We start from the raw sequence: 57,671 nt of genomic DNA, 5'->3' as shown, positions 1-57,671 counted from the left end.
CCAGCACCCTTAACCAGCGGGTTTTACAAAATCACGGTTGATTTTGTCAAAGGGAAATATACCGTTACGCCCGTGGCCAATTCCGAATTGCCTCCTGCTAGCTTGTACATCGTGGGTGATGCAACTGGTGGTGGGTGGAACAATCCGGTGCCAGTACCTACTCAGGAATTCACCCAGGTTTCCAATGGCACTTTTGAACTCAGTGTGCCACTCAATGCTGGCAAAAAGTATCTGTTTTTGCCCCAAAATGGCAGCTGGGACCACAAATTTGCCATTGCCAATGCGGACGCTCCAAGTGTGAAATTGGGTGGAAAATTGGTGGCGGATAGCGGAGTAGATATTCCTGCTCCTGATGAAGGCGGGACTTACCGCATCAGCGTGGAGTTCATCAACAAGACGTATAAATTGACTAAATTGTAACTAGTGTTTTAAGGTCTTTTTAGAGCTTGTTTAAATGTTCTATTATTGTGCTTACGTCAATCCCTGGGTGTGTGGAAAATTCCATCACCCAGGGCTGACTTTATTTTTAAATCGCCAGCATGAAACGCATCATCCTATTTCTATCCATCCTGCTAAGCCTCACTTGTTCAAAAAAAAATGCGCCGATCACCGTTGATCCGCCCACGGACAACAAGCCCAAAGCCGAATTCGCCAAAGGTGCCGACATCAGTTGGATCACCGAAATGGAAGCGGCAGGCCTCAAGTTTTACAATGCTGCGGGCACCCAACAAGAAGCGATGGCCCTGATGAAATCCCTGGGCATGAACAGCATCCGCCTGCGGGTATGGGTCAACCCCTCCCCTGCCTGGAACAATACCGCCGATGTAGTCGCCAAAGCGCTCCGCGCCAAAGCTCAAGGGCTGCGCATCATGATCGATTTTCATTACAGCGATTCCTGGGCCGACCCGGGCAAACAAACCAAACCTGCCGCCTGGGTAGGTATGGATTTGGCGGGATTAAAAACCGCCCTGGCCGCCCATACTGTCGAAGTACTGACTGCTTTAAAAAACAGCGGCGTCGAACCGGAGTGGGTACAGGTTGGCAATGAAACCAACAACGGTATGCTTTGGCCCGATGGCAAAGCTTCGGACAACATGAGCAATTTCGCCCAATTGTTCAATGCCGGGGCCGATGCCGTAAAATCGGTTTTTCCCAAAACAAAAGTCATCGCCCATATTTCCAATGGGTACAACAACTCGCTCTTCCGTTGGATGTTCGATGGCCTCAAAGCCAATGGTGCCAAATACGATGTGATCGGCATGTCGCTGTACCCTTCGCCTACCGATTGGGCTACTTTGAACCAACAATGCCTCAGCAACATGAACGACATGGTGGCTCGTTATGGCAAAGAAGTGATGGTGGTGGAAGTGGGCATGAGTTGGGACAGTGCTACGGAATCTGGTCAGTTTTTAAGCGATTTGATCAGCAAGGTCAAGTCGGTTTCTGGAGGCAAAGGTTTGGGCGTTTTATACTGGGAGCCACAGGCTTACAACAATTGGAAGGGCTATTCTTTGGGCGCTTTTGACAATTCAGGGCGGCCTACTGTGGCGATGAATGCCTTTAAAAACTAAATTAAAGTCTTACTTCCCATTCCCTTCGGTGTGCCTTAAGTGCCTTAGGTTTCTTAGGTGGTGAAAAAAGAAAAAACCTGCGAAGCAGGATATTATTTCACCACCTAAGAAACCTAAGGCACTTAAGGCACACCGAAGGGAAGTCACAATCTGATACAAACGAAAAACCACTCATGCAAGCATTCAAATACCTCTGGCTCTGCCTGCTTTGTGCCGCTGCACTCCACACCAGCGCCCAAAGCTCCCCCCGCGAGCGCATCAACTTTGATGCCAACTGGAAATTCCATTTCGGCCACGCCGCCAACCCCGAAAAAGACTTCAACTACGGCATCACCACCATTTTTTCCAAATCCGGCGGCGCAGCCCAAACCGCCATCGACCCTCGTTTTAAAGACAGCACCTGGCGCAGCCTGAACCTGCCCCACGACTGGGCCGTAGAGTTACCTTTTGTCTACAAAGACAATTTTGACATCATGGCCCACGGCTACAAACCCGTAGGTGGCCATTTCCCCGAGACCAGCATCGGTTGGTACCGCAAACACTTTCTGGTATCTCCCGCCGATTCCAGTCAACGTTTTCAAATCCAGTTTGATGGGGTCTTCCGCAATGCGCAGGTCTGGATCAACGGCTTTTACCTCGGCAACAATGCCAGCGGCTACATCGGTATGGCCTACGACATCACCGATTTCATCAATTACAACCGCGATAACGTCATCGTAGTCCGCGTGGACGCTACCCAGTACGAAGGTTGGTTTTATGAAGGAGCCGGCATCTATCGGCACGTTTGGCTCAACAAGTACCAAAACACGCACATTGCCACTGACGGAATATTTGCCTACACCAATTTCCAGGGCAATGCCACCACTGTTCAAATAGAAAGTACCCTGGCCAATGAAAACACCCAAAACAGCATTTGTACCCTCAAAACTTACCTCCAGGATCGGGCGGGCAAGCTGGTCGGTGTGCCCAAAGAACAAACGATTACGCTGAGTGCGAATAGCGAGCAAACCCTCAAACACAGCATCCCGGTCAGCAATCCCCACTTGTGGTCGTTGGAAGACCCTTACCTGTACCGTTTGGTCGTCGAAGTACGCTCGAATGGTAAACTGCTCGATAAACAAAACATCCGTTACGGCATCCGCAAGATTGAAATCAAACCCGATGGCGTTTTTCTCAACGGTGAAGCCATCAAACTCTACGGTGTCAATTGCCATCAAGATCACGCGGGGGTAGGCAGTGCGCTGCCCGACCACCTGCAATACTACCGCATTGCTTTGCTCAAAAACATGGGCACCAATGCCTACCGCAGCAGCCACAATGCACCCACCCCCGAACTGCTCGACGCTTGTGACAGCCTAGGGATGTTGGTGATGGACGAGCAACGCCTGCTCAACAGTGGGCCAGAATACATGGGCCAGTTCGAACGCATGGTGAAGCGGGACCGCAATCACGCCTCTGTCTTCATGTGGTCGATCGGCAATGAAGAGGGCTGGATCCACACCACCAGCCACGGCAAACGCATCGCCCAAACCTACATCGCCAAACTCAAACAACTGGACCCCACCCGTACCTGCACCTACGCCGCCGACTTGGCCAATGTCTACAAAGGCGTCAACGAGGTGATCCCCGTGCGCAGTTTCAACTACCGTCAGTTTGCCGTAGCCGATTACCACGCCGAACACCCCAACCAACCCATCATCGGCACCGAGATGGGCAGTACAGTGAGCACCCGTGGAGAGTACGCCAAAGACAGCATCCGTGCCTACCTCCCCGATCAGGACATCCATGCGCCCTGGTGGGCCAGTCGCGCCGAAGAGTGGTGGCATCTGGCGGCAACTGAAGACTATTGGCTCGGCGGTTTCATCTGGACGGGCTTCGATTACCGGGGTGAACCGACGCCCTACCAATGGCCCAATATCAGTTCACACTTCGGGGTGATGGACATGTGTGGTTTTCCCAAAAACCTGTACTATTATTACCAAAGTTGGTGGACCGATCAGGACGTATTGCACATCTCCCCACACTGGAACTGGCGCGACAAACGGGGCCAACCCATTGATGTGTGGGTCAATTCCAATGCGGACGATGTGGAGCTGTTTTTGAATGGCAAAAGTCTGGGCAAACAAGAAATGAAACGCAATAGCCACCTTCAATGGACGGTCAATTACGAGCCCGGCAAACTTGAAGCGATCGCTTACAAAAAAGGCAAAAAACTGACGGCCAAAGTCGAAACCACGGGTACACCAACCGAAGTGGTGCTTACCCCCTACAAAACCACCATGTTGGCCGATGGACAGGATGTGAGCGTCATCAACGTCAGCGTAGTCGACCGCGAAGGCCGCGAAGTACCCGATGCCGACAACCTGATCCGTTTCGCCATCGAAGGTGAGGGCAAAATCATCGGCGTGGGCAATGGCGACCCCAGCAGCCATGAACCCGACCAATGTGTTGATGGGGCCTGGCAACGCCGCCTCTTCAATGGCAAAGCGCAGTTCATCGTGCAGGGCAGCCTCAAACCGGATATCATCAAAATTGAAGCCACCGCGGCTGGTTTGTGGAAAGGTTCTACCGACATCATCACCGTGACACCTCGTGAGGTAGCTAGTGTGACCATCGACAAAACCTATGAGCTGAAAGGCGAAGCGGCCAAACCCCGCCCGGTGGGGCAAATGTTGGGGGCCGACATTTCCTTTTTACCCGAACTGGAAGCCCGCGGCATCAAATTTTCGGAAAAAGGAATGCCCGTGGATGCCATTGAAAGTTTAAAACAACACGGCTTCAACTACGTACGGCTACGGATTTTCAACAATCCCGCCCGCGACTCCGGCTACTCGCCCCAAAAAGGTTTTTGTGACCTCGCACATACCAAGGCCATGGCCAAACGGGTCAAAGCCGCCGGCATGAAAATCCTGCTCGACTTCCATTACAGCGACTATTGGGCCGATCCGGGCAAACAATACAAACCAGCGGCCTGGCGTGGACTGGGCTTTACCGAGCTCAAAAAAGCGATGTACGATTACACCCGGCAGGTGATTCAGGAACTGAAAGAACAGGGCACGACGCCCGACATGGTACAAATCGGCAACGAAATCAATCACGGCATCATCTGGCCAGAGGGTAAGGTCAGCAACCTGGATCAATTGGCGCAATTGCTCAATGCGGGCACCGCCGCCGTCAAGGCGGTGGACCCCAACATCGTCATGATGCTCCATGTGGCCCTCGGTGGCCAAAACCACGAGTCGGTCTTTTTTATCGACAACATGCTAGCGCGCGGGGTGCATTTTGATGTGATTGGAGAGTCGTATTACCCCAAGTGGCACGGCACCCTGGAGGATTTGGAGCACAACCTCAACGACCTGGTGCGGCGCTACCAACGCGACGTGATCGTGGTGGAATACTCCCAATTGAAACGGGAGGTGAACAAAATTGCTTTTGAACTGCCGAATGGCAAAGGGAAAGGTACTTGTATCTGGGAGCCGCTGAATACCTGGGAGCAGGTGTTTGACCGGGAGGGTAAGTCGAATGAGTTGTTGCCGGTTTATGATGAAATTGCGAAGGCTTATTTGAAGTTGGGTAAATAGACTAGACAAACAAAATATACTAACTTAGCCCAGCTAAAATCAACTTTATGCACAAACTTGTCAAGTACGGTTTAATCGTCATTGGGGTAATGGGCTGTTCTGCTGTTTTTGGACAGAGCCCTCAATTCCCAATCGTAAAAGCTTATGGTGGGATTTACGAAATCCCTGATGCAAGGGAGCGGCCCGATTCTTCATTGACCTACAAAATCCTCGTAGATTTATCCACTGCCGCCGAAGACAACAAACAAATTTCCAGATGGGTGGACAATGTAGCCCGGCTAATGAACCTACATGGTTTGGCTGGAGTCCCCAAAGCGGCGCTCAAAGTGAAGGTGGTCATCCACGGGGGGGCTATTTTCACCTTGCTCAACAACGAGCAATACCAAGAGCGCTTTCAGACCGATAACCCCAATCTCAAGGTTTATGAAGCCCTGCTGGAAGCAGGTGTAGACATTATGGTTTGTGGCCAATCCCTGATCGCGCGCAAAATGGTGACGAAAGACCTTTGGCCAGGGGTAAAAGTCGCTCATTCGGCGTTGACGACCATCACCACCTACGTACCACAGGGGTACGTGCTTTTGAAGTTTTAGGCAAAAGGAGATGGATTGAACATTTTTCTAGTCTTAGGTGGTGAAATAATTACCCTGCCGCGCGGGCTTTCCTTTTTCACCACCTAAGTAACCTAAGACACCATAGGGCCACCTCAGTAGTTATGCGCCTACGGCGCTCAACAGTAAAGCTCTAGTCCAATGCATTTTGGAAACCTACGCCACCGTGGCAATCTTTTTGTGCCACAAAAAGTACGAAGCCAACAACATGCCAATAAAGATCAGCATAAAAAATACGCTAGGCTGAGGGCCATCTACTTGGAGCAGGGAAAAAAAGGCACCCACCAGGTCAAAAAACAAGCCCGCATACGCCCATTCCTTGATGCGCCGAAACGAAGGAACCAGGATCGCAATGGCACCCAAAATTTTGGCAGCACCTAAAAAAGGAATGATGTACTTGGGATAACCCAGGTGGTCACTCAACATGGCGACAGCTTCCGGCGCTAAAGTCACGTTGGAAATGGAGGAAAAAATCATGAAGGCGGCAAAAAGTCCGGTGACGATCCAATAGATGAGGGTAATTCTTTTCATGGTTTTAGCGTTTGAAATGAAAGTAAAAGCCAAACAAAATACAACAAAATTATTTATCTTAAAAAATTAATAAAATTATTTTTTTATTTTTTTTCAAAAACCTACCCTCCTCCCCGCCCCTGCAACTCCTTCAAAAACTGCGACGGCGTCTTCCCATACTCCGCCTTAAACGCCTTGGTAAAATACGACTGTGTTTGAATCCCCACGCTGTACATCACCTCGGCGATCGACACATCCTGGGTTACCATCAATTTTACGGCATTTTTCAAACGTACGCTGCGCACAAAATCATTGATTGATTGGTTGGTCATACCTTTGATTTTGTTGTACAGCTTGGTGCGACTCATGCCCATTTGAGTGCAGAGGTAGTCGATGTTCAAGTCGGGGTTGAGCAGGTTGTTTTCGATCAGGGTGATGAGGGATTCTAGGAATTCTTTGTCTTTGCTCGAATGTACTTGATCCTTTACTTCGGCGTGGTGATCCTGCACGTAGCGCTCGACCAGTTTTTGTTTTTGGGCAAAAATGTTTTTGATATTCAGCTCCAACAACTCGATGCTGATTGGTTTGGCAAAGTAATAATCCGCCCCGGAACTGGTGCCTTCAATTTTGGATTCCAGCGCCTCTTTTGCGGTCAATAACATGAAGGGAATGTGGGCCAATTGCGGGTCCGCTTTAACCTTTTTACAAAATTCGATGCCGTCCATCACGGGCATCATGATGTCGCTGATGATGAGATCGGGTTGTTCGGCCAGGGCTTTTTCGTAGGCTTCCTGGCCATCTTTTGCTTCAGAGATTTGGTACTGACCTGCCAAAACCTCCCGCAAGAAGGTGCGCAATTCTTCGTTGTCGTCCACTACCAAGATGTGGGGACTGGGTGAAAAAATGAGGGGGTTTTCAACGCCCAGTTCGGGTTTTTCCTCGCCCAAGGGCATAAAATAATCGTACTGCGCCTGGAAACTTTCCAGGGTAACCGGTCTATTCAGGCCATCTAGCCAAAGCTCATTTGAACCATAATCCTCCCGGGTGCAGGGAATGCCAATCACAATTTCGGTACCCTGATGCCGCTCGCTGGACACCAAGATCCCCCCTTTGTGCAGGGCGGTCAAACTTTTGACAAAAGCCAAGCCAATCCCCGAGCCCAAATGCGCATCCGAAATGCGGTAGTAACGTTCGAACAAATGCCCAATGGATTCTTTGGAAATGCCAATGCCATTGTCGAGCACCCGAAAATAGAGGTAACGCTGGGCTTTGTACTCACTTTTCAGGGTCAGTTCATTGGCAAAACTGGGCTTAAAGTTGTCCAGGTTTTCGACAATTTCCAGGGTAATCTGGCCGCCAACCGGGGTATATTTAAAGGCATTGCTGATCAGGTTGATGAGGATTTTTTCCAAAATTTGCCGGTCGAACCAACTGGCAATGCTGGCATGCCCCGGGTTTACCACAAAATCAATGCTTTTTTCCTGGGCCAGCACGCTGAACTCCTCGGCAATCTCCTGCAAAAACCAGGCGACGTTGCCCTCCATCACGTGCAGGCGTAAAATCCCCGCTTCGGATTTGCGGAAATCCATCAGCTCGTTGACCAAATGCAGGAGCCGATTGGTATTCCGCTGGATGACCTGGTAATCCTTGCGTTGGGTCAGACGGGTTTCTTCTTTCAACAACTTTTCAATCGGCCCCAAAATCAGGGACAAGGGTGTGCGGAATTCATGGGTGATGTTGGTAAAAAACTGCAGTTGTAATTGGTGCAGTTCCTCACGTTTTTGTTCCTCCAAACGCTGCAGTTCCAAATCCCGGCGGAAGCGGTAAAACCAATACAAACCCGCGCCAATGCTCAATACCAGCAAGGTTCGAAACCACCAGGTAGCCCAAAAGGGAGGCAAAATGATCACTTTTAAACTGCGCCCGGTTTCGTTCCACACCCCATCGTTGTTGCTGGCTTTGACGCGGAAAGTGTATTCCCCGGGGCTCACGTTGGTGTAGGAAGCACGCTTTTCGGTACCCACTTCATTCCAGCCCTGATCCCAATTTTCCAACATATAGGCGTATTGGTTGTTTTCAGCGGCGGTGTAATTCAGGGCGGCGAAGTCGAAAGAAAAAGTGGCCTGTTTGTGATTGAGCACTATTTTATCGGTCAAACTGATGTCTTGCTGTAAGGGGGAGTTTTTATCCCCTGGCCAGACCTTTTCATTGTAAATGTGAAAATCGGTGAGGTACACCGGGGGCACGTATTCATTGGTGGCAATGTTTTTGGGGTAAAAGGCATTGAAGCCATTCACACCCCCAAAGAAGAGTTGCCCGTCTTTGGTTTTTAAAAACGCATTGGCCTCAAATTCCAGACCTTGGAGCCCATCAGCGGTATTGAATTTGCGGAAGCGCAGGGTTTTGGGATGAATTTTGGTAAGGCCATGGGAGGTGGAAACCCACAAATTGCCATCCTCATCTTCGGCGATTCCTTTGATGAACTCGGTGGCCAGGCCTGCTTTCTGGGTGAATAGCTCGAATTTTTTTTGACTGGCATTGAAGCGATAAAGCCCAGCCTGTCCTAGCCAAAGCTGACCTTTTTTATCCACAAAAATGACGCGCAAGTCGGGCTTTTTTTCGTCCTGGTGAAAATAGTGACTGAACTCGCCCGTGCTGGCGTTGAGGCAATTGAGGCCAGCGTCATCGGTTCCAATCCAGAGGTTGCCGCTATGGTCTTCGTTGATCGAAACGATGTTGTTGCCCAGGAGTTGGGTTTTGCCGCTTTCACTTTTGGTGATGCGGCGGAAAGTCCCGCTTTGTCGATCAAACAGGTTCAAGCCACCAAAATAAGTCGCCACCCAAAAGTTGCCCTTCCGGTCTTCAAAGATCTTTTGGATGTAATTGGAACTGATGCTACTGGAATCTCCAGGGCGGTGTTGAAAGCGGGTGAATTGCTCACTGTTGCGCTCGTACAGGCAAAGTCCTCCGCCCCAAGCCCCTATCCACAATTGCCCCAGGCGATCTTCGAAAACATCCAGCACTTCGTTGGAGCCAATGGTACGGGGGTCAAAAGCCTGATGCCGGTAGTGTTTAAAGCTGCGGGTTTTGCGCTCAAAACGGTTCAATCCTCCCCCATCAGTACCGATCCAGATGTAGCCGTAGTGGTCTTCTGTAAAGGTTTTGACGTCGTTGTAACTCAAACTATTTGGGCGAGGCTCCTGGCGGTACAGTTCAAATTTTTCGGTTTTGGGCATGTAAAGGTTCACGCCGCCGCGGTGGGTGCCGATCCAGGTGTTGCCCTGGTTGTCTTCGTACAGGGCAGATACGGTGCGCTGGGAGAGGCTCTGAGGGTCGTCGGGTTCGTTTTGGTAGTTGTAGAAGCGGCCTGTAGCGGGATCAAATCGATCCAGACCACCATTGATGCTGCCGATCCAGATTTGGCCGTTTTTGCTGACCAAAACACTACGTATAAGATTGCTGCTGATCGAAAAGGGATCAGCATCGCTGTGAATGTACTGTCGACAGGCTCCACTTTGAGGATCGTATTCCATCAGGCCATTGTCACTGCTGCCCAGCAACAAATGGCCCTTGGGCGTGGCAATAATGCTGCGAATGGCGGGTTGGGCACCTCCGCGCAAGTTTTGGGGCAAGGGAATGCTTCGAAATCGTTGTGCAGAGTGGTCATAACTGTGCAATCCACTGGCAGTGCCCACCCATAATTGAGCTTTTGTATCTTCAAATACGCAATAAACCTCCTCGCTGTTCAGGCCGTCGTTTTGGTGGAAGCTGCGGAAGGTGCCGGTTTTACGGTCCAGCTTATTGATGCCTCCACCGAGGGTAGTGACCCAAAAAGTGCCTTTGTGGTCTTCCAACATAGCTGTCACATAATTGTGGCTAAGGCTGTTTTTTTGCTGGTTGGCATGTTGAAAACGGGTAAAACGGTTGAGTTGGGGGTCATAGCGGTTCAGCCCATTGAGGGTACCCACCCAAAGCTGGCGCTGGTGGTCTTCGTAAATGCAGGTGACGTAGCTATCGCTGAGGCTATACGGGTATTTTGGGGTGTATTTGTACACGGTCATTTGATACCCGTCGTAACGGTTTAGACCATCGCGGGTGCCAAACCACATGAAACCTCTATGATCCTGGTGGATGGCTTCAATGGTGCTATTGGCGAGGCCGTCTTCGTTTTGGATGTGTTTGAAGTGGAGTTTGGGCTTTTGGAGCTGGGTGTATCCCCTGGGTAATAGGTTTAAGAGGATAAGCCCCAAGCAGCACAAGTGCCTTAGGAAAAAGTAGTTACACCGGCTATTTGCTGCTCCCCTCACTTCACGTAATTTAAACGCCTAATGGCTAATCCCAAACGTATTTCCAAGTCCCATCCGCCTGCCGCTGCCAAACGGTATGGAATATACCCTTAATTTCGTTGACTTTGCCCGTGCTGTCCTGGCTGGTCCAGGTGAATTTTCCATAAGTATAAGCCAGATCACCATGGAAGGACACTCTAACATAGTCGGGTTTCCAATCCACTTTTGCACTTTGGTAAAAAGGGGCACTGTAGTATTGGCGAATGGCATCCCGCCCCATGATCAGGCTATCGTTTTGGCGTTTGATGACGGCGTCTTCGGCAGCAAAGGTATAAAATGCCTCGGCAATGCCTTTGTCGGCGGCTATTTTGGCGAAGGCAGCTTCAGCGTCGACGATTTCTTGTTTGAGTTTTGCGGGGTCGAGGAGCTCTTTTTGGGGCTCGCAGGCCAGGAAGAGAAGGAGGAAAATGGGAAGAAAAGTAAGTTTTGGCATGGCTTTCAGGTTTTATCCTTTCGAAGTTAAAACAAAGCTGAGTATTTGTACTATTTTTTACCAATGGGTTTCATATGTGGATATTCGGTTCAGCATCTTGCACTCGCCTCAGAACCTACCTATTTGCAAGGTCTTTCCACGCAGCGGGAGCCCCGCTAGGGGCGCAATATGGGTAGAATACAACCGCCGGAGTTTTCCCGAGTCCCGTAGGGACGAATTGTGGGTATTTTGTCTCTAAAGATACCCACATCACGTCCCTACGGGACTCAGGAAACATCTGGGCTATTATTTACTACCCATGGCGCGCCCCTAGCGGGGCTCCGGTTGCGCAAAAGATTGAACTTCGAGGAATTAAAAAGCTCGGTGATGTATTGACATTGCAAACAGGCACCTAGATGCGTCCACACTATTGATAATTAAACCAATCAAATTCAACGTATTCTTTAGGCAAAGTTTTAAGCTGTGTTATTTTTGAACTTATTCCATCCTCCCGCAGCAAAATTTTGGGATTATTTTCATCTCGATAGATGTACTCTAAAGGTTCAAGCTGATAGCCTTTCCAACGTTTTTTATACAAACTAATATCTTCAGGGCGGCCGTAACTAAAACCTCTTACCTGCCCCTTTTTTTCGTCAAAGACAGGATTCATAAGCTCAAATTTAGGCGTAATTTCTCCGTTCTCTTTTTGCAAATAAACAAAGAATTTATCCCGAGGACAACAGCCTGAGAAACCGTACCAATGGGTCAGATAGTCTTTACGCCCATCTAGATTAACATCCATGAGCGTATCTCCCATAAATGCGCCATCACCAGTACCTGATAAAAGTAGTTGCATTTCACCACCTGCGGTTTCCCGATAAAAAACAAGGTGGGTCTCGTACAACATTGGAGTACCCACACTGTGCATTAATATTAGATGTTTGAATTTTTTAGAAAAAGAATGCCCGTAATTAATGTTGGTTCCCAAAAAGGAGTGGTCTTGAAAAGTTGTGTCAAAATTCATTTTGACACGTGGTTGATCCCGATGCTTCCTAACCAACTCCAATGCTTTTTCTAATCCAATCTTCAGTTTAACACTATCGGGAATCTCAATGATGGTATCCTGAGGCACCTTAGCTTTTTCATTCTTTTTTTGATCCTTTTTTAGCCCGCTTAAATCCTTTTCTGGGGCGTTGGTGCAGCAAAAGCACAATAATCCGATCAGCAAAGTCAGGGTAGAAGTTAATTTCATGTGTTTTTTATTTTAGGTTCATTCTTCTCTCCTACAACGCATAAGCATACACCCGATTATCAATTATTGTGAGTATAATTTTTTGCTGTGGAAAAAAAGTAAAATGATCGCCGGCGACCGGAAACCCTTTGATCACCTCCCCTTTGGTAGACAAACACCATACCTGATGCTCACCTGAAATACTACAAATAATCCGGGCATTTTCCTTTTGTCCTGCTGCGCTAATCCCGGTAATATTTCCTGCAAAAGTTTCATTAAACACCAATTTGAATCTCTCCTGGTCATAGGCATACAAAAACAACTTTGCCCCATTCGTCGCCAAATAATCCTTCCTTCCATCTCCAATTAAATCGACAAAACAAAACTGGGTCGCACCAGCCAAACCAGCTGTAATCGCCAGCGGAAAAGACTCCCCTTTTTCATTAAACACTTGCGCCTTACCTTGCCCATCCGCCACTACCATCCTTTGGCTCGCTTGATCCCACTGCCATTGGGGAGGACTGAAAAAAGGGCCTTTTAGTGTTTGGACTGGGAAATGCGCTTGGGTAGCCCGATCCAACACATGAAACTCCCCCTCCTCGGTCAGGGCAAGTAGGTAATCCTCCGTAGCCGATTGAAAATAGCTCAGAGGCTGCTTTACTGTGCCGATTTTTGGTCCGGGGTTCCAACCGCTCAGGGGTTGTCCATACTTGTCCAGGCCATAGATTCGGCCATCGGCGCTGGTGTAAAACAAAAACTGCTCGCGTCCTCCCACACACAAACCCGAGGTGGTAGCTATACTTAGCGCCAAAGGAAAACCAGGTGCTTCCTGTCCATCCGATTGCAAAGCGTGGATGGCCTTTTCTGTACTGAAATAAACGAGCGTTTGACCCAATTCCTGGCGCGTTACCGGCGTCCCTGAGCCTACTAGTGAGGATTCCAGTTTTTTATCCCATTGTACATTCCCTTCCAGGTCCAGCGCGAGCAGATGTTGTTCATCCGTCTCGACCAGGCATTGGTTCCAGGCTTCGATGGCCCATAATTGTTTGGCCTTTCCCTGATGCAAATCCTTTTGCCAAAGCTCCGTCGAGGCCTGGTCATGGGATTCCAGGTTGGCTGCATCTCGAAACGCCCAGTGCTTGCCACTTATTTCTCCTTCCCATTGCAAGGGATCAGGTAGTGCCAATTGTAGGTTCAAAGTTTGATTGAGTTGCGCTATCAGGAAACCCAAATCGCGATCGGTACTCAAACGCATCCACAAGCCACTGGGGGGCTTGCGCAATTGTCTGGTGATGGTATTGCCCACAATGACTGCATCGATCCAGCGCTCCATCAGGTTTTCGGAGGCTCCAACGACCAAAAACCGCTCAAAAACGACGAGGGTGGCCTGACGGATATTCAAGGCGTTTAAACCTACATCCAGTACGGGTTGAAGCGAATAGGTTTGATAGTTTATGGGAGCTAGTGCACCATAATTTCCAGCCAGTTCATTCAAGGCTTTTTGAGCCAATGTATTTGTTGCAAAGGGCAAAACTAAGGCGGCTTGGCTGCTTCTTTCCCGGCCAAAATAGAGTAAAAAGGCAGATTCAGGCTTCAGTCGGGCCAAAGTGCCATCGGTGCCAAAGTAAGGTACAACACTACGCGCCGATCCGGGAGCAATGGCCAAAATAGCGGCCAGGTCTTTTTCATTCATCCTAAGAGGGCTTGCAAATTGCAGCTGCCCTTGTATTTGCCCCGCTTTAGGTTGAAGTTTCAAGGTAACATTATGACAATGCCCCGCGAGTGCATCACCCTTTAGTCCGTAAAAATCACTTAGCCCCGCATAGTTAAATTGCAACTGATTGGCGGATAGTGCAGTGATCCAATGAGCGCGTTTACCTGCTTTAAAACCAAGCGCAGCCTCTTCCACCAGTGCTGCTTCACGCGCTAAATATTTGACCTTTTTGATTTGAGCCAAAACCCATTTTTGCCCTTTAGTATCTTGAAAATGTTCAAATTGCACACCTCCCCATTGAGTACGGGTGATCCGTTTTAAACCTTTGGTTTTGGTGGTTTGAATCTCCGTTTGAGCCGTGCTGAGGTACAACATTCCGGTTTGATTTTTGCTAAAAGGCATCAATATCGTACTCCAGGATAGGGTAGGAAATGGCAACTCTGAGTCTACGTTTTCGGTAGTAAGTATCGCCAAGGCAGTTGTGGGCACTAAAGCTTCCAGGTTTTGTTGATGCTGACAGGAAAGTAGAGAAATGACTAAAAACAGACTGAGTGCTCTAGGGTATACTATTTGCAAAACCTGATATTGAAGTATCTTTGCCACGAAACAATGACTTAGCTTGTATTTATGAGAAATATATTTTTACGCATTGGTAGCCTAATTGGCTTTTTAGCGGTAGCCTTCGGGGCATTTGCCGCACACGGCCTGCGACCGTATTTGAGTCCAAAACATTTTGAGACTTTTGAAACGGCAGTAAGGTATCAATTTTACCACGCAGTTGCCATTTTGCTGGTTGCCGTTTTGAGCCATTTTGGCCGCAAGGGTTCACTACGTTTTGCTGGATGGGCCTTTACGGCTGGCGTTTTATTGTTTTCAGGCTCTTTATATGCATTGAGTACAAGAGACTTGCACCATCTTTCAGTTGGGTGGTTAGGGCCAATTACCCCTCTTGGAGGTGTGTGTTATTTGTTGGGTTGGGGGGCCTTGTTTTATTCGAGTTTCACTCATTATGACCGTTCGGGGAAAAGTGATGGGGCTGGGCAGTAGAGACGCACGGCCGTGCGTCTCTACTTGGTATTTTGACTACCCCTCTTCCTCTTGGTCAGTATCTTGATTTCTGCGGCGGTTGCGCCACCATACGAAGGCCAAACCACCTACCAAAACGTAAGGTGTAGCCAACATGTAAAGAATACCCGCATTGAGGCCCTTTCCGGCGCTACCACCCCCTTTGAGGTTGCTTTCCACAGCCATCCGGCACATGGGGCACTGGGCATCCAGAGCAGGCGCAGCAAATAGGAACAAAGCTGCGAGGATCAATCCGATTTTGAAATATTTCATCGAGCGCATAGCGTCAATTTTTGTTCAAATTTAAGCAATTAATAGTAAGGAATCAACATAAAATAGCAGATGGGTCCGGTAATGGCCACATATAACCACAGCGGGAACACCCAACGCGCCATTTTGCGGTGGCGCTCAATCTGATTGGTATAGGCCCGAATAAAGGTGAACAAAATAAAAGGGAAAATTCCAGCTGCCAACGCAATGTGACTGAGCAGCAGCAGCAGGTAAAAGGGGCGAATCCCACTCACCGCGGCCTTTTCTGCTTCGTTTACAACCCCATCATGATTGCTATCTCCAAACAGCGTTTCGGGCGTTGTGAAATGGTAAGCGACATAAGACAATAAAAAAAGCACTGACAGTACAATCGCCACATAAATGGCATTGCGGTGTTGCTGCACTTTTTTCTGTTTGATGTAATACAAGGCGAGTAGCAGAACCACCGCGGTCAGTGCGTTCAAGGTAGCGTGAAAGGGAGGTAAAAAGCCCAGGTCCAGGCTCTCCGGTACGGGAATTTTAACTCGGCGCATCATCCCAACCAATCCCAAAACCGCTATGGTGATGATCCAGGCGGCTACATTCAACTTCTTTTCCAATTGCAGATTTGCTTCCATCCTATTTTTCTTTTTCGCGGTTCAAATAAGGGTCGTTCTTCTTATCGCGGTGCATGAGTACGGTAACATGCTCGGTCAATCGGCGCAGTTCATTGCCGTCACGGTAATTGTAGTAGCGGCGAATGGTGCCCGTTGTATCAATGATGGCCACCATACCCGCTTTGGGGAAGGAATAGGATTGAATCAGTTCGGGGGTACTGCTGGTGATCAATACCTGCTCGGGGTCAGCAAGTTTGTTTTTCCGCAAAAAAGCACCCACTTTACCTGAATCCTGCACAGTAGTATGCAGTAAAAAAAGCACGTCGTAGCGATCATCGAACTGGGTGTGCAGGCTATTTAATGCAAAAAGTAGGTCTTCATCCTGCTCCAGTTCCTTGGCATCCAGCTCCTTGGCAATGATCACATTGTTTTGTAGATCCGTGCTCAACAGACTATCGCTGTCCAGCAATTTTGGGAGGAAAAATTTCGGCAGTTTGCCGTAGTCTTTTAGTTGGGCGCGCATTTCGACCTGGTAACGTTCTCCTTTCTTGAGGTAGTACCAACTCAGCGCAGGCATTACCACCAACATCAAAAACAGTGCTGTGGTTTGTAGCCATTTTTTCATTCCGTTCGGTTTTCTTTTAGGGGCGATGAAAAAATAAGTGTTCATTTTGCCCCATAACTTATGCTAGCAAAACACCAAAAAGTGGCAAATGTTTTTTAGGATTGAGTCATACTTTGATCAAAAGAAAAAGAGTGCTAAAACACAAAAGGCGGGTTGTAGCCCGCCTTTTGTATCTGTGTCGAAAAGGATTAACCTTTCCAATCCAGTTGATACGTATCTGGAGACAACAAACTGCCTTCCTGTGCTGGAGTGATCGGCTGCGCATTGCGTTTTTGGACGTCTTCGCGGCGATTTTTCCAGGCATTTCCTTCCTGAAAAAAGGCGATAATTGCCCAAACTAAGAGCAGCATTGGCAGTATGACACTCATTGCCAAACCCTTTACTTCGTGCTTCATGTGCATGAATTCATACACAATAAAGTAGGCTTTGTACAAGGACAAACCAGCAATGAACAAACCGCAGGTCGCCAAGACAATCACATTGCCATGAACCCCCTTGATGATGTGACCTTTACCAAAGAGAGAGATGACTACCTCAATCAAGGTGACTACTGCCAGAAGGATCAAACCTTTGACTACGTTTTTTTTACTTTGTTCGTAAGATACGTGTGACATCTATAGAGCATTAAATAGGTTCAACCATTGGATGTTAAAGCAGGTAAAATACCAGGAACACGAAGACCCATACCAAGTCTACAAAGTGCCAGTACAACCCAATTTTTTCGACCATTTCATAACCATTCTTCCGCGCCGCGTAAACCCCGCTTGCTACGTTGAGTGCAATGATCACCAGGAATACCACCCCCGAAAATACGTGGAAACCGTGGAAACCAGTGATGAAGAAGAATAGTGCACCGAAAGCTCTAGGGCCAAATTGCTCGGTTTGCGTTTGGCCTTTCAGTGGGCCATCAGCGTAAACGTATTTGCGGTGGATGAAGCTTTGATCATCCAGCATGTATCCAGCCTGTTCGCCTTTTTTGTATTCATGCGCAGCACCGTGACCAGCTTCATGGCTTTCGCCATGTCCACCAGCCGCATGGCGGTGAATGAGGTAACTTTCCCCTTCGCGGAAGGTTTCAGCGCTCTTTTTACCTTCGTGGTCGAGGTAGTAACCATCGGCAGTATGCGTACCGAAGGTGTTGCGAGTCAAAGACATGTTTTCCCCACTAATCAGGTTGGTCCACTCCCAAGCTTGGCAACCCAAGAAGCCCAAACCACCAAAGATGGTCAGGATCATCCAGATCAACACCCCGTTTTTGTTTTCCCGGTGCCCTTCCTGTACCGCACGAACCATTGTCACCGAGCTGATGATGAGCAAAAAGGACATAAAGGTTACGAAAATCAATGGCGCTGAACCGAAGAAAGCGGAAATGCCGAAGGGGTCTGTAGCAAACACGAAGTCTGGTACAGGCCAGGTAGGACTGCTAAAACGCAGCGCACCATAGGTAATCAGAAAGCCAGCAAAAGTAAAGGCATCCGATAAGAGGAAGTACCACATCATCAGTTTGCCATAGCTGGCCTTGAACGGAGATTGTGCTCCAGACCAGGCATCGCCTTCGTGATCGTGTTCATGAACGTGGTGTTCAAGTGCGGTATCTGTAGTCGCCATTAGATAGCTTTTTTTCCACGACTAAAGTCGTGGGTTATGGTTCTATATGTGCCTCCCACAACCCACGATTTAAATCGTGGGATTCAGTGGGTTGGTTTTTTGCATGTCTACCACGACTAAAGTCGTAGGTTGTTGCTATGTGTGGCCTCCCACGGATAAATCCGTGGGTTGGCTTACATTTGTGTCATTAAAAAGAAAAAGATGTAAACCCAGAGCAAATCTACGAAATGCCAGTAGATCATACTCAATTCGAAGCGGTGTTTTCGTTTGGGCGTTACTTTTAAGCCCAGGGAAAATGCGTGCAGGGTGCTCAATAGCAGAATGGCCAAGCCTCCAACCACGTGCGCTGCATGCACATACGAAAACACATAGACAAAAGATCCCGAAGGATTGGTAGTCAGTTCTACTCCAATTGCGGAGAGTGCCAACCAGCCCTGGTATTGCGTGTACAAAAAAGAGAACCCTAGTACCAGGCTTGCGACCAACCCATATTGGTATACTTTTTCATTGCCTTTCAAAAACGCACGATACGATACATGCAAAGTAAAACTACTCAGCAAGATCAAAACAGTGCTCAGGGTAAACACTTGGGGTAAGCTGAATTCCAGCCAATTCCCGGCAGCTTGGCGCACCATAAAGGCACTCGTCCAGGCTGCAAACATCATCATGATACTCGCACAAGCAACCAGCAAGGCGAAAGTTTGAGGATGTATTTTATTCCGACCGTAAGCATTGGGGAAGGTTCCTTCCATGGTTTTCCAGATTAAAGTTGATCTAGTAATAACACAACCAAAACAAGCGGAATGTACACAAAAGAGAAAAACATCAAGTGCAATGCCGATTTGCGATCGTTATTCCGATACAAACGCCAGCCCAAATAGGCAAAAAAGACGCTTGATACCACAATACAAGTAGTCGCAATCCAACCAGCAACACCCAAGCTCATGGGCAAAAAACCTACCGGAATGAGCACCAGTGCGTACAAAAAGGATTGTAATGCAGTATATTGCTCTTTCTGTCCTTCGGGGCCAGGTAATAACTTGTAACCAGCCTGCTCGTAATCTTCACGTCCCAACCAGGCAATCGACCAAAAGTGGGGAAACTGCCAGAAGAACTGAATGGTAAACAAAGTCAATCCCAAGGCAGAAATGTATCCTTCTGCTGCAGCAGCACCAATCAGTGTTGGTAGTGCTCCAGGAACTGCTCCTACTGCAACCGCAATAGGGGAAATTCTTTTTAGCGGGGTGTATAAAAAAGCATAAGAAACCAGGGCAAGGGTACCAAAAAAAGCGGTCCAAGGATTAAACAAGGCCAAGGCAGTAATGCCCACCATACTCATCAATCCAGCCCAAAGCACGGCATCCGCAACTTTCATTCGACCAGTTGCCAAAGGGCGATTGGCCGTACGTTTCATCAAGCGGTCATAGTCCTTTTCCAGCACCTGATTCAGTACATTGGCTGCTGCTGTGACCAAAAAACCACCCGCCGCAAGGATTACAATACTCAATCCCGAAATGGCCCCAGGTACTGCAATCAAGTAAGCCATCACCGAAGAAAACACCACGGTGAGGGTCAAACGCAACTTTACCAGTAATTTGAAGTCTTCCACCTTTTGCCAAAAGGCGGCCAAAGGTTTGTGCACTGCTGTTTTTACCACCACTGTAATCGAGAAGTATTGGGGAGGAGGACTGAATAAATTGAATCCTCCTCTCCTATTGAAAATGATCTATTTCTACCTCAAACAGCTCATCAGCTGTTGTTCAATCTGCATCAGTGCTCACCTGATGTTTCGCCCTCTTCCATCGGCGTAATCTGGGTGATGAATTCTTTTCCATCTTTACCGTAGTCATATGGCCAACGGTGTACAGTAGGGATTTTGCCAGCCCAGTTGCCGTGTCCAGGCTTGATAGGCGTAGTCCACTCCAGGGTAGAAGCACCCCATGGGTTTTGAGTGGTCATCTTTTTGCCCTTCCAAATGCTGTAGAAGAAGTTGACGACAAACAAAACCTGGAAAGCAAAAGTAGCAATGGCTGCGATCGTAATGAACTTATTCAGGTCATCAAAGTGCGAGAAAGAAGCAAAGGTATCAAAACGATAATAGCGCCGTGGCACCCCAGCCATACCAATGTAATGCATCGGCCAAAAAATGGCATAGGCACCAATCATCGTACCCCAGAAGTGGATTTTACCCAGCGTTTCATTCATGAATCGACCGTACATCTTAGGGAACCAGTTGTAGATCCCTGCGAACATCCCGAAGAAAGCGGCAACCCCCATTACAATGTGGAAGTGCGCAACTACGAAATAGGTATCGTGCTGTTGGATGTCAATGGCAGAGTTACCCAGGAATATCCCCGTCAAACCACCCGAAATGAACATCGAAACGAACCCGATCGCAAACATACTGGCCGCCGTAAAGCGGAAATTACTGGCGTAGACCGTAGAAATCCAGTTGAACACTTTCACCGCCGAAGGAACGGCAATGATCAAGGTGAACACCACGAAGAAGTTGGAAATAAATGGGTTTACCCCCGACATAAACATGTGGTGAGCCCATACGATAAAGGACAAAAACGCAATGGCCAAAATTGACAATACCATTGCTTTATAACCAAAGATTGGTTTACGTGCATGTACCGAAAGTACTTCTGAAACCAAACCCATCGCTGGCAAAATGATGATGTATACTTCCGGGTGTCCCAGGAACCAGAATAAGTGCTGGTACAAAATTGGACTACCACCTACGTGATCCAGGGCTTGACCGCCGACATAAATTTCGCTCAGGTAAAAACTAGTACCCATACCACGGTCGAACATCAGCAGCAAGAAACCGGAAACCAATACCGGGAAAGACAACAGACCAATGATCGCCGTCACGAAGAAGGCCCAAATGGTCAGTGGCATCCGCCACATGGTCATACCTTTGGTACGCAGGTTGAGTACCGTGGTGATGTAGTTGATCCCTCCCAGCAGTACTGATACTACAAAGAAAACCAAACTCAACAACCACAGGGTCATACCTGCACCAGAGCCTGAGGAGGCTTGTGGCAATGCACTCAAAGGTGGGTAAGCGGTCCATCCCCCAGAGAATGGTCCTGTACTTACAAACAGCGAGAACATCATGATCATACCGGACATAAAGAAGAACCAGTACGAAAGCATATTCAAAAATGGCGACGCCATGTCTCGTGCTCCGAGCTGCAATGGGATAAGTAGGTTACTAAATGTACCACTCAAACCAGCGGTCAGTACAAAAAACACCAGGATGGTTCCGTGCATGGTCACCAACGCATAGTAAAAATCTTGCGAAAGGGTACCCATTCCGGTTTCCGCATTGATGATGATCCATTTGCCCAGCAGGGGTTTCAACCAGGCCATACTTTCTTCAGGAAAGCCCAGTTGCAAACGGAAAATCAAGGACATGCCCGCACCAATCAAAGCCCAAATCATCCCCGTAATGAGGAATTGTTTGGCGATGATTTTGTGGTCCATGCTAAACACATAAGTATTGATGAAGTTGGACTGATAACGGTCGCCCTCATGGTGATCATGGAAATGATCATCATAACCCAGCTTTTCTATCAGCTCTTCTTCTTGCGTCATTGGATGGTTTGCTACGTGAGCCATCTGCTGAATGTTTTAAATACGTTTACAATGCCAAATTTTGAATTGAGTCACTTTCCATAACAACTCAATTGAACCCACTTGGTTCAATTCAACATTTTATATTATTGCCCCACAATACGGAACTCTGTACGGCGGTTCTTGGCGCGATTTTCATCACTATCGTTTGCGACTACGGGTTGAGCTTCTCCAAAACCTTTAGCAGACAAACGGCTGGCATCGATGCCTTTGCTTTGCAGGTATTTTAACACTGCGTTAGCACGTTTTTGCGACAAGGTCAGGTTTTGAGCATCTTCCCCGGTATCATCCGTATGGCCGGCCAATTGTACTTTCAAGCCAGACTTCTCTTTCATGGCTGCAATGAGGTTGTCCAGTTCGTAACGAGATACGCCAGTCAGTTTTTCTGAGCCAGTTGCAAAAGTTACATAGCTAAACTGAACTGTTTTTTTCGCAGTAGTCAAAGCAGTGTCCAAGGCTTCGATGAATTCTTCCTTCCTGGCTTCAATTTCAGAAGAGAACAACTTTTCTTTGTTCGGGTCTTCGTCCTTGAAGCGGATATTGCTCAAGTAGTAGGACTTTTGCTGCATCGCCCACATTTCATAGGCTTCTGGCTCCACGATTCTCACCGTCTTGCGCATCGCAAAGTGGCTATTGCCACACAATTCTGCACAAGCCAGTTCGTAGTCAAACGCCTCCCATTTCGGCTTGGAGTTTGGATCTTTTGGGTCAGATGGCACTTGGAATTCCGGGTAATTGCGCAATTGTTCGCGGAATTCCTCATTGGTTTTTTGTGGCTCAAATACGAAGTAGGTAGGGATACCAGGAATGGCGTCCATTTTTACCCGGAAGTGAGACAGGTAGAAGTTGTGCAAAACGTCCTTGGAAGTGATGCGCACCCGGATTTTTTTACCCTTGGGCAGTACCAATTCATCGGCATGGAAATCGTCTACATTCCGCTCATCGGTCCAGTCTTGACCCAAGGGGTTTGCCCCCGTAATGAGTTTGTAGTTTTTAGGCCCCAACACTCCATCTGGACCAGGATAACGCAGAGCCCAACCGAATTGGAAACCCGTTGCTTCAATTTCCAGATAGTCCTCACCAGGTTGGATGTCAGCCATGATTTCGTTCCAGGCATCCAAACCCCGAACCACTAGAAATGCCATTACTATAGCCGGGATGATGGTCCAAATCGCCTCCAGTTTATTGTCGTGAGAGATGAATTTGGCTTTTGCGTTCCGACGGCCTGAGTATTTCCAAGCGTAATAGAACAGCAAGATGTGGGTGATCACAAATACAATCCCACAGATCACCAAGGTTATAAAAAACATGGAATCGATCTTGCTGCCGTGGGCAGATGCTGCCTCCATCGGACCGAAGCCCAAGTAATAATTTTTGTATGCTGAGCCAGTGTAGGCCGTAAGCACCAGAAAAGCGATCATGAAAATGAACATGTAGAGCCCTTGCCTACCATTGACAATCTCCTGCATTTCTTCCTCACCTCGAATTTTGGCAGCCAATTCGGTTACCTTGCCAATTTGAATGGCAGTCACAACGATCAGGATGAGACTTAAGAATACGAGCAAAGCAGTCATTATTCTTTAAATTTTAATCGAATTCAAATTTACAACCAAAGATTCAATGATGTGTTTCACCATTGCGATACTTTTCACTTGTTTAGACTTCGTCTAAATTAGTGATGTGCAGCATCATGGGCTCCATGTCCATCTTCTGGATAAGGCCAAACCGAGTGGTGCATGGTCTCATCCAAGTATGGATCGTTTGCAGGCACCAGCGCGGCTTTTTCCAGCTGTTTGAATACAAAGTAAACAAAACCAGCCAAAAAGCCGAGAAAAATACCCAGTTCCAACAAACCTGGCATGGAAAAACCAGCAGCAAAACTCAGGAATTTATGTCCTTCTGCTGCAACCTCAGCACCATGTCCGCCAGCATGTTCAGCCGCAGCTTCGATTGCTGTCAAACGGGTACCTGGTTTGATCATCAGGAAGAAATCCAGCCAGTGACCAAACAGGGTCAGGATAGCGGCAATGGCCATCGGGCCGTATTTGCGTTTGTTGTCGTTGCGCAGCAAAATGAAGAATGGCAGCACAAAATTGATGATCAGGTTGCCAAAGAACAAAGGACGATAATTGTCCAAACGATGACGGAAATAAATGGTTTCTTCACCAATGTTGGCGTACCAAATCAGCATGTACTGCGAAAACCACATGTAGGTCCAAAAAATGGTGATGGCAAACAAAAATTTGCCCATATCGTGTAAGTGGTTGTCCGTAACGTTTTCAAAGTAACCCCGACCTTTCAGGTAAATCATCATCAGAATGGTAATCGCCATTGCTGAAATGAACCAACTTGCGCCGCTATACCAGGCAAAGAGGGTAGAATACCAGTGTGCATCTACCGACATGACCCACTGCCAAATTACAGCTGCACTCGTGAAGCCAAAAATCGGTAAGAAAATAGCTGCGTAAATGCGCATCTTGCGGTGGTGCCAATAATTGTCGGCAACACCTTGACCATCTGCGTCTTCCGCAACGGACAGCTGCCGGTTTTTAAAGGCAAAATAATACCAGGTACCTACAATGATCAGGGTACCAAAGGTATACCAAACGGGATTCAAGAACCCCGATTTGCCTTTTAAGATTGGGTCAGCCTCTACAGCATGAGCATCGGCCCAGTGGTAAAGGTGGTGCCAGTGTCCCCACATCCCAATGATGATGGGAATGAACAACAATAAACCTGGCAATAAAAACAGGGAGAATGCTTCCCAAACTCGTTTCATCCCAGTATGCCACCCTGCCCATGCAGTGGTAAAAGCAGCCAAAATGAACATGGAAATACCTGCAATTCCGGTGAAAAACACCGTATTGTGGAGATAATTAGACCAGAAGCGTACGTGCATGGGTTCGGAGTCCACAAAGTAGGACAACACCAGACACAACACACCGAGTATCATAAACCCGAGCAGGAAAGTCTTTTGCTTGGCTTCGAAGGTGAATTGGTTCATTGCTCGTCGGTTATTTATTTTTCTTCAAAAGAAGGTGAATCAAATTACTTGCCGCTCTTGGATTTGCTGCCACTACCATCCCCACTTGCTGGAGCAGGAGGAGGAGGAACAGAAGCCAATTTTTTCACTTGCGCCGCTGGTATAGCAAAGCTAGGGTTCAGCGTATTCGCACTGGAGCTATAAGCCAAACCTTTTGCAGTTGCCTGCAAAGAGCGGATGTGGTGAATCACTTGCCATCTTTCCTCGAAACTCAATTTTTCAGCATACCCACCCATTACGTTTCTGCCATACATGATGGCATGGTAAAAACGTCCGTTGTTAGAAATGTAAAAGGTATCCAGCATAAAATTGGCTGGAGCTGCGGGGTATGCGCCACCTGGGTCACCTTTGGCAGGATTGGCGTCCCGTATCAGATAACCGGCGCCGTCCCCTTTTTCACCATGGCAAATGCCACAGTAAATATTGTAGAGTTCTTTGCCTCTGGCCAAACCGCCTTCAGAAATTGGGAAAGGGTTACCGACAATGTCTTTGCTGGCACGAATCCGTTCTTCTTCAGTGTTGCCATAGTGGTAAGGCACTTTACCATTCACGGGTACCGCAATGGCATTGAGTTGATTGCCACCTCTGAGGATATTCATGATGGAATCATAAGCCTCCGGGCTCGCAAAACTAAAGCCTGCATATCCACGAGGAATCGTACCTACGGCAGGATTCAAAGGGCGCGACAAAAATTTGCGGTTGATTACACTTGCGCTATCCCAGTTGTTGCGTGAATAGTTGGCATACGACTGGTATTCAAATCCTACTGAGTGCGCCATATCCGGCATGTACTCCTTGCCAGCATAATTGCCTCCTGCTGGTGTGCAGGAGTAGAGCAGGCTGACTGCGGCTACCGAATAAAGAATATATTTTAAGTTTTTCATCATTGCTCGATTTTCCTTGGTTCAAACATTGACCGGCTGTCCGGGTTTAAATGTGCTTTTGATCAATTTCTTCTGCACCGGATGTTTCCAAAAAAGCCTTGAACTTGGCTTTTTCATCATCTGATACATCGGTTACATCAAAGGCCAGACAGAATTTATCGTCGGTAATGCGGTCGTGCAGTGTAGGGTTGATGATACCGGGGCCCATACCGCAGATGGTGTAAAAAGTAACCACCATACCAATACTGGCAAAAAGTACCGTCAACTCAAAAGTAACCGGAATGAACGCAGGAACCGCCCAGTATGGTTTGCCACCAAAAATGATGGGCCAGTCACTGGTAAACACCCAGGTCATGCCTAGAAAAGCGGTCAGTGTTCCGATCAAACCATATACAAACCCAGCCTGGTGAATGCGGCTTTCAGTAAAACCCATTGCGTCCTCCATGCCGTGAACCGGGAATGGGGAAAACACATCGTAAATGTCCAGGTGTGCAGCACGAGCTTTGTTGACTGCACTGAGAATCTTGGTCTCATCATCGTACAGACCGAAGAGTACATCTTTATTTGGAGATCTTGTCATTGCACTTCGTTTTTGCTGTCTCGAAATTTAGATTAGTGCGCGTCACCGCCGTTTGTTTTCACTGATTCATGCTTGTGGTCATGCTTCAATGCATTTTTCATCCCTACGTACTGGTCGCCAGCGTTCTTCAAGATACTCTTGATTTCGGCAATGGCTACTACCGGTGCAACACGGGTGAAAATCATGAAACAAGTAGAAAACAAGCCCAAAGTACCGACGAAGAGACCAACCTCTACCCAGGTAGCTGAATAGTAGCTCCAGGAAGAAGGTAAATAATCACGCGCCAAGGTAGAGGCAATGATGACGAAACGCTCAAACCACATCCCGATGTTGATGAAGATGGACATTGCAAAAGTCACCGTGATGTTTTTGCGTAGATTTTTGCTCCAGAAGATTTGTGGAGAAATTACGTTGCAGGCCATCATCCCGATGTAAGACCAGAAGTAAGGTCCCATCAAACGGTTGTAGAAAGCAAATTGCTCGTAGATGTATCCAGAATACCAGGAGATGAACAACTCGGTGAGGTAGGCTACCCCGACGATGCTACCTGTTGCCAGGATTACCTTGTTCATACTGTCGATATGCTCTAACGTAATGTAGTCTTGCAAGTTCAATACTTTACGCGTAATGATCATCAGGGTTTGCACCATGGCAAAACCGGAGAAGATTGCACCCGCTACGAAGTAAGGAGGGAAGATGGTGGTGTGCCAGCCAGGAATAACTGAAGTGGCAAAGTCAAAGGATACAATGGTGTGTACTGAGAGTACCAGCGGAGTGGACAAACCCGCCAGGATCAGTGACAAACTTTCCCAGCGTTGCCAGTGCTTGGCAGAACCCGTCCAGCCAAAAGCCAGGAAATCGTACATTTTGCGACGGAAACCCGAAGCACGGTCGCGCACCGTTGCAAAGTCAGGCACCAAACCGGTGTACCAGAACAGCAAAGAAACCGTAAAATAGGTAGAGATTGCAAATACGTCCCAAAGCAGCGGAGAGTTGAAGTTAACCCAAAGTGGTCCGCGGGTGTTGGGATAAGGGAAGATGAAAAAACCCAGCCAAAGACGGCCCATGTGGATGAGCGGGAACTGACCGGCGCAAATTACCGCGAAGATCGTCATCGCTTCTGCTGCACGGTTTACCCCCGTCCGCCATTTCTGACGGAACAGCAACAAGATGGCAGAAATCAAAGTACCCGCGTGACCGATACCGACCCACCAAACGAAGTTGGTAATGTCCCAACCCCAGTTGATCGTCCGGTTCAGGTTCCAGGAACCGATCCCGACCCAAATGGTCCAGGTTACACAAAATACATAAACTGCGAGACCCGTTACGGCAAGAATGAAGGCAATCATCCAGGCAACGGAGGGCGTACGTTCAGTAGGCCCACAGATGTCCTCCGTGATCTGGTGGTACGTTTTTGCACCTGTAATCAGGGGTTCCCGTATTGGAGAAATGTGTCCACTCATGATTTTATTGTTAATCCCACGGCTGACCGTGGTTAAAAAAGTCCTAGGTTAATAATGTAGGTTTATACAGCTTCGTTCCGGTTGACAACCTTAGCCTGGTAGTTTACCGAAGATTGTACGTTGATTTCCTCGAGTGCGAGGTAGTTCAACGGATGCTCCATCCGCTTGCTGACTTCGGCAGTTTTGTCATTGCGGTCACCGAATACGATGGCACCGGTAGGACAAGCCGTTTGGCAAGCAGTTTTAACATCATTTTGATTCAGTTTGCGGCCTTCACGCTTCGCAGTCAGTTTACCTTCCTGGATGCGTTGTACGCAGAAACTACATTTTTCGATTACCCCGCGAGAGCGTACCGTTACGTCTGGGTTCAACACCATACGCATCAGGTTGTCAGCAGTGTAAGGCAGTTCTTCACCGTTGATGTGGTTCTCGTTGATTGGGAAAATATCGGCAGTGGTATAATCCAACCAGTTGAAGCGACGTACTTTATAAGGACAGTTGTTGGCGCAGTAACGGGTACCAATACAACGGTTGTACGACATTTGGTTCAAACCTTCGGAACTGTGGTTGGTGGCGTTTACCGGACAAACGTTTTCACAAGGAGCGTTGTCGCAGTGCTGGCACATCATCGGTTGGTAAACCACGTTTGGCGTTTCGTAATCGCCAAAGAAGTAACGGTCGATGCGCAACCAGCTCATTTCGTGGTGGCGGGATACTTCAAACTTACCTACAACAGGTACGTTGTTTTCCGCCACACAAGCTACCTGACAAGCCCCGCAACCGATACAGGCACTCAGGTCAACGTGCATCGCCCACCATTGTGACTGGCTGTAGCGATCAGCTACAAATTTGTCAAATGGATAGAGGGTTTGATCGTTGAGGTGTTGAGCCTCAGTGCGTTTCTCCTTGATTTTCTCAGCCAGTTCCGGCAACTCTTTGATGTTGCTTTTGTAGATGATCGAACGATCCACAATACCGCCCTGGTAACCAGCACCAAGGGTCATTGAAGTGTGTTCGTCCAGGTTCAGGTCTTTGCCATCGCTGGCTTTGATCTGTTTGCCATCTTTATCTTTGCCAGTCATACCCATACCGTGGTGGTATTGTACACAAGCAAAGTCTTTGTCTTTTCCGACTGATTCAGATACTTTGGCACTTAGTGCATAGTACTGGGTGTTGCCGTCTGAGTCGATGCTCATCATCGGATAAACATTGACACCCACTTTGTCCCCAATTGCGCGGCCCTGGTAACCAGTGCATTCGCGACCATAACCGATGGCCAAACCAACAGTGTCCCACATTTGACCAAACTGGCGTACGGCAGTAGTGGTTACTTTTTGTCCTTTGGCTTCAACTTCAACAAAATCGGCAGAACCGTACATTTCGCGTTGGTTGAGGTCATTCAGGGCTTTGAAGCGGATGCCACCTTCGTACTTGAGTGGAACGGCCAGGTTGTTGCCCCATACCGTACGGGCAACTGGATCGGGCATTTCTTGCAACCAAGGGTTGTTGGCGTATTTGCCATCACCCAAGTTGACTGTTTCAAAAAAAGCGAGTTCCAAACCATCAGCGCCAGGTTTGCGCACTTTTGCAGCAGCAGCAGCTACGTCACCGCCGAAACCGAACTCAGGAACCACCGAGGAAGGTACTTCAAAGATACCATCGTGCAAGGTGCTGTCCCAGAAGCTTTGGAACGTCGCAAAGCGGCTTTGTTTGGTGAAGATGTTGGCTTCCCAGAAAGCCACCAAATAATCGTACATCGGCTGCTCGGAATCCTTGTTCAACTTGTCGCTTTTCGCCCAAGTCAACAAAGTCTCTTCAGACTGACGGGTTTTGAACAAAGGAGCAATCGTGGGTTGGATCAAACTGTAGTGGCCTTGCTTTGGTTCCGCATCACCCCAGCTTTCGAGGTAGTGATTGGTAGGTAACACATAATCACAAAGCAGCACAGTTTCGTTGGGTGCAATCGCAAAAGAAACTTTCAATTTCACTTTGGCAATGGCATCGCGGAATTTATCGCTATTGGGCAGGTCATAAGCAGGATTGACTCCGTCGAAGAAAAATACCGCGTCGACTTGGCCAGCAGCCATATCTCTAACCAGCTTTTGTACATTTTTATCCTGACCCTGGCGTTGGTTGGAAGCATTGGCAAAAGTGATGGTATTGCCATAAGAATCCAACATCGCGTTGATGGAGTTCACTAGGATTTGTTCGCCAGTGTTGTTTGAACCGGAAACCACCAGGGCTTTGCCTTTGGAAGCAACCAGATCCTTCGCAACAGCTTTGAACTTCGCTGCGGTTTCCGCAGGAAGGGATGGTCCAGAAACTCTGGCACCACCCGTCAAGGCAGCAACTTCGTTGTGCAGTGCAACAACGGCAGCTCCTTGATGAGAAGGTTTCACCAAAATCCGGTTATCGGCATTGGAGCCGGTCAAACTCAAGTGCGCCTCCACTTGGTAGTGGCGAGACATCTTGGTTTGTTTTACGTCGGTGATCTTGCGGTTTTGAATGTATTGGGTAGCAAATTCAACTGGAGATACCCAGCTGCCCAAAAAGTCGCACTCAAAACCAACAATGACTTCAGCTTTATCGAAGCTGTAAGCTGGCACTACCGCTTGACCAAAACACTGCTCGTTGGCTTGCAACAAAGCAGAGCTGGAAGCTGGGTCGTAGATGACTACTTCGGTATTGGTGTAAGCTGCCTGGAAATCAGCAATCGCCTGCTTGGTCATTGGGCTTAGAATGGTGGGTGCCACAATGCGAACCCGGCTTCCACTATTCAGTTTTGCCGCAATTTCACGGTCGATTTCCGCGAGCGATGGGCCTTTGCCGAATCTGGCGTCCGCCCGATCTACCTTACCACCTTTTACACGGTAAGGGCCGTCGAAACGGTTAGAGTCGTACAAACTCAACACACTGGCTTGTGCCCGTGCGCTGGTCCCTCCCTTGGTAACGCTGGAAAGACTATTGCCTTCCACTTTGATGGGGCGACCTTCACGGGTCTTCACCAAAATGGCACAATAGTCACCCCCGTTCACAAAGGAAGAGGCATAATAGGTAGCTACCCCGGGTACTATTTCGTCAGGTTTGACGACGTAGGGGATCGCTTTTTTGATTGGAATATCACAGCTGGCAGCAATAGTTGCTGCACCAAGGCCAAAACCGAGGTACTTGAGGAAGTCGCGGCGATTGGCGTTCAGGTCCATCGTTTTGTCGTCAGCCAATTGCTCAGATAATGGCCGCTCGTAAAACTCCTGATTGGTGATCTCGTTGTAAATCGGATCGTTGGCAATTTGATCTGTACCGATCCAGATTTCTTTATTTTGGTTTTTCATCTGAGTTGATGCGTCTGGTTATCCGAAGACCCGCTGGGCGGGTTATATCGCATATGCCTCTGTCTAGGCTTTTCCCGGTCTAACCCACGAATAAATTCGTGGGTTAGACCGGGGTTATACCCTCCCACGGATAAATCCGTGGGGTGGGTCTAGCCCATGACTTTAGTCGTGGGTTAATAATGGCATTTTTGGCATTCCAAACCGCCAATGTCTTCAACGGTTACTTTTTTCCGCGTACCTTCTTGAAGCTCCTTGTGGAATTTCGCGTAGTAGCTATTGTAGTACCCGTTGTCGGCAAACTTGACCTCCGTTTGGCGGTGGCAGTTGATACACCAGCCCATCGACAGGGGCGCATGTTGCTGCAACAAGTCCATGTTTTCCACTTTGCCGTGGCAAGTTTGGCAGGCTACCTGACCTACTGAAACGTGTTGAGCGTGGTTGAAATAAACATGGTCTGGCAAGTTGTGGATGCGCACCCACTCAATTGGACCTTGAATTTTTTTATCGCCAGTTTTGGCATCAGTCAAAGCTTCTTTGATGGCGTCCCATTGCAAACCACCTTCTTTGACGGCCGCATCAGGAGATTTACCACCTTGGATCGCGTTGTCTTCAATCCATGCGGTATAGGTACTCTTGATGTCGTCCTCGGAGAGGTTTTCGTAATTCTCGATGTATTTGTCTGCTCTAGGATCGTAACCGATCGAAGCAAAAATTTTGGTCAATTCCGCAGTACCGTATTTGGAACCTACTTTGATGGCGCGGTGACAGTTCATACAGGTGTTCGCTGCAGGAATAGCAGAGTGTTTGCTCTTACGTGCGCTATCATGGCAGTAGTTACAATCAATTTTGTGTAAACCTGAGTGGGTGGCGTGCGAAAATTTGATCGGCTGATCGGGCTGATAACCTTGCTGGCGGCCCAATGAAATTGCTTGATTCACCGTAGTGTAGCCACCTAAAACAACGGCTGCGAACAAGGCGAAGGCAATGACACTTTTGCTGAGCAGGATTTGCTTCAGGCTTTGGCGTTCAGCAGCTTGACCTTCCTTCACCGCCAACATGTACTTGAGGTTGGACAGGATGCGCGCAAGTACAACTGCAAAAATACCCAGGATACCTGCCAGCAAGATGAACAACATGGTGTTGTTCTTAGGCTTAGCTGGTCCACCGGCAGCAACTCCACCGGCAGCAGCAGCAGCAGCTGGGTCACAAGAGCCATCGTACATACACTGGATATACGCCAGGATGTTCTCGATGTCCTGATCACTCAAGCCGTTGAAGCTATTCATCACGGTTGGTTGCCATTTGGCCCACAGTTCTTTGCCCCGTGGATGGGTGTTGATCATGGATTGAGAGTTGCGGATCCATTTGTACAAATCGGTGCGTGGGTAAGCAGCCCAACGCTCTTCTACACCGCCTAGAGCAGGACCAGTAAGGTCACTCTTCATGTTCTTGTTGTGACAAGAGGCACAATTGTTCTGGAAAACGGTTTTCCCCGCCTTGTCATCGCCCTTTGCCACACCTTGGCCGTACATTGCCATGGTACTGAGCAATAGAGATGCAATGAGCAGTACTCGGCTAGTCAGAGACTTAAATATCATCGTACTTGCGTTTTATAACCTAGTATAACAAGATTGTATAAACTGTCATTTTTCAGTCAGCGCAAAGATATAATTAGCTATATCTTTTTAACAAACTTTTAAGGAAAGACGTAGTTATTTAGATCAACTCTAAATAAATCGGTCTTTCTTGCATTTACACCGATACTTCGGCTTTAATGGCGGGGTATGGGTCGTAGTCGCTGAGCAAAAAATCACGGTATTGAAAATCAAAGATTTCATTAATAGCGGGGTTCAATTTCATTTTTGGGAGGGGTCGTGGTTCGCGGGAAAGTTGGAGTTGGGCTTGCTCGAGGTGATTGAGGTATAAGTGTGCGTCGCCAAATGAATGAATGAATTCACCGGCTTGCAGGCCACATACTTGTGCCATCATCAAAGTGAGCAAGGCATAGGAAGCAATATTGAAAGGAACGCCGAGAAATACATCGGCAGAACGTTGATACAGCTGACAAGAGAGTTTACCATCCGCCACATAAAACTGGAACAGGGCGTGACAGGGGGGTAAACCCGATTTGACCATCACTGGAATGTCTTTAGGATTCCAGGCCGACACCAACAAACGCCGTGAATCAGGGTTGCGGCGGATGTCGTTTACCACTTGTACAATTTGATCCACACCTTCAAAGTTGCGCCATTGTTGACCGTAAACCGGCCCGAGGTTTCCCCATTGGGCCGCAAAATCGTCGTCGGTTTTGATGCGCTCCACGAATGCGCCGAGCTTGTCTTTCCAAGCTGGGCTGTATTTTTCGGTTGCCAATTCAGGATGATGGTTTTGCAACCAAAACTGAAAGGGCCATTCATTCCAAATGCCTACTCCATTTTGTACGAGGTATTGGATATTGGTATCCCCTTTGAGGAACCACAACAACTCGTGGATGATGGATTTGACATGTACTTTTTTCGTGGTGATTAGTGGGAATCCTTGATTGAGGTCAAACCTCATTTGATAACCAAAAACACTGATGGTGCCTGTACCGGTACGGTCATGCTTGCGTACTCCATTTTCCAGGATGTGCTGAAGCAGTCTATGGTACTGCTGCATATCGGTGTTTTTGTTTATTCTTGTTTGGACGGCGAAAGGTAAAAAGGATTAATGAAAAAATGGTCATGCTTTTGCAGGAATTTGCGGCATTGCAATGATTTTTTTCAATATGATTAGGGATTTTAGCCCTTGTTTGACTCCTTTTGTGCTGATTCTGTAATTATTGGGAATACCTCTTGTGCAAAAACTCTTCCTGCTTATTTTTGTTGCTTGCACAGACATAAACGAATCAACAATGAGTTACTCCAGCCTGCGCGCTTGTGTGAATGATCTGGAAAAACACGGCCAGCTACTCCGCATCAAAAAAGAAGTAGATCCCAATCTTGAAATGGCAGAAATCCACCGCCGCATTTTTGACGAAGGTGGCCCAGCGATTTTATTTGAAAAAGTAAAAGGCAGTCCTTTTCAGGCAGTGAGTAATATATATGGTACCTACGACAGGACAGACTTCATTTTCAGGCATACGCTGGAAAAAGTCAAACGGGTGATTGAGCTAAAAGCCGATCCGGCCAATTTTTTCAAAAACCCTGGTCGTTATCTAGGAGCACCTTTCACCGCCTTGAGCGCCCTGCCCATGCGCAGTATCGGCAAGGGGCCGGTTCAATGGGGCGAAACCACGATCGATCAGTTGCCTTTGATCAAATCCTGGCCGATGGACGGTGGGGCATTTGTGACCATGCCCCAGGTGTTCAGCCTACCTCCCGGTTCCAAAAACATCATGCAATCCAACCTGGGCATGTACCGCATCCAACTGGACGGCAATGACTATGTCACCAACAAGGAAATCGGCCTGCATTATCAATTGCACCGGGGCATTGGGGTGCACCACACCTTGTACAATGAGACCGAGGAAGATTTTAAGTGCTCCGTTTTTATCGGTGGGCCACCCTCGCACGCTTTTTCAGCGATTATGCCCTTACCTGAGGGTTTGTCGGAATTGACCTTTGCGGGGATGCTGGCTGGTCGGCGTTTTCGCTATACCTGGCAGGATGGGTATGTGCTGTCCAGTGATGCTGATTTTGTGATTACTGGAACGATACGGAAGGGGGAGAAAAAACCGGAAGGGCCATTTGGCGACCACCTGGGTTATTACAGTCTGACCCACGATTTTCCGGTGATGGATGTGCACAAAGTGTACCACCGCAAGGATGCGTTGTGGCATTTCAGCGTGGTAGGTCGCCCGCCGATGGAGGACAGCAGTTTTGGCTACCTGATCCATAAAATTGTCAAACTGCTTACCCCTCAGGAATTCCCGGGCATCAAACAGATTCACGCGGTGGATGCAGCGGGGGTACACCCCTTGTTGCTGGCCATTGGGCAGGAGCGTTACATGCCCTTCCGCGAGCGGGTGCCGGAGGAGATTTTGACCCAGGCCAATCACATTTTGGGTTCGGGGCAAACCAGTTTGGCCAAATTCCTAGTGATTGCTGCGGCAGATGATGATCCGAATTTGGATTGCCACGATATTGCGGACTTTTTCCGGCATGTGCTGGAGCGCATCGACTGGACACGGGATTTGCATTTTTATACCAAAACCACGATCGATACCCTGGATTATTCGGGTTCAGGCTGGAATGCGGGCTCAAAAGTGGTGATGGCTTGTCGAGGGGAGAAACGCCGGGACTTGGCCACTACCCTACCCTCGTTGGCTTTTAATTTGCCGACTGGTTTTGGTGGGCCGCAGGTGGCTTTGCCGGGGGTATTGGCGATTAGCGGGCCGGCGTTTAGCAGCAATGAATCGTATGCAGATGTTCAGGTGCTGGCCGAAGCTTTAAAGGGGCAGGCTGAGCTGGAAGGATTCCCCTTGATTGTACTGTGTGATGATCCGCAGTTTTTGGCGGCTACTTTGAATAATTTCGTGTGGGTTACGTTCACCCGCGCCAATCCTTCGCACGATGTACATGGAGTAGATGCTTTTGTGGAGCATAAACATTGGGGCTGTCGGGGGCCGCTGATCGTGGATGCGCGGAAGAAGCCGCACCATGCGCCGGAGTTGGTGGCGCCGGAGTTTGGATGGGAGTTGGGGGATTGGAAGTAATGTTTTAGGGATTGACGTTTACTAAACTTTAAAAGTTTAGTAAACGTCAATCCCTAAAACATTCACCGCTCGGTATATCTTTGCACTTCTTCCATTGAAAGGTTGAGGGCTTCGGCAATCAGGGTGATGCTCAATCCTGCTTGCAGGAGTTTTTGAAAAGCTCTCTGTTTTTCCATTTCAGCTTTCTGTTCAACTATCGCAATTTTCTCTTCGGCCATTTCAGCTTTTTGCTCCGCCACCTCAGCCTTTTGCTCTGCCACTCCGGCTTTTTGCTCCGCCACCTCAGCCTTTTGCTTTTCTAAGGCTGCTTTTTGCTCAGCATTGGCAATCTTTTTTTTAGCTTCATCAATGTTCTCCTGAGTCCATTTGGTTTGTAGCTGGAGTTCCCTGAGTTTGCGCTGCTCTTTGGCTAGAAAGGCCCAATTTTTTTGGAATTCTCCGACAGCTTGTTTTTTGAACTCGCGCAATTCGTGGTAAGACAAAAACGGATCACCATCTGGCTGAAAAATGTTTAAGGTCACCTCATTCCACTCAAATTTCACTTTTAAACGAGGACTAACCCATTCACCCAGATTTGGATATTTAACCAATTGCTCACCGGAGCGGATGTAGCATTGAAAAATATTTCGCTGAGGATCGTATGTGTAATATTCTTGTATCCCATATTTTTGGTAAAAAGCCAGTTTGTTCTCCATCTCTTTTTTGCGGTTACCGGGAGAGATGATTTCAAAAACCACTTGAGGGGCAATGCCCTCTTCAACAAACTGAATATAGGATCCACGGTGGCCTTTGGGGCGGCCAAAAGCGACCATCACATCGGGGGCGACATTGATTTCGGGATGGCCTTCTACGGGATACCACAACAAGTCTGCGGCAACAAATACATCTTGTATTTCATCATAACAGGCCTCTAAACCAAACTTGAGCAATACGATCCACTCCAGTTGCAAAGTGTTCTCCGCCATAGGTTTTCCGTCGCTATCCGGATAAATTTTTCGCAATTCCTCTGCTGAAGGCGTTTTCATGAAAAAGCTTTTTCCGGCAAGTTAATTGTAATTTTATTTTACAGCAATAGCAAAAATAAATTTTATTTTAAAAATTACAAAACTTTTTATTTTAAAAATTCACAAAAAAAACTCCTGCCCACACTCGTGTGAACAGGAGTTTTTTTGATCTATCCTATCTCAGACTAGAACACTTCCGCTGGAGCATCTTTCTCCAACTTCGATTCCAGTTTGATTTCTTTTTTCTCTTGTTTTTGACCAACTTCTTCCTTTTTGGCAGCGTACTGCTCGCCGAGAATCGGAGCAATGGCCAAACCAACCAGACAGGTCAATTTGATGAGAATGTTCATGGATGGGCCAGAAGTATCTTTGAAAGGGTCACCCACTGTGTCACCAATAACGGCAGCTTTGTGTGGTTCAGAACCTTTGTAGTACATTTGACCGTCAATTTCTACTCCTTTTTCGAATGACTTCTTGGCGTTGTCCCAGGCACCACCAGCATTGGACTGGAAGATTGCCCACATCACCCCTGATACGGTTACACCAGCCATATAGCCACCCAATGCTTCTGGTCCCAACAAGAAACCAATCACAATTGGAGTAACGATGGTAATCAGGCCAGGAATGGTCATCTCGCGGATGGCGGCTTTGGTCGAGATGTCTACACAACGGCCATAATCAGGCTTACCCGTTCCTTCCAGGATGCCTGGAATCTCGCGGAACTGACGACGTACTTCCTGCACCATCGACATGGCTGCACGGCCTACCGCACGCATGGCAAATGCAGAGAATACCACCGGAATCATCCCACCGACAAACAAGGCGGAGAGTACGTCAGCTTTGAAGATGTTGATCCCATCAATTTTGGTGAAGGTCACATAAGCGGCAAACAAACCCAAGGCAGTCAAAGCCGCTGAAGCAATCGCAAAACCTTTACCGATGGCCGCAGTGGTATTGCCTACTGCATCCAGGATGTCGGTGCGCTCACGTACTTCTTTGGGCAATTCGCTCATTTCGGCGATACCACCAGCGTTGTCCGCAATCGGTCCGAAAGCATCAATCGCCAACTGCATAGCCGTAGTGGCCATCATACCGGAAGCAGCCATGGCTACACCGTAAAAACCAGCCAGTGAATAAGTCACAAAGATGGCAATGGCAAACAGGATGACGGGCAATGCCGTAGACAACATCCCTTGTGCCAAACCTTCAATGATGTTCGTTGCCGGGCCAGTGGAAGAACGTTGGATGATGTCATTCACAGGTTTTTTACCCATGGCCGTATAATATTCGGTAATGATCGAAATCAAACCACCCACGATCAAACCGACTAAAACCGCGTAGAAAACGTAGAGAGAAGGGACCGTTTTGATGCCTTCGCCAAAATAGTTGATGTTCAAATCGGTAGGCAACATCCAGGTGATGACTGGATAAGCGACCACCCCAGTCAGGATGATTGAACCCCAGTTGCCGCGGTTGAGTGCATTTTGAACGGTTTGAGAAGAAGCATTGCCTTCCCCAACCCGAACCAATAAGCTGCCAATGATGGACAAAACAATGCCCAATCCGGCGATCAACATGGGAAGCAGGATTGGTCCGATTCCACCAAAAGCATCGTTGGCTACGGAAGGGTTATCCTGGATCAGGTAGTTGCCCAAAACCATCGCCGCCAATACCGTGGCTACATAAGAGCCAAAAAGGTCGGCGCCCATGCCCGCTACGTCACCTACGTTGTCACCTACGTTGTCGGCGATGGTGGCCGGGTTGCGGGGATCGTCTTCGGGAATACCTGCTTCTACTTTTCCTACCAGGTCGGCACCTACGTCGGCAGCTTTGGTGTAAATACCACCACCTACGCGTGCAAACAAGGCGATGGATTCAGCGCCAAGTGAGAAACCAGCCAATACTTCTAATACCCGCTCCATGTCATTCACGCCGCTCATCTGGCCACCCATGAAGAAGTTGTAGAAGAAAATGAAAAACATACTCAACCCAAATACAGCTAAACCGGCAACACCCATCCCCATTACGGTACCTCCCGTAAAGGAGACTTTGAGGGCTTGTGCCAAACTGGTTTTAGCGGCCTGAGTGGTGCGTACGTTGGCCTTAGTCGCAATACGCATCCCAAAAAAACCAGCGAGGGCCGAGAAGCTTGCGCCAAAGATAAAGGCTACAAAAATCAACCAATGGGAGTTTTCAACCATTTGGGATTGGATCACCAGTAAGATACTGGCAATGACTGCAAAAATAGCCAGGCGGCTATATTCAGCTTTCAAAAAAGCCATTGCTCCGTCGGCAATTGCAGCCGAAATTTCCTGCATTTTATCTCCACCAGCATCTTGCTTGGTTACCCAAGAGGATAAATAAGCCATGTACAGCAAAGCCAAAATACCAAAACCTGGTAGTAGGTACACTAAGGATTCCATAGAAGTGTGCGATACTTTTGCGTGTTAAAATGTAAAACACTTAGCAGTTTAGAGCAGCTAAATGAATACGATAATTTCAGAATCGCGCAAAGGTAGACTGAAAATTGTAACTTTTATAGTATGGGTTGGGAATTATTGAGGTGGGGAGATATGTTCAGGTGTGGCAATTTGGTTTCTGATCCTCTTTTCGGGGGATAAGCTGCCTCCTTTTCAATGGTTTTTGGGAATATTGGTGGTACTACAAGGTCCTGCCCTCTTTTGCAAACTCCCGGTGCAAACCTTCCATTAAATCAGTATGCGTAATGGCTCGACTTTCAGACAAAGCTTTTAGTGCCGACATTTGTAAGATATTGACAATCGCTGCACCACTTATTTCGTATTGCTGCGCCAGTTGGTCAATATTCAAGTCAGGCGCCAAGGCTGGGTGAATCGGAAGAGCATTGCGCCATAACAATTTGCGCTCCCTCACGTCTGGCATCGCAAAACTCACCACCCCTTGAAAACGACGCATAAAAGCTTGGTCAAGGTTGCTTTTAAAGTTGGTTGCCAAAATGACTAGACCATCGTGGTCTTCCACTTTTTGCAACAGATAGGAAACTTCTTGATTGGCAAAGCGATCGTGCGAAGATTGGACATTGGTGCGTTTGCCGAACAAGGCATCCGCTTCATCAAAAAACAAAATCCAATTTTTGTGGGTCGCCTTATCAAAGATGTATTGTAAATTTTTTTCCGTTTCGCCGATGTATTTGGATACAATCATGGAAAGGTCGATGCGGTAAACATCCAGATCGAACAATTTTCCCAACAATGCAGCAGTGAGGGTTTTGCCCGTACCTGGAGGCCCATGAAACAATGCCCGAAAGCCCGGTTTGGTGCGTTTACCCAATTTGGGATCCGCATCAAGATTGTCGTGATGATCCAACCAATATTTGATCATCGATAATTCCCGGTGGGTAGCTGGTGCTAAAATGAGGTCATCCCAGTCCATGTCCGTAGTGAGCAGAGCCGCCGGGAATTGACCACTGTAGGCCGGTCTCCAGCGGTTTCCGGTGATGAACTCCGTCATTTTTTCGGGGGCCAGTAATAGACGGGCACTCATTTCAGGTTCAAGATCTTTGCTGCCATCAAAACTCACCAAACCTGTGGCAAAAGGGAAACATTCCTTACTGTTGAACCAATGCATCAATTGGAAGCGATGATCCAGGTTCATCCCGGCCAGCACAAAAAGTACGGTCTCACCAGTAGGCATGATGCCCCGGTAATTTTGTCCACGCACTCCTCCAAAGTCTGGGAAGTCGCCTCCCTTGGGCAAGTGGTTTCTGATCAAATCGCTGAACAAATCGGGATGCGCATGGGGGGCCAAGGCCAGCAAAAGGAGGATAAATTCCTCAACGCTGAGTTTGTGGTCAATCACATATCGAGCAAAAACCGAACCATCGTCTACAAATGAGTATTCGGGTTGGACAAAAGTATCCGTTTTGCCAAAATGGTGATTGAGGCGGGCGTGGATGATGTTTTGAAGAAAAATAAGAGATTTGGCCAGCGCTGACGCTCCTTCCATCGCATTAATTCTTTCAATAGGAAGGGGAGTCCCTTCTTCTATTTCTTTTCCACTCGAAAAAAGACGACTGAAGATGTTTTCTTGATTTTTCATAAACGATCCTGATAAATAATTCAAGGGGTGCAAAATGACGCAGAAGAACCTACACAATCTACTTCTTGCACTTGGGCTTCTTGAAGCCGTTGGTTGTAATCCCTCATTTCTTGGTTAAATCGGGTAATAGCTGCTTGGTATTCAGCCCTGGTCATCCCCTCGGCTCCGGTAAATTGGGGCAAGGGATTATTGCGTGTAAATTCCATCGCCAGGGTTCCATGGCTTCCTTCATGAAAACGTAAAGAAACGTTGCCATCAGCCTGATCACCAGGGGTAGTACCTCTACCATATCCAGAAGGGTTCTGTGTATCAACACCACGACGATAAGTAGTGCCAATGGACATGGAAATTCTTACTGAACCCCGAATACCTGAAACTGTTGGCGAAAAACTTGCACTAGGTGTAGTCCAGCGTAAACGAACATTGGTAACTCCACTCGATCCTCGGGGGACTCTTCCTCTTCGGTCAGGATTAATGGCCACATTTACCCCGCCTACTGTTCCTGCAGCACGAGTGGCTCTTCCTCGGCGATTGCGGGTTACCGCAAAATCTTCAGGAACTGGGGTTGACATTTCTTCAACATCTTGACGTTGAATAGTTGGGGTAGGTGCTACTGCACCCTGCTGCACCACATGGGTCAGCTCGTGCGCCAAGAGCCGTTTGCCATCTTGGCTTTCAGGGTTGTACTTCCCTTGGTTGAAGTAAATGTCATTGCCGTGGGTGAAGGCCTGAGCGCTGATTTCTTCGCTCAACTGCTCGGCCTGGCTATCGGTGTGGATGCGCACCCCGCTAAAGTCCTGGCCAAATGCGGTGGACATTTCGTTGAGGGTACCTTTGCTCAGTCCACTGCCTTGCCCTTTGCTGTGGTTCAGGTTGGCCGCAAATCCGGAGGGGGCAGTTCCGCCCCCATTGCCCGAAGTTTGAGCCTGTACTTTTTCTTCTTCGGGTTTGCGCTTGACCTCTTCTTCTTTTTTTTGGACGGCTGGTTCTTCTTCCGGTTTGCGCTGCACCTCTTCTTGTTCTTTCCGCTGGGGTTCTTCGGGTTTGTCCATTTTTTGGATGGGCTTTTCCTCTTCGGGTTGAGCCATTTTTTGGACTTCCTCGGGTTGGCTTGCCTTTTGAATGTCTTCTTTGCCCTGGCGTTGGGCAGCCTTTGGTGCTGGAGTGGCGATACTTTGTGTCGGTGGTCCACTATTGACTACCTGTTCGGCCATCGCATCGGCTTGTTTTTCGTATACATCGCCGGGTTGGTTCACCTGGAGTTTGGGCTGTACTTTGCCGCTGGCTGGACCAAAAAAAGTAGTATTGTTGATTTCAATACTCGATTCAGGGTTGGCATTTTGGAAAAAAGCCGGCCGGCTGGTGTTCCCCTTGGGGCCTCGGCGCTTGCGCCGAAATTGTCGTTGCTTGGCCATTAGCGGTTGTTTTGTGGGTTGGCGAATAGTTTGCTCAGTTCACTCGGTAGCGGGTACAGGGTAGAGAGTTGCAGGTCGCGGCGCATGGAAAGTAGTAGTTCTTCATACGTTTTTTGGGCCGCTTGCGGGCCTTCTTGGGCTGCTTGATCCAGTAGCCGGTTCAGGTTTCGGAGCACTTCGGCAGAAGCGACGAGGGCCATGCTGCTTTTGAGTTCGTCGGCTTGTAAATGTAAGGTAGCGATTTTATCCACGTCTTGCAGGTTTTTTAAGGACTGCCAGATGACGATGAAGTTTTCGTAAAGGTCGAGGCGGCGGTGGATGATTTCTTTAAATGTACAGCTCCGGCCATTGCTGCGGATGGCGGCGGCGAGGATTAGGGCTGTGGCAATGGCTATGAAGCTAACGATGAGCAAGGTTGCCCATAGATCAGGGGGCAGCACCTGTACCTGCTGGATGAGTAGGTGGTAGCTGTGGATGGCTGCCCATGTGAGGGCGGCGAGGAGTGCCAAAAAAGCAATAACAAAAATTGCTCTCATAGATTGTTCGGTTTTTAATTTATACTTCATCTGGCCCTGTAAAGTTTTCCTTAGTTATATTGTTATAATTATCATTACGCGCACCTAATGAGCTATTAAGTTCTGTGGAAATTATCTTTAGATTACCACTTGAATAATTATTATACCAGTTTTGACGGAAATTCTGATTTTGGTTATTTCCGTCTTGGTTCCAATGAGTTGCAACAGGAGTAGTGTGGTCAATAGAAGCACGAGTTGGCAATATTAACTTTAGCCTTCTACCATCTTTATCATCAAATTCGTTAGGATTGGTTTCAATATCATTATATTCACTTATAAAATAGACAATACCATTCTTAATGTGCTTTAAGTCAGTATTTAGCCTTGCTTGTTTCCATCTTAATGTGTCTGCAAACCAGCTTCCATATAGTACTTGGCGAATAGCTTCTCCTAGTCTCTTTCCTCTGAACCTCGAATGGTTTAATTCTAATTCATAATTTGGTTTTACGAATCTTGATCTAGGTCGATTTGCGGGGGCTTTTCTCCATGTACGTTCATTTTCCTCGTAAGGGAAAAACATGTTGCTTTCACTTAGGCTTTGAGAGCTAGCCCTAAATCCAAACCTTCCTCTATCTATAACTCTAACATCTGTAACTTGATAATAACGATCTGTATTAATTACAAATACTTGATCTTGTACAGAGACATCCGTTGCACCACCAAAAGCCTCACTAAATGTGTCTAACATGTATGAGCTCATTGTTTCAATTTTTTCTTCAAGTTCGTCAAGGCCGTCTTCTAGAATTCTTTGTTTTTCTGAAGCATTTCGAGAATTATTGTGTTCCCCAATAATCTCCCTCCTTCTCAGTCTTATTTCTTCTATCTTTCTATCTAATTGTTCGAGAGCTTCAGGTTGATTTTGACGTGCTAAGTGCCCTCCTTGACCATTGTATCCTTCGATATAGTGTCTTTTTAATTCCACCAATTGACTCATCACTGGCAGAGGGGTTGAGCTGGCCATAAAAAATTCAATATTCCCGCTCATTTCAACACTTATTGAGTGAGATTCATTGGCAAATCTCAATGGTTTCTGTATCCTACCTTCTTGTACATCAGAGGATTGAGCCTCATCTCCCCCTCTCCCCATCAACCGATCCATCAACCTCCGCCCCATCGTCACCGCTTTATTCACCAACCAGGTCAAGCCCTGATCCACCATTTCCCGCACTCGACCCACCATGTCGCCAATCCGGGCACCCAAGCCGCGCAATGGAACCTGATTGGCCAAAAAGCCAATCACTACAGGTACAGAGCGAGCCATAGTTCCCTCCAAATAATTAGCCGCAGTGGCGAGGCTACCACGGGCAATTTCTGCAATGCCACCTACGAAGGAGTTGATGACCTCCAGGATTTCACGCAAACGTTCAATGAAAGATTTTACAGCCTGATAAAAGGCCATTGCTCCATTGATGATCGCCATGATTCCGGTGGGGTCTAACATGGTAATTAGTCTCCTCATGATGCCATTTACAACCTGTTCCATCACCCAATTTTGTACCGACTCCAATACGGTATTCCACAGATTGGCCAGTTGCTCTTGTATGTGTCGCCAAATCGCGCTTATCCCTTCTCGTTGGATGTCCTGAATGAAAGCCCAGGCTCCTTCCACTGCACCACTAGCCGTTTCGATGAATTGACGCACCCGGGCTACCCGCTCAGGGCCGATTTGAGGATGTTCAGCCAGTTTTTGCCAAATGCGCTCCATGCTGATGTTCAATACCTCGAAGACAAAACCAACAATCGAGCGTAGACTAAAATCTTGAGGAGGAGTAATCCCCGCTTGCTGCAATTCAGCGAATAGCCAGCCGCTCAGGCCATTGAGCAAGTGGGTGCCAATGTTGCCAAAAAATTGTTGCAGGCCAAGCTTCATGGCCCCAAGCAAGTTTTTCAAAAAACCTAGTGGATCGCGCTGGATGTCTTCAATAGCGGCCATCGCCCGTTGAATAATTTGGGCAATCAGTTCTGAGGGGAATTGCATCAGTTCCAAGACGATCTCAACAACCTTTTTGATCACTTCCACAATGAAGGTCAATACCCGCTGGATGGGGTCGCGGAATTTGGTGATCACTCGCTCAAAGGCATCCAAAGGATGAATCAAATCTTGAATGGTCAAAGAATTCCAGATTCCCACGAACAAATCGATGACCATTTGCAAAGTAATCCCCGTACGGGCAATCAAACCTTCGAGCCAAGCAGCCATCCGTCCAATGGCCCCACTTTGCTCAATTTCCTGGAATTTTTCGGGGCCAGCCACCAGTTCTACGAAACCTGAGAGGATGTTCCGGGCATTGCGTTCAACTACCTGATCAGTAACGGGGTCTTTACCCAGTAATACCGTCATCAGGTGGTACCCACGGATGCCATTGGCATGGGTGCGCAACCAATTCAGAAGAGAGTCTTTTATGAATTGTAATACGGTAATTGCAACATTGCTGGCGAAAGTAAATACCCGTTGGACGAAGCTGGTAAAGGCCGTGATGATTTCCTCTAATTTCCCAACAATGTCGCTCAATGTCTCTAAAGAAAACAAAGCCCAGATTCGTTGAAAAATTCCACCCAACTCGTCTATTAAGGACATGAATTGTCCCATTTGTTCATCAATCCAATCGGCAGTTTTTTGCAAAGTTCCTCTTTCGCGCATTTGCTCCAGCTCATCGTTGGCGTTGATCATGCGCAGAAAATCTTCGAGAATTTCCACCGTTGTAGCCGGAACTTCTTCACCAGTAAGGGGATCGCGATGCAAAATTTTGGTCAATAAACGGTATGCAGGCAATCGATCAATGGCCATGGCTTTGAGTACACTGACTAAGGCATCTTTCAGCAGCTGAATGACCTGATCTACGGTATTGCTAGCAAAGGTTCTAATGTCATCAACAAGCGGGTTAAAATGCCGATACAACAATCCTGGAACGTTCAATACGGGCATCTCGTCCCAAGCAGCCTGAATAATCTCCCGAATTCGGGACATGTTGATGTTAAGCGTCCGCAGTTGGCCTCGCAACCAGGTAAAAGCATCCTGAATTATCTGGTATTCAGCTAATTTATCGTAGACGAGGTGGCCCAATGTGCCGAGCAAGCCAAAAATTCCTCTGACCAGGTTTTCCGCAGTCATCGGTACACTCTGACCAGTGAAAATGTCCTGGCCAATCAATACCTTTAATAATGAATACCCAGGAATATGATCAGAAAAACCTGAAAGCCAACTCAATGCATCATCAAACCATGATGCCTGCACATCTGGAGTACTGGCTTCACTCCGTTTCACCGCCGCTCCCTGCTGTACCGTATGTGTCAACTCATGGGCCAGCAGGAAACGTCCACTTTGGGTTTCCGGCTGGTAATTGCCCTCATTAAAAAAGACGTGGTTTTGATAAGTAAAAGCTTTGGCACCAATTTCGTTGCTCAAGGACGCCGCGCTGGGACCAGTGTGGATTTGTACCCGGCTAAAGTCGGCATTGAAGGCGCTTTCCATGCCTTGCTGAACAGGTGCTCCCAGCGCGGATCCGCCGCTCAGACTGGACTGCAATCGCCCGGCAAAACCAGTGGTGGTTTGTAAGCCGCCACTCGGCGCACGTTGCAAGCCCGGGGTTCTTTGCACCATTTTGCCCTGCACATCTGCGGGTTCATCCTCTTCCTGGCGGCGGATGCTGCTGCCCGTATCGCTGGGCACAATGCCTTCGCCGCTCGAAAACTGGGTATCGGGCATCCGCATCACCCATTCGCCCATTTGGTCGGCTTCTTGTTCGTAGCGATCATTGGGGGCACCTACTTTCAGGCTGGCCTGGACGCCGTTGGGCACGGCGGAAGTGGGTATTTCAGCGGGCTGAATGGACTCGGCCGCGCATTCCGCACTTGCAGCTTGCAGTTGGGGTTTTTCCTGAACCTCCTCAGGCTGGCGTTGAAACTCAACATCTTCCTCTTCGGGGCTGCGTTGGAGGGTGGTCTGTATGGTAGGTTCGGCCTCTTCCGGGGCGCAATCTGCACATTTGTTTTGGATTTCAGGCTCCTGGGCTGCTCGTTGCACCGCTTCCTCTACTCCAGTTTCTGACTGGCGCTGAATGTCGTCGGATGCTTCGACTCGTTGAATTGCTGGAATGAACTGGGCCTGTACTTCTCCTTCCGACTCGCATGTTGCACATTTGGATTGGACACCTTTAAAAAAACTACCTTCTGCTGAAAAAAAACTGGAACTGGCATGATCTGCCTGGGCGCGTTTGCTTTGTACTTCTTCTTGTTTGCGAAAAAGTTTCCCAGACTTGCGCCCGGTTTCAACCGTTGCCGTCGTGCCTTTTACCATTCTACATACAGTATCTGTTGCATCCAGGGCAATTTAACCATGCTGTAGCCCCAGCCTGGCGGGAGGCGATCCAATAGTACATCCAGGGTTTTGCGTTCAATGTACAGCTGCCAGCCTCCGTCGGGCCCCTGGATGAGTTTCCCTTCGCGTTGCAAAAAGGTGTGGCGCAAGTTTTCAATGGAAGTTTTTTTCAAAGCTGTCCATTGCGCTATGACGGCGAGGAGTAAATTTTCTGCCTCCTGGCGTGCCTCAGTGGGGAGCGGTTCAAGCAGTAGTAAAGCCTCTTCCAGCGGCCAGTTGCAGAGGATTTTGTTCAGGAGTAAATCTTCTTCGCTGGTTTCGCTTTCTCCAGTGGCCATAAATTGCAGGAGTGCAATGGCTTGTTGTTGCATTTGGGTGTCGACAAAGTTTTTGCCCGTCACCCAGTTCAGGTTGCGAAACAAGGTTGCCAAAAATGGTGCCAGCAAAACCAAACCTGCGTTTTGAATCCAGATGCCTTCGGCTGGCCATTCCTGGCTAATAGCCGATTCAGACGTGGAGGGTTGAGGCAATGGCGCATCGCTTTGAACCCGAGCTAAGGCATCCACCAATTGCTGGAAGTTTATTTCTGGAGGAAGTGTTGGTTCGGACGCTACCAATTGTAGCAAAACAGACACCCCAAATTCGAGCTGTTGCAGGGCGTGCAAATGGTGAAAAGTGGCTTCCAATTGAGTCAACAAAGGGCCAGGTTTCAAGGCTTTGCTGCTGGAGGGATCAAGTTGTTTTTGTAAAAAAGTCAAGGTATTTGGAGTTCCCAAGCAAACAAACATTCGCCGCCAAAAACGGGCTTCAGCTTTGCTTTCTTTCCACAAAAACTGAAAGAAGACCGTATCGGTTTGTTGTAGCAAGGTTTTTACCCGTTCGCGGATAGCCACTGCGCTGGAAGCCTGCGCGTACCAAGGCAAAATGCCCCAATGCAGATAGTAACAGAGGATGGCATCGAGGTTTTGAGCCGCAGCCAGCATTTCTGCTGAGGTCTCCAGCTGATGGGTTTGTTTCAAACGCAACTCTCGTAAGGCCAGTTGTAAGGATTGTATAAAATTGAATTGAAAGCTCTTTTCACTCGAAAAATCCACTTGGAGTTCCAAATGATCGATGCGCCAGATTTGTTCAGTTGGGGCAAATTGATCCAAAACAGCCTCTAATGCTTGCCGAAAATCCCGCCTCTGCACCAAAGTACTCAATTGCACTTGGCGTTCCCAGGCACCCTTATGAGCGGGGAGCGCTACATGGACTTGGAGGCGTTGGATGTGGTGATCGGCCATGGTTTAGGGTTTGCGTTGGGCAGGCTTGTTTTTTTTCTGTGCTTCTACGATATTAGGGGGAGGTGGTACATTAGCCAATGTACGTAAACCAGCAGGCTGAGGATTATCTTTGCAACAAGTGTATCGATAAGGCAGCACAAAATCAGCAACTACGACATAGGGGTCGATTTTTGGGTCATCATTACATTCCTTTAGGTCAATTGTTTCTTCAACTTCTGTGTATATGAGCACCAGGGTTTGGCCAGGTATTAAGGACTGTTGATGTTCCAAGCCCAATAACTCTTCTAAAGGAAATGAAGGTGGCTTCGTTGTCATATTAAGTGGCAACGCAATTACATCTAAACAGAAATTGCTTTTCTTAAGCTCTTTTAAAAAATCAATCTTTGTGAAATAAAAATTGCTTGTGTTACCATTAGGCCAACTAAGCTGTTTCCCAATATGCCCTTCAACTTTCAAATACGGATACCCTTGTAAATCAAAGCATAAAGGGTAAACAGTTGGATCCAGGCTGGAATAACCGTCTTTGAAAGGCTTAGTGCTTGCCTCGGCATCCCCCACATTGTAGGAGCGATGTTCGTCAATGCGCTGTACTTTGGTAAAATGAGGATTCCAATAACGATGTACGGAATAAGAGCTATCACCATCGAGTGGGTAATAATAAGGGATAGCTTGTGCTCCTAGTTCACCATAGGGTAGATGACTAGGTGTAATAACAATTGGTAATTCATCAATTGAGCCTTTAGCCTCCCAATAATTGGTGGAATCAAATTTTTCCTCATTTCCAGGATCATAACTAAAGCCAGGCATAGCCAACACTTCCTGCATCTGTAAAAAAGGCAAGTCAAAGGTCCAGATCATCATCATCAGCCGCCAGTGCAGGCACTTGATGTGCTGGAGTTGCGCTTCGCGGTTGGATTGTCCGAAAGGAGTTGTAAAAGCATCGCGAAAAACGAGGGGTTGGTGGCTACTGCGTCCACCCAGGACTGGCCCCAAAAGCAGGATGGACTGGGGTTTGGTACCCAGCCCTTCACAAATGCACTGCAAGCGGACATCCGTTAATGCGAGGCGCAATTCTTCATAAGCTTTGACCAGATCGCGCAGCCAATCGTAGAAATATTGAATGTAGTATAGGTGTTTCCCTCGTTTACAAAATTCGGCCCATTTGGCTTCCAATACTTTAGGGAATTTGTCAAGGTATTCTGCATACTTATGGGTAAAAAGTGGGCTATACTTTGTATGCAATCGTTCCAAAGCCTCGCTGAAATCCGGAATCAAGTCGTCCAAAATCGCTTTGTATTCTGAAAAGATCAATTGGAAAGAGTCGATTTTAGAAAATGGATTGACCATCACGCCTTTGAATACATTGGCTTTGTCAGTAATTGCCAAAGTTTTATACCCAAAGCGAGGCACCTTAATACTGGGCAGACTAAGTACAGGTCGCAAATAACGATCAACCTCGATAGGATCCACCTGAGTGCGGGTAGGTGCTTTCGTAAATAATCCTTTGCTGGCCATTGGTGCGGATTGAATGCCCAGGCCCTTTGCCAATTCATCAAGGGGTGCCAACCAAAAACTGAGCTGGGGTTTGCCGTCTTCGGCATTCGTATCGACAGACAGCAGCAGAATTTTATTGTGTAAAAAAGCATGTTCAGGCAAATCACTCTGGTATTGCTGCTTGAGTGAGTCCATCGTTTTGGCGTTGAATGTGGCGTCACTCAACTCATAACAGGTTTGTATATTTAATTGCTGTTGAATGGATTTGGCTCGGGTACTCACGGGCTTAGTCGGCGAATAATAGTGGTTGAATTTTTTGATTTTCTCCAGATGGATCGTTTGTCCAGCGGGGGTGATGGCCGTACCCGCTTGCACCTCAATCGAACAATCATCGTTGACGTGGACTTCCAGGCCACAAACAATGCCATAACCTGATATACAAGGATCTAAATATTTTGGAGTTGTCGTAGCCATTAGTTAGGTTTTTGCGTTTTAAACTTGGGCAGGTAAATCCCATTCCTTCATCTTTTCAACCAAAGCATCAGTACTGCTGGCCAGATTTTCCTGCTCGGTCGAACAAAGTGCATGAAGCCATTCATAATAGACCTTTTCAAATTCCAACATTTTTTCGCGATTCAATGGCTGGATATGAATGGCTAAATGTGCTGGGGCTTCACTGCGCAAGGTTTGTTCAAAATGTTGAAGCAGGCGTTTGTCCTTGAAGCGCTCTACCCATTCGGGGACTACTACCGTAACCCAGAAGGAATAAGGGTCGAGTAGCTCCGGGTATTCCAAATCAAAAACCCTGGGCCTCAGCACTTTTGTATAAGCCTCATTGCGCGGTCGCAGCAAAATGTGTTCAATGAGGTGAAAACTATCATCCTGGCAATTGGCAATCGCTAATTCCTGGATTTGTTTCAGCCTTTGTTCAGGATCAGACGCTTCTAACTGTCGCACAAATTTGGTCTCCAGCAGCAAGGCATTGTTCATTGTGCGTTGAGTTTCTGTTGGCGACCAAAACCCAACAGTGCTGTCTATTACCCCATAATTATTGGTATCGGCGGCATGGTTCAAAAAGTCCTGACAAGCTATTTGAGCCCCTTCCATGCTGCTGAATTTAGCGGTACTCACCAGCAAACGGGTGGCACTATCTTCATTGGTTTTGATAAAAAACTCATACTTATTGCGGCTCCGGGCGCTACTTTTGGTCGATAAGCTCAAGGGCTCCACCCCCAGGAAAAATCCGGGTTCACAGGTAATGGTGTGTCGGGTAGCATCTTCAATGCCCAATAAAGCACAAACCCTTTTTTTCAGACCTTCCACGTTGGGGCTATTCCAAAAATGGGTATTATCCCCTTGAACTTCGGCTCGGTAATTGAAGGCAGTGCCCCGGCGACTACTCAAAAAGGGTGCAGCGGCCAAAAGGTTTTGTTTGTCAGCGATCCAATCGCTGAGGCTTCCTTCCAGTAGGGCCTTCGCATCAATTGGCCTTTCGATTTCGTACAAACCCAAGACGTAGTCGGTAAACTGCTCGCCAAAACGCGCCAAAAGGTGGTTTAAAATTTCGTCCTGACGCAGTTGGCGTTGGGTAAGGCTGCCTGTAACCCCTTCGTTCAGGGCTTTGCGGTAGTCATTGTCGGGCTTATCGGTAAAATTTTCCCAATCCAGACTCCCATCAAAGGCAGTCAAAATATCTTTGATGCCCGGTATCTCGTACAAGGTTTGATATAAGCTGGGTTGAGTCATCCCCGTAGTCTGCCCTTCGATGGATAAAGCCTGGCGCACCTGATCCAGATGAGCCAGGTAATTGGCCAGGATTTGATCGTAAAAGAAAAGATAAGCCTGCAACTGTTTGGCTTGAGCCTTGCGCAGATCAAATTCGCGTGAGGCCATCCCTGTACGGCCAACTTTGTACGTGCGGGGAAGGTCTTCCTGAATACTGGTGTACTCCTGCAAATTTCCAAAGTCCTGGCCTTTGGGAGCGGATAAATCCAGGCTACCCAGTCGATTGATTTTTTCATTGCGCCGCCGCAATTGCAGTGCATCTTCGATGTCCAACTGATTGATTTGAACCGAAATGGGCCCTTTGCCTACCCTCCACTCCGAGCATTTCAAATCCAAATCAGGCAAACAGCGGCAATTCATTTCGAGGCACCAGCGGTTCTTATAGTTGAATTTCTGGTCTTTCTCTTCACAAAAAAACAATTCGAGGTTTTCCACTTGCACCACGCCGGGCACCGCCATGATGCGCTGGTACAAATCCGAGCGGTAGATGGTTTGGCGGGGCTGTGAGTGCAACAGCTCAGCTTCATCAATAAAACCGTGTTCCAGCATAGGGCCCTGGTATACCGGATGTGCATCATAACGTTTGTCGGTGCTGACAAAAATTTGGGGCCAATAATCCTCAAAGTCGGCTTTGGATAATAGATTGCGAACTGCTGCCTCAAAATTTTGGATGCCTTGATGCACTTTATCCTGCAAAGGCTGCAACGCATTGATGGCCTCGCTGGGCAGATTGGCATCCACTAAGCGCTCAAAAGCAGCAGGGTTGAGGCTGAAAGAGCCATACTTATTCAGCATACCCTCCAGGGAGTAAAAATGCACCGGGGGGATCAGGTAATCTTCGATGGCCAGGTATACTTCCGCAAGTACTTCGGCGGGGATAGCACTGGGTTTGAGTTCCAGTTGCAGGTCGATACCCAGCGGTTTTTTTTCCAGGATTTTGAGGCTTGGAGCAATGTCTTCACCCAGGTTGCGGTATTGGTGCAGGCGGTGCAGGGCTGCTGCTTCGATGTCACGAGTTGAACCCAGGTGGGTTTCTTCGATGTCGAGGTAAATGGTGTAGATGCCTTGGGGGATGAAGAGGTTGTAGTAGAAATCGGGTGATGGAAGATCAGGTGGATGTTTATCGAAACCCAGACTGTCTAAAAGCAAAAGAAAGAGTAAGGGTTGACTAAAGAAAAAATCCTGATGCATTTCTGCAATTGAATCCAATTTTACTCCAGAAAAATCTTGGTCAAAAATCTCCTTGATCTTCTCTTTTTTTGCCGCTTCATCCTTCAAACCAAGTGCAAATGAGAGGTCTTTTAACCCTTTAAGTAAAAATCTTTCTTTTGCTTCTACATTTATTCCTTTTGCAATTTCCTCCTCTATAAAATAAGCTGACTCGGCCATGTAATTGTCGGCCATGTAGAGGAGAAACGTTTTTTCTAATAATTTACCTGCGAGAGTCCGAGTAGCTGAAGTTGTTAATTCTTTTTTTAAATTAATTCTTGCATTCGATTCTGTCTTATCATCCTGACACTTTTTAATGTCAACAATTAATTGATCGATTGTTGTCGGCCATGAAAAATTAATTGATGGAAAAACCCTAGGTGTACTATTTATCAATTTCCAATATTGTTCCAAACGTTGCTTTGGCATTTCATGTGCCACAGACTCTCTAAGTTTAAACCTCACTTCCGGCTCCTCCATCTGTTCCACCCATACATTCCTTACCCCTGGAATATCGATCAACACCCGACGCAAATCCAGCGCTGTAACCGGATCATTGGGCAACACGTACTGCGCTGTAAAAAAATTGACCTTATCTCCTACTGAAAACAAATCCGCAGACGAAAAATTACTGCGATAGCCCAGGTCGGTCAGGGCGTAGCACAAGACCTCCAGCATGGTAATGCCAGGATCATGGGCATTGAAATCCGTCCAACAAGCCGAGCCGAGCCGCTCAATGTGCTTGATGCCCTCCCGGCGGAGCAAAGGCCAGTCCATACTGGGTGGATAAACGGGATTTTTGGGTATGGTGAGAGATTGGGACATGGCTAGCTGGGTTTAATGATTAGTATTTCAAATCTTGCTGGGTTATATACTGCAATTGAGATTTTTATTCCAATAAGGTTAGGATTTTCAATTATGCGTTCAATTCCAAAAGCTAGACCAGGTACAGGTTGCAAATCACCGAGGCTTCCTAAAGGTGGCATTTCGGGTCCTTCTAAATCTCCTGATCGAATAAAGGAGTTGAGGTATTGAATAATGTTATTGATCAATGCTAGCTGGGCGCTGGGATTGCCGCTGTCAATCGGAGCCTTGAACCAGGATTCTATCTGCAACCTAATTTTCTCCAACAAACACGTCTTACAAGCACAACCATCCTGCTCCGAAATCACGTTGATTTCGTGATCCAGCACATTAGGATTATCTTCATCCAGGCGGTTCAGATATGTGGTCAGCAGAGAAGCAGCGGTAAAGGGCACGATGGTGTCGGGAGCAGACCAGGGCACTTCATTTTCACCATAATCTGAGCCGGTTCGTGAAGCGAAGTGTTTGATTTTCAGGTTCATTACCACATCCACATAATCCAGGTTTTCCAAAAACAACAACAGGTGAGTGGTGCTGATGGAGTTCCCAAAAAGTAAAGGTTGGTGCTGGTCGCTAGCCCAGGGTGCCAGGAATGTTTTGAGGTCTTCGTTGAGCTGTTTGGTGTAAAAAGGAATGTCTTTACCCGCGTAAAAACGCACACAAATCTGTAGGCGAATGGGTTCAAAGCGGGCATTGATTACACGGAGCCGCGATTTACCGTGCCCACAGCCACAATGGCAATCATGTTCTGCGGTAGTATCATGCTCTTCTTCGTGGCAACAACAAAAACCAGGGCTACCGTACCCGCCCACGAAGTAGCTGTTGTGTCGATTGAGGTACTGGCGAATGGCTTCCAGGTCACCGGCGTCCAGGTTGGGGTAATACTTACGGTTGCCAATCATTTTATCGGGATACGGAACCGCTGCCAAAGTCACATGCCCGGGCATTCCTGCCGCCACCACTTGAGTGTGTGACAAACATTTAGCCAAGGCTACTTTTGGGAATTTTTCCAACACTATCCGTTCGTAATCCCACACGCTAATGGCCCGTTGGCGGTGCCGCAGGCGCTCGTGGATGCGGCGGTAATAACTGTGGCGGTCGCCCACTTCCGAGAGGCGGCCACCAAAGGAAGCATAAGGCTGTTCCACCCGTTTCACATTCACATCGCGAAACCGCAGGGCGCCGATGGTTTCAGCAGGTAGGCCCGGTTCCAGGTGTTCGGGAGTATTTCCATCGTCTTTAAATACTGCAGTGCCCGCATTGACATGAATGTCCACCAACATGGGCAGGGCATCCACCAAGATGTCATCGTCCGGGAATTCGGTGGCTGAAGCCCGCAGCCAGAATAAATCCGTACGGTCTTCCTTACCTTTGATCCAGGTATTGCCATTGTTGATGTCTTCGGGTATCTGGAAGCGGATGATGCCCGTTTGTTTCAATCCCAGGGTTTCGTCCTTGAGGATGAACCGCGGCGGGAAACGCACCCAGTCATTGTCGCGCAGGTACGACCAGATCACATCGGGGGCAATGTGGTCGGGGTTTCCGGTACCCTCAGCCATTTTGAAGAGTAGGTTGAGGGTTTGGTTGGGAAGCAGGGAGGCAAAGCCGAGGAAGAGGTTGCCGTGGGCTTCTTTAAGTGTAGGTTCGTCTTGGCCAGCGTTGGACAAGAGTCCACTTACAATGGGTTGCTGGATGGTTGGGATGAGTTTGAAAGAATTCCCTATATTGCCTACTGGCCAATCTCCGAAAGAGGTTAAATAGTTTACTGTTGCTGGCTGTGCTAGTGTGGTATAGGTAATATAGATGTTCTCGCTAGTAAGAAATATTGCCGGAGGAGGCAATATTTCTCCATTTTCTCCTTCTATTTGTGGATGATCAAATGTAATTTTTATTATTCCAAAGTCATTCTCATTAAATAGTGCAGTGGGTGCATGAGGGCCCTTTTGAGCATTCAGATTAACCAGGGGAACTTCATTAAAACTTTCATCATAATGAACAATAATGGTAACTTCATGTTCCCATTCCAAAAAATCCACTCCAACAATTTCACATACAATTGATGCAAGATTTTTCCTAAATATTTCTTCAAACTTAACATAAACTACGACAGGACGCACATCTCCCGCATTCCTTGAGATTATGACTGGCTCTCCTTTTTGATATACCTTATTTTCGCTTGTTTCATCAGGATATTTTTTTAATAATATTCCCAGCCCTTCATTTTTGAAGAATGGAACATTACGAGAATAATAAAATTGTCCATCTCCAATAAAATCATTAATTAATCCTCTTTTAGAACTAATTTCAAGTTTGTCAATTTTAACATCTCGAATATCATTTTTTGAAACTAATCGCAACAAGGGAATATATTTATCCTTTTCATACAAAAAACTAGGGAAACTTGGACTTAATGCAACTACTATCTTATGGTTTTGGTAAATTACGGCAGAGTCAGGTTTATTTAATTGTCTAGTCGATGAATATGTAATTTTACTCAAATCTACAAGGTCCATCTCTTTCCAACCTTCCACACTGAGTAGCTCTAGTTTTTGGAATAATGAGGGAGGTATAGATTGTCCGGCGTTAAAAAATGGAGTAATTTCAATAATTCTATCATCCCCACCCTCCAGCCACAACTCTGGCGAAGCAATTAAAATCCCAGAAAAACCTTTCAACTGTTCTTTCTTGGCCTCCCAAATATTTTTCTCTTTTACTACATGTGGAGGAAAAATATTTTCATATAACTCAGTAATACGGTTTAGTTTAAATTTAATTCGTTCATATACCTCCATCCCTGAAAATGCACTCCAAGCTTTCCAATTCGGTTTAAACGCCTCCTCTACCCCATCCCGCATATCAGCGGCAGGCAAGGCAATTGAAAAAATCGACCCGTCGTCATTTTTTTTAAAATAAAAATTCTTCTTCTCCACCAACTTCACCTGTCCTACCACCACTTCATCATCCAAACCGTAAATCCTCAATTTCCCACCCTGGTCGGTTCCTCCCGCAAAGAGGGTATCTTCTTTCAGTCGGTAACGCAGTACATTCTGTGCCAATTCAAATACCACATGTACTTTATCTGGAATGGCCCGGCGTTGTTGTAGGCGCAGTACATCTTCGTAATAAAACAACAGGTGGCGCTCCGGGAGGCGGTTCATTTCGTCCTGCAAGTAGCGGAACAGGTGCAGGAAAGTCAAAAACAGGGTGATGTGTGGCGCGTGGTCATCCCGACTGCGTAGGGAGCTGCGGAATGCCCGGGTAGCCTTGTCCACCATCAAGGCCAAAGCCTGGTAAAATTGGAGGAATAAGCGCCAAAGTGCTTCGCGGTTTTCATCGGGCAATAGGTAATCAATGCACAAAAAGTCTTCGTCTGTCGGCAAGCCCCAGGCACTGGCAGCTGGGCTACTCCCAATAAAATCGGCATAATCCTCCAGCAATAATTTGTCCACACTTCCTTTGTGAAAGGCAATTAAGTCTTTGAGTGGCATCACCAACTGGGTGCTCACGATGCGCTGGTATTCCGCGTACAAAGGATGCTCAATGGGTGCTTTTTGGCAAAGCTCCGCCACTTTTAAGGCAAGTTCATAGATAAAGCCCACCAATTCCCGGATGGTACTGGCTGCCGTGGGCTGATTGGGGTTGCTCGGGCTGGGGTTTTCCTGCTCAGCTTTTAATAAACGCAGGTATTGCAATTCCAGCGAACGGTACTCCGTGCGCAGGTTTTCTAAATCCACTGCGGCCATAATGGCAAACAAGGTAGTATCATCCGATTCCCAGAATGAGGTCCAATCGCCCTTCGCCTCATTGTCCTTGTTCCAAAAACGAACCTGCTCCGAAAGATGTCCTACAAAAGCAATGAGGTCTTGCATG

37 protein-coding genes (2 of these 37 cut by a window edge) are annotated in these 57,671 nt (G+C 47.6%); 6 read left to right on the top strand and 31 right to left on the bottom strand.

The features are described 5' to 3' along the window. The 4 genes from ACEW9O_RS26980 to ACEW9O_RS26965 form a co-directional block, all read left to right on the top strand. On the top strand, positions 1-420 hold the 3' end of the coding sequence (locus ACEW9O_RS26980) for a SusE domain-containing protein (RefSeq protein WP_373553341.1). The gene continues 747 nt to the left of window position 1, outside the view; the window shows 420 of its 1,167 coding nt (coding positions 748-1,167); its start codon lies off the left edge, out of view; its stop codon occupies positions 418-420. Positions 421-539: 119 nt separating this feature from the next. Then, the gene (locus tag ACEW9O_RS26975) at positions 540-1,571 is read left to right on the top strand and encodes an arabinogalactan endo-beta-1,4-galactanase (protein ID WP_373553340.1); all 1,032 of its coding nucleotides are present in this window, start codon (positions 540-542) and stop codon (positions 1,569-1,571) included. A 173-nt stretch (positions 1,572-1,744) separates the two neighbouring features. Next, positions 1,745-5,152: a beta-galactosidase GalA gene (galA, locus tag ACEW9O_RS26970; protein ID WP_373553339.1), complete on the top strand. Its 3,408-nt coding sequence runs from the start codon at positions 1,745-1,747 to the stop codon at positions 5,150-5,152. Positions 5,153-5,199: 47 nt separating this feature from the next. After that, entirely contained in the window at positions 5,200-5,742 is a 543-nt protein-coding gene (locus ACEW9O_RS26965; RefSeq protein ID WP_373553338.1) for a DsrE family protein, read from the top strand. A 174-nt stretch (positions 5,743-5,916) separates the two neighbouring features. Here the strand turns inward: ACEW9O_RS26965 and ACEW9O_RS26960 are convergent, their stop codons facing one another. From ACEW9O_RS26960 to ACEW9O_RS26940, 5 genes are all read right to left on the bottom strand, one after another. Further along, complete coding sequence (locus tag ACEW9O_RS26960) at positions 5,917-6,291, bottom strand: DoxX family protein (RefSeq protein ID WP_373553337.1); 375 nt, start codon at positions 6,289-6,291, stop codon at positions 5,917-5,919. 101 nt (positions 6,292-6,392) lie between these two features. Further along, positions 6,393-10,520: a two-component regulator propeller domain-containing protein gene (locus tag ACEW9O_RS26955; RefSeq protein WP_373553336.1), complete on the bottom strand. Its 4,128-nt coding sequence runs from the start codon at positions 10,518-10,520 to the stop codon at positions 6,393-6,395. Between the two features lie 82 nt (positions 10,521-10,602). After that, on the bottom strand, positions 10,603-11,049 hold the full coding sequence (locus ACEW9O_RS26950; RefSeq protein WP_373553335.1) for a DUF4440 domain-containing protein: 447 nt from the start codon (positions 11,047-11,049) through the stop codon (positions 10,603-10,605). Between the two features lie 406 nt (positions 11,050-11,455). Continuing rightward, positions 11,456-12,280 carry a hypothetical protein gene (locus tag ACEW9O_RS26945; protein WP_373553334.1) on the bottom strand — a complete coding sequence of 275 codons (825 nt, stop codon included), beginning with the start codon at positions 12,278-12,280 and terminating at the stop codon, positions 11,456-11,458. 31 nt (positions 12,281-12,311) lie between these two features. After that, positions 12,312-14,576: a hypothetical protein gene (locus ACEW9O_RS26940; protein WP_373553333.1), complete on the bottom strand. Its 2,265-nt coding sequence runs from the start codon at positions 14,574-14,576 to the stop codon at positions 12,312-12,314. A gap of 24 nt (positions 14,577-14,600) precedes the next feature. On the opposite strand from ACEW9O_RS26940, the gene ACEW9O_RS26935 reads away from it, so the two are divergent. Continuing rightward, the gene (locus ACEW9O_RS26935) at positions 14,601-15,020 is read left to right on the top strand and encodes a DUF423 domain-containing protein (protein ID WP_373553332.1); all 420 of its coding nucleotides are present in this window, start codon (positions 14,601-14,603) and stop codon (positions 15,018-15,020) included. A 36-nt stretch (positions 15,021-15,056) separates the two neighbouring features. Here the strand turns inward: ACEW9O_RS26935 and ACEW9O_RS26930 are convergent, their stop codons facing one another. From ACEW9O_RS26930 to thyA, 16 genes are all read right to left on the bottom strand, one after another. Further along, positions 15,057-15,320 carry a hypothetical protein gene (locus ACEW9O_RS26930; RefSeq protein ID WP_373553331.1) on the bottom strand — a complete coding sequence of 88 codons (264 nt, stop codon included), beginning with the start codon at positions 15,318-15,320 and terminating at the stop codon, positions 15,057-15,059. Positions 15,321-15,349: 29 nt separating this feature from the next. Beyond that, entirely contained in the window at positions 15,350-15,925 is a 576-nt protein-coding gene (locus tag ACEW9O_RS26925) for a DUF420 domain-containing protein (RefSeq protein WP_373553330.1), read from the bottom strand. A gap of 1 nt (position 15,926) precedes the next feature. Further along, positions 15,927-16,529 (bottom strand): hypothetical protein, encoded by a 603-nt coding sequence (locus tag ACEW9O_RS26920; RefSeq protein WP_373553329.1) that lies wholly within the window; start codon positions 16,527-16,529, stop codon positions 15,927-15,929. Positions 16,530-16,717: 188 nt separating this feature from the next. Beyond that, the gene (locus tag ACEW9O_RS26915) at positions 16,718-17,143 is read right to left on the bottom strand and encodes a cytochrome C oxidase subunit IV family protein (RefSeq protein ID WP_373553328.1); all 426 of its coding nucleotides are present in this window, start codon (positions 17,141-17,143) and stop codon (positions 16,718-16,720) included. 34 nt (positions 17,144-17,177) lie between these two features. Then, on the bottom strand, positions 17,178-18,137 hold the full coding sequence (locus ACEW9O_RS26910; RefSeq protein ID WP_373553327.1) for a cytochrome c oxidase subunit 3: 960 nt from the start codon (positions 18,135-18,137) through the stop codon (positions 17,178-17,180). Between the two features lie 173 nt (positions 18,138-18,310). Continuing rightward, positions 18,311-18,889 carry a heme-copper oxidase subunit III gene (locus ACEW9O_RS26905; protein WP_373553326.1) on the bottom strand — a complete coding sequence of 193 codons (579 nt, stop codon included), beginning with the start codon at positions 18,887-18,889 and terminating at the stop codon, positions 18,311-18,313. A gap of 11 nt (positions 18,890-18,900) precedes the next feature. Then, positions 18,901-19,779, bottom strand: a complete 879-nt coding sequence (cyoE, locus tag ACEW9O_RS26900; protein ID WP_373553325.1) for a heme o synthase — start codon at positions 19,777-19,779, stop codon at positions 18,901-18,903. Between the two features lie 128 nt (positions 19,780-19,907). Further along, positions 19,908-21,764: a cbb3-type cytochrome c oxidase subunit I gene (locus tag ACEW9O_RS26895; RefSeq protein WP_373553324.1), complete on the bottom strand. Its 1,857-nt coding sequence runs from the start codon at positions 21,762-21,764 to the stop codon at positions 19,908-19,910. 101 nt (positions 21,765-21,865) lie between these two features. Beyond that, entirely contained in the window at positions 21,866-23,353 is a 1,488-nt protein-coding gene (locus tag ACEW9O_RS26890) for an OmpA family protein (RefSeq protein WP_373553323.1), read from the bottom strand. A 98-nt stretch (positions 23,354-23,451) separates the two neighbouring features. Further along, positions 23,452-24,783, bottom strand: coding sequence for a hypothetical protein (locus ACEW9O_RS26885; protein ID WP_373553322.1), 1,332 nt, complete (start codon positions 24,781-24,783; stop codon positions 23,452-23,454). Positions 24,784-24,827: 44 nt separating this feature from the next. Then, positions 24,828-25,706 (bottom strand): cytochrome c, encoded by an 879-nt coding sequence (locus ACEW9O_RS26880; protein WP_373553321.1) that lies wholly within the window; start codon positions 25,704-25,706, stop codon positions 24,828-24,830. A 46-nt stretch (positions 25,707-25,752) separates the two neighbouring features. Beyond that, positions 25,753-26,286, bottom strand: a complete 534-nt coding sequence (locus ACEW9O_RS26875; RefSeq protein WP_373553320.1) for a DUF3341 domain-containing protein — start codon at positions 26,284-26,286, stop codon at positions 25,753-25,755. 32 nt (positions 26,287-26,318) lie between these two features. Beyond that, positions 26,319-27,749: an NrfD/PsrC family molybdoenzyme membrane anchor subunit gene (gene nrfD / locus ACEW9O_RS26870; RefSeq protein WP_373553319.1), complete on the bottom strand. Its 1,431-nt coding sequence runs from the start codon at positions 27,747-27,749 to the stop codon at positions 26,319-26,321. 62 nt (positions 27,750-27,811) lie between these two features. Continuing rightward, complete coding sequence (locus ACEW9O_RS26865; RefSeq protein ID WP_373553318.1) at positions 27,812-31,081, bottom strand: TAT-variant-translocated molybdopterin oxidoreductase; 3,270 nt, start codon at positions 31,079-31,081, stop codon at positions 27,812-27,814. Between the two features lie 173 nt (positions 31,082-31,254). Continuing rightward, the gene (locus ACEW9O_RS26860) at positions 31,255-32,679 is read right to left on the bottom strand and encodes a c-type cytochrome (RefSeq protein WP_373553317.1); all 1,425 of its coding nucleotides are present in this window, start codon (positions 32,677-32,679) and stop codon (positions 31,255-31,257) included. A 154-nt stretch (positions 32,680-32,833) separates the two neighbouring features. Continuing rightward, positions 32,834-33,739 carry a thymidylate synthase gene (gene thyA / locus ACEW9O_RS26855; protein ID WP_373553316.1) on the bottom strand — a complete coding sequence of 302 codons (906 nt, stop codon included), beginning with the start codon at positions 33,737-33,739 and terminating at the stop codon, positions 32,834-32,836. Between the two features lie 235 nt (positions 33,740-33,974). Between thyA and ACEW9O_RS26850 the strand changes: the two genes are divergently transcribed. After that, complete coding sequence (locus ACEW9O_RS26850) at positions 33,975-35,777, top strand: UbiD family decarboxylase (RefSeq protein ID WP_373553315.1); 1,803 nt, start codon at positions 33,975-33,977, stop codon at positions 35,775-35,777. 62 nt (positions 35,778-35,839) lie between these two features. Here ACEW9O_RS26850 and ACEW9O_RS26845 read toward each other — a convergent pair whose 3' ends face one another. The 10 genes from ACEW9O_RS26845 to ACEW9O_RS26800 all read right to left on the bottom strand — a co-directional run. Then, positions 35,840-36,802, bottom strand: a complete 963-nt coding sequence (locus ACEW9O_RS26845) for a Uma2 family endonuclease (protein WP_373553314.1) — start codon at positions 36,800-36,802, stop codon at positions 35,840-35,842. A 164-nt stretch (positions 36,803-36,966) separates the two neighbouring features. Further along, positions 36,967-39,204 (bottom strand): sodium-translocating pyrophosphatase, encoded by a 2,238-nt coding sequence (locus ACEW9O_RS26840; protein WP_373553313.1) that lies wholly within the window; start codon positions 39,202-39,204, stop codon positions 36,967-36,969. 238 nt (positions 39,205-39,442) lie between these two features. Further along, the gene (locus ACEW9O_RS26835; RefSeq protein ID WP_373553312.1) at positions 39,443-40,858 is read right to left on the bottom strand and encodes an ATP-binding protein; all 1,416 of its coding nucleotides are present in this window, start codon (positions 40,856-40,858) and stop codon (positions 39,443-39,445) included. Between the two features lie 20 nt (positions 40,859-40,878). Further along, the gene (locus ACEW9O_RS26830) at positions 40,879-42,273 is read right to left on the bottom strand and encodes a DUF4157 domain-containing protein (protein ID WP_373553311.1); all 1,395 of its coding nucleotides are present in this window, start codon (positions 42,271-42,273) and stop codon (positions 40,879-40,881) included. Beyond that, positions 42,273-42,809 carry a hypothetical protein gene (locus ACEW9O_RS26825; RefSeq protein WP_373553310.1) on the bottom strand — a complete coding sequence of 179 codons (537 nt, stop codon included), beginning with the start codon at positions 42,807-42,809 and terminating at the stop codon, positions 42,273-42,275. The genes ACEW9O_RS26830 and ACEW9O_RS26825 overlap by 1 nt, the downstream gene beginning before the upstream one ends. A 19-nt stretch (positions 42,810-42,828) precedes the next feature. Then, positions 42,829-47,145, bottom strand: coding sequence for a DUF4157 domain-containing protein (locus tag ACEW9O_RS26820; protein ID WP_373553309.1), 4,317 nt, complete (start codon positions 47,143-47,145; stop codon positions 42,829-42,831). Continuing rightward, positions 47,139-48,449, bottom strand: coding sequence for a contractile injection system tape measure protein (locus ACEW9O_RS26815; protein WP_373553308.1), 1,311 nt, complete (start codon positions 48,447-48,449; stop codon positions 47,139-47,141). Before ACEW9O_RS26815 ends, ACEW9O_RS26820 begins: the two co-directional genes overlap by 7 nt. Positions 48,450-48,452: 3 nt before the next feature. Next, positions 48,453-50,417 carry a hypothetical protein gene (locus ACEW9O_RS26810; protein WP_373553307.1) on the bottom strand — a complete coding sequence of 655 codons (1,965 nt, stop codon included), beginning with the start codon at positions 50,415-50,417 and terminating at the stop codon, positions 48,453-48,455. Between the two features lie 18 nt (positions 50,418-50,435). After that, positions 50,436-53,762, bottom strand: coding sequence for a hypothetical protein (locus tag ACEW9O_RS26805; protein ID WP_373553306.1), 3,327 nt, complete (start codon positions 53,760-53,762; stop codon positions 50,436-50,438). Positions 53,763-53,764: 2 nt separating this feature from the next. Then, positions 53,765-57,671, bottom strand: partial view of a hypothetical protein gene (locus ACEW9O_RS26800; RefSeq protein WP_373553305.1) — the 3' portion only. 113 nt of this gene lie beyond the right edge of the window; the window shows 3,907 of its 4,020 coding nt (coding positions 114-4,020); the start codon falls outside the window, past its right edge; it ends in the stop codon at positions 53,765-53,767.

The sequence above is a fragment of the Haliscomenobacter sp. genome, assembly GCF_041740695.1.
Lineage (GTDB): Bacteria > Bacteroidota > Bacteroidia > Chitinophagales > Saprospiraceae > Haliscomenobacter.
This window is presented reverse-complemented; position numbering and strand designations above follow the sequence as displayed.

Bases quoted from the DNA above. Each gene is read 5' to 3' on its own strand.
- thyA (WP_373553316.1), bottom strand. From the start codon at position 33,739: ATGCAGCAGTACCATAGACTGCTTCAGCACATCCTGGAAAATGGAGTA.
- ACEW9O_RS26895 (WP_373553324.1), bottom strand. From the start codon at position 21,764: ATGGCTCACGTAGCAAACCATCCAATGACGCAAGAAGAAGAGCTGATA.
- ACEW9O_RS26910 (WP_373553327.1), bottom strand. From the start codon at position 18,137: ATGGCGACTACAGATACCGCACTTGAACACCACGTTCATGAACACGAT.
- ACEW9O_RS26925 (WP_373553330.1), bottom strand. From the start codon at position 15,925: ATGGAAGCAAATCTGCAATTGGAAAAGAAGTTGAATGTAGCCGCCTGG.
- ACEW9O_RS26945 (WP_373553334.1), bottom strand. From the start codon at position 12,280: ATGAAATTAACTTCTACCCTGACTTTGCTGATCGGATTATTGTGCTTT.
- ACEW9O_RS26975 (WP_373553340.1), top strand. From the start codon at position 540: ATGAAACGCATCATCCTATTTCTATCCATCCTGCTAAGCCTCACTTGT.
- nrfD (WP_373553319.1), bottom strand. From the start codon at position 27,749: ATGAGTGGACACATTTCTCCAATACGGGAACCCCTGATTACAGGTGCA.
- ACEW9O_RS26805 (WP_373553306.1), bottom strand. From the start codon at position 53,762: ATGTCCCAATCTCTCACCATACCCAAAAATCCCGTTTATCCACCCAGT.
- ACEW9O_RS26860 (WP_373553317.1), bottom strand. From the start codon at position 32,679: ATGATATTTAAGTCTCTGACTAGCCGAGTACTGCTCATTGCATCTCTA.
- ACEW9O_RS26830 (WP_373553311.1), bottom strand. From the start codon at position 42,273: ATGGCCAAGCAACGACAATTTCGGCGCAAGCGCCGAGGCCCCAAGGGG.
- ACEW9O_RS26950 (WP_373553335.1), bottom strand. From the start codon at position 11,049: ATGCCAAAACTTACTTTTCTTCCCATTTTCCTCCTTCTCTTCCTGGCC.
- ACEW9O_RS26850 (WP_373553315.1), top strand. From the start codon at position 33,975: ATGAGTTACTCCAGCCTGCGCGCTTGTGTGAATGATCTGGAAAAACAC.
- ACEW9O_RS26920 (WP_373553329.1), bottom strand. From the start codon at position 16,529: ATGAAAAAATGGCTACAAACCACAGCACTGTTTTTGATGTTGGTGGTA.
- ACEW9O_RS26875 (WP_373553320.1), bottom strand. From the start codon at position 26,286: ATGACAAGATCTCCAAATAAAGATGTACTCTTCGGTCTGTACGATGAT.
- ACEW9O_RS26905 (WP_373553326.1), bottom strand. From the start codon at position 18,889: ATGGAAGGAACCTTCCCCAATGCTTACGGTCGGAATAAAATACATCCT.
- ACEW9O_RS26915 (WP_373553328.1), bottom strand. From the start codon at position 17,143: ATGTCACACGTATCTTACGAACAAAGTAAAAAAAACGTAGTCAAAGGT.
- ACEW9O_RS26880 (WP_373553321.1), bottom strand. From the start codon at position 25,706: ATGAAAAACTTAAAATATATTCTTTATTCGGTAGCCGCAGTCAGCCTG.
- ACEW9O_RS26825 (WP_373553310.1), bottom strand. From the start codon at position 42,809: ATGAGAGCAATTTTTGTTATTGCTTTTTTGGCACTCCTCGCCGCCCTC.
- galA (WP_373553339.1), top strand. From the start codon at position 1,745: ATGCAAGCATTCAAATACCTCTGGCTCTGCCTGCTTTGTGCCGCTGCA.
- ACEW9O_RS26865 (WP_373553318.1), bottom strand. From the start codon at position 31,081: ATGAAAAACCAAAATAAAGAAATCTGGATCGGTACAGATCAAATTGCC.
- ACEW9O_RS26815 (WP_373553308.1), bottom strand. From the start codon at position 48,449: ATGGCCGATCACCACATCCAACGCCTCCAAGTCCATGTAGCGCTCCCC.
- ACEW9O_RS26810 (WP_373553307.1), bottom strand. From the start codon at position 50,417: ATGGCTACGACAACTCCAAAATATTTAGATCCTTGTATATCAGGTTAT.
- ACEW9O_RS26930 (WP_373553331.1), bottom strand. From the start codon at position 15,320: ATGCGCTCGATGAAATATTTCAAAATCGGATTGATCCTCGCAGCTTTG.
- ACEW9O_RS26965 (WP_373553338.1), top strand. From the start codon at position 5,200: ATGCACAAACTTGTCAAGTACGGTTTAATCGTCATTGGGGTAATGGGC.
- ACEW9O_RS26820 (WP_373553309.1), bottom strand. From the start codon at position 47,145: ATGGTAAAAGGCACGACGGCAACGGTTGAAACCGGGCGCAAGTCTGGG.
- ACEW9O_RS26960 (WP_373553337.1), bottom strand. From the start codon at position 6,291: ATGAAAAGAATTACCCTCATCTATTGGATCGTCACCGGACTTTTTGCC.
- ACEW9O_RS26835 (WP_373553312.1), bottom strand. From the start codon at position 40,858: ATGAAAAATCAAGAAAACATCTTCAGTCGTCTTTTTTCGAGTGGAAAA.
- ACEW9O_RS26890 (WP_373553323.1), bottom strand. From the start codon at position 23,353: ATGACTGCTTTGCTCGTATTCTTAAGTCTCATCCTGATCGTTGTGACT.
- ACEW9O_RS26885 (WP_373553322.1), bottom strand. From the start codon at position 24,783: ATGAACCAATTCACCTTCGAAGCCAAGCAAAAGACTTTCCTGCTCGGG.
- ACEW9O_RS26935 (WP_373553332.1), top strand. From the start codon at position 14,601: ATGAGAAATATATTTTTACGCATTGGTAGCCTAATTGGCTTTTTAGCG.
- ACEW9O_RS26845 (WP_373553314.1), bottom strand. From the start codon at position 36,802: ATGAAAACGCCTTCAGCAGAGGAATTGCGAAAAATTTATCCGGATAGC.
- ACEW9O_RS26840 (WP_373553313.1), bottom strand. From the start codon at position 39,204: ATGGAATCCTTAGTGTACCTACTACCAGGTTTTGGTATTTTGGCTTTG.